This window comes from Nitrosospira briensis C-128, assembly GCF_000619905.2.
Lineage (GTDB): Bacteria > Pseudomonadota > Gammaproteobacteria > Burkholderiales > Nitrosomonadaceae > Nitrosospira > Nitrosospira briensis.
The window spans coordinates 865,073-922,743 of the sequence record NZ_CP012371.1 but is presented as its reverse complement, the minus strand read 5'-3'; the positions used below and the strand labels follow the sequence as shown (position 1 = coordinate 922,743).

At 54.4% G+C, this 57,671-nt stretch carries 52 protein-coding genes and 1 pseudogene (1 of these 53 cut by a window edge); 11 read left to right on the top strand and 42 right to left on the bottom strand.

The window, feature by feature from the left end; all coding sequences use genetic code 11:
- Positions 1–333: 333 nt before the first annotated feature.
- From F822_RS04190 to F822_RS04180, 3 genes are all read left to right on the top strand, one after another.
- Positions 334–1,143 (top strand): methane monooxygenase/ammonia monooxygenase subunit C, encoded by an 810-nt coding sequence (locus F822_RS04190; protein ID WP_053111335.1) that lies wholly within the window; start codon positions 334–336, stop codon positions 1,141–1,143.
- A gap of 263 nt (positions 1,144–1,406) precedes the next feature.
- The gene (locus F822_RS04185) at positions 1,407–2,231 is read left to right on the top strand and encodes a methane monooxygenase/ammonia monooxygenase subunit A (protein WP_025042266.1); all 825 of its coding nucleotides are present in this window, start codon (positions 1,407–1,409) and stop codon (positions 2,229–2,231) included.
- The gene (locus F822_RS04180) at positions 2,231–3,481 is read left to right on the top strand and encodes a methane monooxygenase/ammonia monooxygenase subunit B (protein WP_025042265.1); all 1,251 of its coding nucleotides are present in this window, start codon (positions 2,231–2,233) and stop codon (positions 3,479–3,481) included. Before F822_RS04185 ends, F822_RS04180 begins: the two co-directional genes overlap by 1 nt.
- A gap of 246 nt (positions 3,482–3,727) precedes the next feature.
- Here the strand turns inward: F822_RS04180 and pdxR are convergent, their stop codons facing one another.
- The 6 genes from pdxR to F822_RS04150 all read right to left on the bottom strand — a co-directional run bounded on the left by pdxR (position 3,728) and on the right by F822_RS04150 (position 11,177).
- Positions 3,728–5,254: a MocR-like pyridoxine biosynthesis transcription factor PdxR gene (pdxR, locus tag F822_RS04175; protein ID WP_025042268.1), complete on the bottom strand. Its 1,527-nt coding sequence runs from the start codon at positions 5,252–5,254 to the stop codon at positions 3,728–3,730.
- 162 nt (positions 5,255–5,416) lie between these two features.
- Positions 5,417–6,016 (bottom strand): NapC/NirT family cytochrome c, encoded by a 600-nt coding sequence (locus tag F822_RS04170; RefSeq protein WP_053111332.1) that lies wholly within the window; start codon positions 6,014–6,016, stop codon positions 5,417–5,419.
- Positions 6,016–6,723: a cytochrome c-550 CycA gene (gene cycA, locus F822_RS04165; protein WP_025042259.1), complete on the bottom strand. Its 708-nt coding sequence runs from the start codon at positions 6,721–6,723 to the stop codon at positions 6,016–6,018. The genes F822_RS04170 and cycA overlap by 1 nt, the downstream gene beginning before the upstream one ends.
- A 367-nt stretch (positions 6,724–7,090) precedes the next feature.
- Entirely contained in the window at positions 7,091–8,128 is a 1,038-nt protein-coding gene (gene haoB, locus F822_RS04160) for a hydroxylamine oxidation protein HaoB (protein WP_051536780.1), read from the bottom strand.
- Between the two features lie 33 nt (positions 8,129–8,161).
- Positions 8,162–9,985, bottom strand: a complete 1,824-nt coding sequence (locus tag F822_RS04155) for a multiheme c-type cytochrome (protein WP_231623567.1) — start codon at positions 9,983–9,985, stop codon at positions 8,162–8,164.
- Positions 9,986–10,427: 442 nt separating this feature from the next.
- The gene (locus tag F822_RS04150; RefSeq protein WP_025040774.1) at positions 10,428–11,177 is read right to left on the bottom strand and encodes a Nif3-like dinuclear metal center hexameric protein; all 750 of its coding nucleotides are present in this window, start codon (positions 11,175–11,177) and stop codon (positions 10,428–10,430) included.
- 55 nt (positions 11,178–11,232) lie between these two features.
- On the opposite strand from F822_RS04150, the gene F822_RS04145 reads away from it, so the two are divergent.
- Positions 11,233–12,432, top strand: a complete 1,200-nt coding sequence (locus F822_RS04145) for a Do family serine endopeptidase (protein ID WP_025040773.1) — start codon at positions 11,233–11,235, stop codon at positions 12,430–12,432.
- A 167-nt stretch (positions 12,433–12,599) separates the two neighbouring features.
- Here F822_RS04145 and tatC read toward each other — a convergent pair whose 3' ends face one another.
- The 25 genes and pseudogenes from tatC to sdhC all read right to left on the bottom strand — a co-directional run bounded on the left by tatC (position 12,600) and on the right by sdhC (position 38,411).
- Positions 12,600–13,397 carry a twin-arginine translocase subunit TatC gene (gene tatC, locus F822_RS04140; protein WP_025040772.1) on the bottom strand — a complete coding sequence of 266 codons (798 nt, stop codon included), beginning with the start codon at positions 13,395–13,397 and terminating at the stop codon, positions 12,600–12,602.
- Between the two features lie 459 nt (positions 13,398–13,856).
- A complete protein-coding gene (gene tatB / locus F822_RS04130) occupies positions 13,857–14,291 on the bottom strand; it encodes a Sec-independent protein translocase protein TatB (RefSeq protein ID WP_025040770.1) in 435 nt (144 codons plus the stop codon).
- A gap of 111 nt (positions 14,292–14,402) precedes the next feature.
- The gene (gene tatA / locus F822_RS04125; protein WP_025040769.1) at positions 14,403–14,630 is read right to left on the bottom strand and encodes a Sec-independent protein translocase subunit TatA; all 228 of its coding nucleotides are present in this window, start codon (positions 14,628–14,630) and stop codon (positions 14,403–14,405) included.
- Between the two features lie 11 nt (positions 14,631–14,641).
- The gene (locus F822_RS04120; RefSeq protein ID WP_025040768.1) at positions 14,642–14,995 is read right to left on the bottom strand and encodes a histidine triad nucleotide-binding protein; all 354 of its coding nucleotides are present in this window, start codon (positions 14,993–14,995) and stop codon (positions 14,642–14,644) included.
- Between the two features lie 2 nt (positions 14,996–14,997).
- Positions 14,998–15,324, bottom strand: a complete 327-nt coding sequence (locus F822_RS04115) for a phosphoribosyl-ATP diphosphatase (RefSeq protein ID WP_025040767.1) — start codon at positions 15,322–15,324, stop codon at positions 14,998–15,000.
- Positions 15,321–15,710 carry a phosphoribosyl-AMP cyclohydrolase gene (gene hisI / locus F822_RS04110; protein WP_025040766.1) on the bottom strand — a complete coding sequence of 130 codons (390 nt, stop codon included), beginning with the start codon at positions 15,708–15,710 and terminating at the stop codon, positions 15,321–15,323. Before hisI ends, F822_RS04115 begins: the two co-directional genes overlap by 4 nt.
- Before the next feature lie 391 nt (positions 15,711–16,101).
- Positions 16,102–16,860 (bottom strand): imidazole glycerol phosphate synthase subunit HisF, encoded by a 759-nt coding sequence (gene hisF / locus F822_RS04105; RefSeq protein ID WP_025040765.1) that lies wholly within the window; start codon positions 16,858–16,860, stop codon positions 16,102–16,104.
- Between the two features lie 142 nt (positions 16,861–17,002).
- Positions 17,003–17,770 (bottom strand): 1-(5-phosphoribosyl)-5-[(5-phosphoribosylamino)methylideneamino]imidazole-4-carboxamide isomerase, encoded by a 768-nt coding sequence (hisA, locus tag F822_RS04100; protein ID WP_025040764.1) that lies wholly within the window; start codon positions 17,768–17,770, stop codon positions 17,003–17,005.
- Positions 17,771–17,783: 13 nt separating this feature from the next.
- Positions 17,784–18,500: an imidazole glycerol phosphate synthase subunit HisH gene (gene hisH / locus F822_RS04095; protein ID WP_025040763.1), complete on the bottom strand. Its 717-nt coding sequence runs from the start codon at positions 18,498–18,500 to the stop codon at positions 17,784–17,786.
- A 29-nt stretch (positions 18,501–18,529) separates the two neighbouring features.
- Entirely contained in the window at positions 18,530–19,117 is a 588-nt protein-coding gene (gene hisB / locus F822_RS04090) for an imidazoleglycerol-phosphate dehydratase HisB (RefSeq protein ID WP_025040762.1), read from the bottom strand.
- 12 nt (positions 19,118–19,129) lie between these two features.
- The gene (gene hisC / locus F822_RS04085) at positions 19,130–20,230 is read right to left on the bottom strand and encodes a histidinol-phosphate transaminase (protein WP_025040761.1); all 1,101 of its coding nucleotides are present in this window, start codon (positions 20,228–20,230) and stop codon (positions 19,130–19,132) included.
- Between the two features lie 80 nt (positions 20,231–20,310).
- Positions 20,311–21,627, bottom strand: a complete 1,317-nt coding sequence (hisD, locus tag F822_RS04080; protein ID WP_197272881.1) for a histidinol dehydrogenase — start codon at positions 21,625–21,627, stop codon at positions 20,311–20,313.
- Between the two features lie 49 nt (positions 21,628–21,676).
- Positions 21,677–22,321, bottom strand: coding sequence for an ATP phosphoribosyltransferase (gene hisG / locus F822_RS04075; protein WP_025040759.1), 645 nt, complete (start codon positions 22,319–22,321; stop codon positions 21,677–21,679).
- Between the two features lie 353 nt (positions 22,322–22,674).
- Positions 22,675–24,135, bottom strand: a complete 1,461-nt coding sequence (gene lpdA, locus F822_RS04070; protein ID WP_025040758.1) for a dihydrolipoyl dehydrogenase — start codon at positions 24,133–24,135, stop codon at positions 22,675–22,677.
- Between the two features lie 63 nt (positions 24,136–24,198).
- Complete coding sequence (gene odhB / locus F822_RS04065; RefSeq protein WP_025040757.1) at positions 24,199–25,500, bottom strand: 2-oxoglutarate dehydrogenase complex dihydrolipoyllysine-residue succinyltransferase; 1,302 nt, start codon at positions 25,498–25,500, stop codon at positions 24,199–24,201.
- 15 nt (positions 25,501–25,515) lie between these two features.
- Positions 25,516–28,383 carry a 2-oxoglutarate dehydrogenase E1 component gene (locus F822_RS04060; protein WP_025040756.1) on the bottom strand — a complete coding sequence of 956 codons (2,868 nt, stop codon included), beginning with the start codon at positions 28,381–28,383 and terminating at the stop codon, positions 25,516–25,518.
- Positions 28,384–28,414: 31 nt separating this feature from the next.
- Positions 28,415–29,713 (bottom strand): citrate synthase, encoded by a 1,299-nt coding sequence (gltA, locus tag F822_RS04055; RefSeq protein WP_025040755.1) that lies wholly within the window; start codon positions 29,711–29,713, stop codon positions 28,415–28,417.
- A gap of 423 nt (positions 29,714–30,136) precedes the next feature.
- Positions 30,137–30,370, bottom strand: a complete 234-nt coding sequence (locus tag F822_RS04050) for an FAD assembly factor SdhE (RefSeq protein ID WP_025040754.1) — start codon at positions 30,368–30,370, stop codon at positions 30,137–30,139.
- Positions 30,367–31,062 (bottom strand): succinate dehydrogenase iron-sulfur subunit, encoded by a 696-nt coding sequence (locus tag F822_RS04045; RefSeq protein ID WP_025040753.1) that lies wholly within the window; start codon positions 31,060–31,062, stop codon positions 30,367–30,369. Before F822_RS04045 ends, F822_RS04050 begins: the two co-directional genes overlap by 4 nt.
- 159 nt (positions 31,063–31,221) lie before the next feature.
- A pseudogene (locus F822_RS04040) lies at positions 31,222–33,704 on the bottom strand (glycogen/starch/alpha-glucan phosphorylase).
- 92 nt (positions 33,705–33,796) lie between these two features.
- Positions 33,797–35,311, bottom strand: a complete 1,515-nt coding sequence (gene zwf / locus F822_RS04035) for a glucose-6-phosphate dehydrogenase (RefSeq protein ID WP_025040752.1) — start codon at positions 35,309–35,311, stop codon at positions 33,797–33,799.
- Positions 35,312–35,557: 246 nt separating this feature from the next.
- Positions 35,558–35,908: a hypothetical protein gene (locus F822_RS04030; RefSeq protein WP_025040751.1), complete on the bottom strand. Its 351-nt coding sequence runs from the start codon at positions 35,906–35,908 to the stop codon at positions 35,558–35,560.
- Positions 35,909–35,923: 15 nt separating this feature from the next.
- Positions 35,924–37,687: a succinate dehydrogenase flavoprotein subunit gene (gene sdhA / locus F822_RS04025; protein WP_025040750.1), complete on the bottom strand. Its 1,764-nt coding sequence runs from the start codon at positions 37,685–37,687 to the stop codon at positions 35,924–35,926.
- Complete coding sequence (gene sdhD, locus F822_RS04020; protein ID WP_025040749.1) at positions 37,684–38,040, bottom strand: succinate dehydrogenase, hydrophobic membrane anchor protein; 357 nt, start codon at positions 38,038–38,040, stop codon at positions 37,684–37,686. Before sdhD ends, sdhA begins: the two co-directional genes overlap by 4 nt.
- Positions 38,034–38,411 (bottom strand): succinate dehydrogenase, cytochrome b556 subunit, encoded by a 378-nt coding sequence (gene sdhC, locus F822_RS04015; RefSeq protein ID WP_025040748.1) that lies wholly within the window; start codon positions 38,409–38,411, stop codon positions 38,034–38,036. Before sdhC ends, sdhD begins: the two co-directional genes overlap by 7 nt.
- A 417-nt stretch (positions 38,412–38,828) precedes the next feature.
- On the opposite strand from sdhC, the gene F822_RS04010 reads away from it, so the two are divergent.
- The 5 genes from F822_RS04010 (at position 38,829) to F822_RS03990 (ending at position 43,986) form a co-directional block, all read left to right on the top strand.
- Positions 38,829–39,824 carry a malate dehydrogenase gene (locus F822_RS04010; protein WP_025040747.1) on the top strand — a complete coding sequence of 332 codons (996 nt, stop codon included), beginning with the start codon at positions 38,829–38,831 and terminating at the stop codon, positions 39,822–39,824.
- A gap of 13 nt (positions 39,825–39,837) precedes the next feature.
- Positions 39,838–40,731, top strand: coding sequence for a methylisocitrate lyase (prpB, locus tag F822_RS04005; protein WP_025040746.1), 894 nt, complete (start codon positions 39,838–39,840; stop codon positions 40,729–40,731).
- On the top strand, positions 40,724–41,881 hold the full coding sequence (gene prpC, locus F822_RS04000; protein WP_025040745.1) for a bifunctional 2-methylcitrate synthase/citrate synthase: 1,158 nt from the start codon (positions 40,724–40,726) through the stop codon (positions 41,879–41,881). The genes prpB and prpC overlap by 8 nt, the downstream gene beginning before the upstream one ends.
- 59 nt (positions 41,882–41,940) lie before the next feature.
- Positions 41,941–42,414, top strand: a complete 474-nt coding sequence (locus tag F822_RS03995) for an MliC family protein (protein ID WP_025040744.1) — start codon at positions 41,941–41,943, stop codon at positions 42,412–42,414.
- 120 nt (positions 42,415–42,534) lie between these two features.
- Positions 42,535–43,986 carry a bifunctional 2-methylcitrate dehydratase/aconitate hydratase gene (locus F822_RS03990; protein WP_025040743.1) on the top strand — a complete coding sequence of 484 codons (1,452 nt, stop codon included), beginning with the start codon at positions 42,535–42,537 and terminating at the stop codon, positions 43,984–43,986.
- A 36-nt stretch (positions 43,987–44,022) separates the two neighbouring features.
- Here the strand turns inward: F822_RS03990 and F822_RS03985 are convergent, their stop codons facing one another.
- The gene (locus F822_RS03985; RefSeq protein WP_025040742.1) at positions 44,023–45,477 is read right to left on the bottom strand and encodes a hypothetical protein; all 1,455 of its coding nucleotides are present in this window, start codon (positions 45,475–45,477) and stop codon (positions 44,023–44,025) included.
- Between the two features lies 1 nt (position 45,478).
- Positions 45,479–46,216 carry an esterase/lipase family protein gene (locus F822_RS03980; protein WP_025040741.1) on the bottom strand — a complete coding sequence of 246 codons (738 nt, stop codon included), beginning with the start codon at positions 46,214–46,216 and terminating at the stop codon, positions 45,479–45,481.
- Between the two features lie 407 nt (positions 46,217–46,623).
- Between F822_RS03980 and F822_RS03975 the strand changes: the two genes are divergently transcribed.
- Both F822_RS03975 and F822_RS03970 read left to right on the top strand, forming a co-directional pair.
- Positions 46,624–47,406 carry an SDR family oxidoreductase gene (locus tag F822_RS03975; protein WP_197272880.1) on the top strand — a complete coding sequence of 261 codons (783 nt, stop codon included), beginning with the start codon at positions 46,624–46,626 and terminating at the stop codon, positions 47,404–47,406.
- A gap of 136 nt (positions 47,407–47,542) precedes the next feature.
- Entirely contained in the window at positions 47,543–50,380 is a 2,838-nt protein-coding gene (locus F822_RS03970; protein ID WP_025040739.1) for an aconitate hydratase, read from the top strand.
- Positions 50,381–50,474: 94 nt separating this feature from the next.
- On the opposite strand, the gene F822_RS03965 is transcribed toward F822_RS03970, so the two are convergent.
- The 9 genes from F822_RS03965 to recG all read right to left on the bottom strand — a co-directional run.
- Positions 50,475–51,272: a Crp/Fnr family transcriptional regulator gene (locus tag F822_RS03965; RefSeq protein WP_025040738.1), complete on the bottom strand. Its 798-nt coding sequence runs from the start codon at positions 51,270–51,272 to the stop codon at positions 50,475–50,477.
- Positions 51,273–51,770: 498 nt separating this feature from the next.
- Complete coding sequence (panC, locus tag F822_RS03960; RefSeq protein WP_025040737.1) at positions 51,771–52,610, bottom strand: pantoate--beta-alanine ligase; 840 nt, start codon at positions 52,608–52,610, stop codon at positions 51,771–51,773.
- A 15-nt stretch (positions 52,611–52,625) separates the two neighbouring features.
- Entirely contained in the window at positions 52,626–53,417 is a 792-nt protein-coding gene (gene panB / locus F822_RS03955) for a 3-methyl-2-oxobutanoate hydroxymethyltransferase (protein ID WP_025040736.1), read from the bottom strand.
- A 69-nt stretch (positions 53,418–53,486) separates the two neighbouring features.
- The gene (locus F822_RS03950) at positions 53,487–54,128 is read right to left on the bottom strand and encodes a deoxynucleoside kinase (protein WP_025040735.1); all 642 of its coding nucleotides are present in this window, start codon (positions 54,126–54,128) and stop codon (positions 53,487–53,489) included.
- Between the two features lie 5 nt (positions 54,129–54,133).
- The gene (gene folK / locus F822_RS03945; protein ID WP_025040734.1) at positions 54,134–54,637 is read right to left on the bottom strand and encodes a 2-amino-4-hydroxy-6-hydroxymethyldihydropteridine diphosphokinase; all 504 of its coding nucleotides are present in this window, start codon (positions 54,635–54,637) and stop codon (positions 54,134–54,136) included.
- 9 nt (positions 54,638–54,646) lie between these two features.
- Positions 54,647–56,053: a polynucleotide adenylyltransferase PcnB gene (gene pcnB, locus F822_RS03940; protein WP_025040733.1), complete on the bottom strand. Its 1,407-nt coding sequence runs from the start codon at positions 56,051–56,053 to the stop codon at positions 54,647–54,649.
- 385 nt (positions 56,054–56,438) lie between these two features.
- Positions 56,439–57,158, bottom strand: coding sequence for an ABC transporter ATP-binding protein (locus F822_RS03935; protein WP_231623566.1), 720 nt, complete (start codon positions 57,156–57,158; stop codon positions 56,439–56,441).
- Between the two features lie 93 nt (positions 57,159–57,251).
- Positions 57,252–57,416: a hypothetical protein gene (locus F822_RS15175; RefSeq protein WP_156304336.1), complete on the bottom strand. Its 165-nt coding sequence runs from the start codon at positions 57,414–57,416 to the stop codon at positions 57,252–57,254.
- A 73-nt stretch (positions 57,417–57,489) separates the two neighbouring features.
- On the bottom strand, positions 57,490–57,671 hold the 3' end of the coding sequence (gene recG, locus F822_RS03930) for an ATP-dependent DNA helicase RecG (RefSeq protein ID WP_025040731.1). The gene runs 1,927 nt beyond the window's last position; the window shows 182 of its 2,109 coding nt (coding positions 1,928–2,109); the start codon falls outside the window, past its right edge; its stop codon occupies positions 57,490–57,492.

The following is a 57,671-nucleotide window of genomic DNA, read 5'->3' as shown; positions in this document are numbered from 1 at the left end:
CTTTATGGGGTTATGGGTATGTAACGTATTGGTAACACCGTATTCAGAAACGCAGGCATAGAGAAACACATGAAACACGTTGGACCGTATCGAGCAACACCAGCAGCCTAAGCAACACCGGAAATATCGAGCAACACCCGAAGTATTGAGTAGTAAACCAGACATAACGAGCAACACCAGATTGAAGGAAAGAAGGACAGCAACAAATTATCGAAGTTTCTACCGGCGTAGAGTAGTTCAGGAACAGAGGCAAGTTCAGGAACGGAGGGGCAGGACAAGCTGGTAGAGCGCGCAGCACTTGATCAACGAAACAAGGCAACAGGAGGAAACAACATGGCAACAACACTAGGAACGTCGGGTCACGCCAAGGCAAGCGGCCGGGACTACGACATGTCGGAGTGGTATGACTCGAGGTGGTACAAATTCGGGCTCATCACCATGCTGCTGGTAGCGATATTCTGGGTCTGGTACCAACGGACCTTCGCCTACTCGCACGGCATGGACTCCATGGAACCCGAGTTTGAAAAAGTATGGATGGGACTGTGGCGCGTCCACATGATCGTCATGCCGATCTTTGCCCTCATCACCTGGGGCTGGATCTGGAAGACCCGCGACACCAACCTGGACAACCTTGACCCCAAACTGGAAGTCAAGCGTTACTTCTACTGGATGATGTGGCTTGGCGTCTACCTGTTTGGCGTTTACTGGGGCGGCAGCTTCTTCACCGAGCAGGACGCCTCCTGGCACCAGGTCATCATCCGCGACACCAGCTTCACCCCCAGCCACGTAGTCGTATTCTACGGCTCCTTCCCCATGTACATCGTCTGCGGCGTGGCAAGCTACCTGTACGCCATGACCCGCCTGCCGCTGTACTCCCGTGGCACCTCGTTCCCGCTCGTCATGGCCATTGCCGGACCGCTCATGATCCTGCCGAACGTAGGCTTGAACGAATGGGGTCATGCCTTCTGGTTCATGGAAGAACTCTTCAGCGCACCGCTGCACTGGGGCTTCGTCATCCTGGGCTGGTCGGGACTGTTTGCAGGCGGGATTGCAGCACAGATCATCACCCGCTACTCCAACCTGACCGACGTCGTCTGGAATGGCCAAAGCAAAGTCATCCTCAACAACCGGATCGTACCGTAACCTGAAAGACCGGCTGAACCCAAGTTCAGCCGGTCTTTTTGATTCGGTACCACCCGGACTCGAGGAACCCTGAGGAACCTTGGGCCGCCCTGCCGCCGCAACCCGACAGCAGAGCGGCCCGCCGCTACCGCCGCTGCGGCGAACAAAGACCCAGCCCAAAAAAAACAAGCTGGGGCGGAAAGAGGACAAGCAGCACCAAGCAACACGCAACAGCAACACATCATTCACGTATTAAGATCGTAGACATTTGAGGGGAGGGTGCGATGAGCAGAACCGATGAAATACTGAAGGCGGCCAAGATGCCGCCGGAAGCAGTAAAGATGTCCAGGATGATAGACGCGGTATATTTCCCGATTCTATGTATCCTCCTGGTTGGAACCTACCACATGCACTTCATGCTGCTGGCAGGCGACTGGGACTTCTGGCTGGACTGGAAAGACCGCCAATGGTGGCCGGTAGTGACCCCCATCGTGGGCATCACCTATTGCGCCGCCATCATGTACTACCTGTGGGTCAACTACCGGCTGCCCTTTGGCGCCACCCTCTGCGTCGTCTGCCTGCTGACCGGCGAATGGCTGACCCGCTACTGGGGCTTCTACTGGTGGTCGCACTACCCCATCAGCTTCGTCTTCCCCTCCACCATGATACCGGGCGCACTGGTCATGGACACCGTCATGCTGCTCACCCGCAACTGGATGATCACAGCCCTGGTTGGCGGAGGCGCATTCGGACTCCTGTTCTACCCGGGTAACTGGCCCATCTTTGGCCCGACCCACCTGCCGCTGGTAGCCGAAGGCGTATTGTTGTCGGTTGCTGACTACACCGGCTTCCTGTACGTTCGCACCGGCACCCCCGAGTACGTACGCAACATCGAACAAGGCTCACTCAGAACCTTTGGCGGCCACACCACCGTCATCGCCTCATTCTTTGCCGCCTTCGTCTCCATGCTCATGTTCTGCCTCTGGTGGTACTTCGGCAAACTTTACTGCACCGCATTCTTCTACGTCAAAGGAGCCCGTGGCCGCGTCACCATGAAAAACGACGTCACCGCATTTGGCGAAGAAGGCTTTCCCGAGGGGATCAAATAATGGAATTCAACAACCTCATCAAGCGCAGCCTGACCGGCCTGTGCGGCATGGCAGCCCTGGGCATGACCTTCATGCTCGACGTCACCCCGGCCCAGGCCCACGGCGAACGGTCCCAGGAACCCTTCCTGCGCATGCGTACCATCCAGTGGTACGACATGAAATGGGGACCTGAGACCACCAAAGTGAACGACCTGGCCAGCATGACCGGCAAATTTCACCTGGCCGAAGACTGGCCGCGTGCTGTTGGCAAACCGGGCCGCGCCTTCTTCAACGTCGGCAGCCCCAGCCCCGTGTTCGTACGCCTCTCCACCAAGCTGAACGGCGAACCGACCATGATTGCAGGCCCGCTCGAAATCGGACGCGACTACGCCTTCGAAGTCAGGCTCAAAGCCCGCATCCCGGGTCGCCATCACATGCACGCCATGCTGAACATCAAGGATGCAGGCCCGATTGCCGGCCCCGCCGCCTGGATGAACATCACCGGCAGCTGGGATGACTTCACCAACCCCGTCAAACTGCTGACAGGCGAGACCATCGATACCGAAACCTTCAACCTGGGCAACGGCCTCTTCTGGCACGCCCTGTGGATGGGACTGGGCATCTTCTGGATCGGCTACTACGTTGCCCGGCCCATGTTCCTGCCGCGCAGCCGCGTACTGCTGGCCTACGGCGACGAACTGCTGCTGGACCCGATGGACACCAAAGTGGCCTGGATCGTACTGCTTGCCACCATTGGACTCGTATGGGGCGGCTACCGTTACACCGAAAACAAGCATCCCTACACCGTGCCCATCCAGGCGGGTGAATCCAAGGTTGCCCCGTTGCCGGTGAAACCCAACCCCATCTCCATCAAAGTGACCCACGCCAACTACGACGTACCGGGGCGGGCACTGCGCGTCACCATGAGCGTCACCAACAGCGGCGATTCAGCCTACCGCATTGGCGAATTCACCACGGCCGGCATCCGGTTCATCAACAAAGTGGGCTTGAAGCACATGGACCGCAACTATCCGAAGGAACTCGTGGCCACCGGCTTATCGTTTGACAACGAGACCCCGATACAGCCGGGCGAGACCCGTGAAGTGAAGATGGAAGCGAAAGACGCACTGTGGGAAGTACAGCGGCTCATGGCCTTGCTGGGCGACCCGGAAAGCCGATTTGGCGGATTGCTCATGACATGGAACGACAGTGGCGATCGCAACATCAACAGCATAGCGGGCGCCGTCATACCGGTCTTCACCAAGCTCTAAGCCGCATGGGACACAAGGCCTAGCCCCGTCCCGCAAGGCATGACACCGGTCCGCCGCCGTCGCCAGACGGAAAGGTGGATCGGTGTTTTTTATGCAGCATAAAAATAAAAATAGCAGGCTTCTTCTATCCCTTCAAATCTCTCACGGGTGAGAAGGCAGCCTGATAATAAAATGATTGCGGAGCCAGGTTGGCTCACCAATCAAGTAGACTCCTACGGATTGTTCGGCTGATAGAGACCGGATAGCTTAAAGGGGTGATCCCGATAAGCTGCGTTTATCCGCTCCTGCAGAAACGGAATTTGCTGGCAGACCCGCAAATGCATCAGCCATACGTCTTACTCCTGCTCGAATCTGATGCTCATTAAGGCAAGAAAAACCAAGCACAAGCGTGTGCTTGCTAAAGCTGCACGTCCCGAAATCATGAGCGAGGCCGGGACCAATGGAATAGATACCCACCCCATGACGCAGCGCAAGCGCCTGAAGCTCGGATGCATCAGGATAGTCGGCAGGCAGATGCCAGGCGAGGTGCAGACCGCTCTCCAGCCCCGAAAGTTGGACTGCGCCGAAATGTCTGCGTAGTGCCTCTATGAGGCAATCGTGGCGCTTGGAGTAGATGCTGCGCATGCGCCTCAAATGGTTGCCGTAGGCACCACTACGAATAAATTCAGCCATCGTTGCCTGGTCCAGCCACGCATGGCCATTATTGAGTAATGCCTTGGCCGCCCGCGCAGCAGGGATCAGCGCTTTGGGTACCACAAGATAGCCCAGGCGCAGCCCCGCACCCATTGATTTGGAGAATGTCCCCAGATACATGACACAGCCGTGATCATCCAGGCCCATGAGCGCTGTCAATGGTGAGCCGCGGTACCGGAAATCGGAGTCGTAATCATCTTCTATAATGTATGTGCCACAACGTCGAGCCCACTCCAGAAGCTTCAAACGTCGCTCATTCGATAGCGTGAAGCCAAGGGGAAATTGATGAGAGGGGGTAACGTACAGAAGCGCAGCGCCATCCTCAGGCAATTGCGTTACATCCAGTCCCGCCTCATCGACTGGCACCTGAACCAATTTCGCGTAATAACTTTCAAACAGAGATGCCGCACCCCGATAACAGGGGTTCTCCATAGCAACGCGCGTGCCTTCCTTTATCAGTAACCGGGCTGCGAGATTCAGCCCCTCCTGCGAGCCGGCAGTAATAATCACCTGGTCAGCGGAAACGCTGATTCCGCGCGCTACTCCAAGGTATTCGGCAATCACCTCTCTCAGCTGTGGCAAACCACCCGAATCACAGGATTCCGTAAACTGGGTGCCGGTGGAGGTAAATATCCTGTTGATGAAACGGCGCCATATCTTATGGGGGAATAAATCGAGCCCAATCCGGTCCGGGCAAAAATCAAAATCCAGGCGCTGCGCGCTGCTTTTGACCGGCATCCGGCCGATAAAAGGAATTACGGGAGGTTTTGCCGTCTCGCCGTGAACAGGAACAGAAGCAGCAGTTCTGCGTGTCGCCGCCAGGCAGGTTTCAGGTAGCTCAAGATTTACGTATGTTCCAATCGCCTTTCGTACCTGAAGGTAGCCTTCGGCGATTAAACGTTCGTATACGAGCAGGACGGTATTACGGGAAATGCCTAGCTGTTCGGCAAGTACCCGGCTCGCCGGAATCAGCGTGCCGGGCTTTAGCCTACCGCCAAGGATGAGGTAGCGTAATTGCTCGAATATCTGACCCTGCAGCGATTGGCCGCTGCCGTGGTCAAGTTCAATGGGAATTGCCATATTTCTTCCTGGCGGGACGCCAGCCCGCTGGATTCCGATTCCGAATAAACATGTGATTCTGACATATTCGCAGAGCTGGCGTAAACCGGCTGGTACTGCTATACCAGCCCCTATCGTAAATGATGAGAGTGGCGTCTATTTCGATAGCTCAGCACGACCCACTCACTCCTCCTCATCCTCCTCGTCGTCATCCTTCTTTTCAGGTTTGAGGACCAGTTTGCCCTGTTTCTTGCTCTCGTTCAAGTCGGTCTCGGGGGCCTCCTTGTGCACCAGGTTCTGGTGGCAGTCGATGCAGGTCGCCCCTTCAGTCTCCATCTTCTTGTGCGCAGCCTTGGCATCGGCACCGGGCGGTTGCGGATTCTTGTGGCATTCACGACAGGTGCGGCTGTCCCACTTCTTCAGGTTCATGCGTGCATCGTGCGCCATGATCAGCCGGCGCTCGTTGAACTTCTCCAGGGTGGAGTAATCCTCGGCAAACTCCATGTACAGCTCGCGCGCCCCATCCACCACGTGGGTGGCCACCGCCAGGTGGAAGTTCTTGAAGCCCTGCGGGATATGGCAGTCCTTGCAGCCGGGGTTGGCCCCCAGCGCGCCATAGTGCGAGGAGGTCTTGAGCTCCTCCGCGGGATAACTCATGGAATGGCAACTGGTGCAGAATTCGGTGGTGGAGACGGCGGCCTCGCCGCCGAATACCACCGCCACCATCACGATTCCCAGTACGGCACCTGTGAGCAGGGTGCCGCCTGCTTTCATTCCCGCCATCAGTCCTCCGAACCTTTCACACCCACTTTGGCCTTGGCCTGGAAGTCGTCATGGTACTTGAACTTCGGCTCGCCAGTGAAGGTGCCGTCCAGTTTGTAGTGCTCGTGCATGGCCTTGGTGTCCTTGACGTACTTGTCAAAGTCGAAGGTGTACTTCTTGTCCACCGCGGGGGTGAAGGGGGTGTAGGGCTTCTTGGCGCCCTTCCACGGGCTGCCTTCGTAGTTCATGTGGCAGGCGTTGCAGCTTTCTTCAAAGCTGAAGTCCTGTCCGGCATCGGCCAAGGTCTGGCGCGGGGCGGTCTTCTTCGATTTCTCGAAGGCAGCACCGGCCTTGCGGTGGGTGCCGCGATACTTGGAGCCGGGACCATGGCACGATTCGCAGCCCACGCCGGTGGTGAACTTGCTCGGGTCTTCGACGGTGTAGCCGCCTTCCTTGCCCCAACCGTCGACGTGACAGCCTACGCAGTCCTTGTCCTTGGTGTAGTCCTTGGTCGGGTCGAGCTTGGCCTTCTTCTTGGCCTCGGCTTTGGTGTTGGGCTTCAGGGAGTCCATGGCTTTGGCGTGCGCGGTGTCGCCCCACGATTCGGCCTGGCTCTTGTGACAGGAACTGCACTTCTTGCGGCCTTCATACGATTGCGCGGTAGCACTGCCTGCAACTACCGCCAGCATGGCGGCTGCGGCGAGGACTAATGTCATGCGATGGCTCATGGTTTCTCCTTTTTTTCTGGCGAGACAAAATTATCCGGGTGTTATTAAAACTTTTTTTATCCTGAATCCGACGCTTGCAGCGTGCCCCTGAAAGCGAAGCGCACGGGAAACGTAAAATCCTTTGTATTATAACGCTTAAGCGATAAATGCGCGGTCTACTACCGGATTCCGGATTTTGCCCATACTGTATCTCCGGTTTCTGTAAACGGGTAGCACCAGTACCATGACTCTTTCTGGTACCACTGGTACCGCCAGCCCGCCGCAGGCGGGTGGGCCGGGGCGGTGGTCTGGTGGGTCTTCGGGTCTGGGGTCTGCTCGCTTGTATCTGTCGCGGTGTCTGCGCTGTGTCTGCGTTATATCGCCGGAATCAGGTGCCTTCGGGGAGGTCGGCGCCGCTTGCGCCGTCGCCGGGGGCGGGGATCTTGTAGACCCAGTAGCCGCCTTGCTGGTAGATGAGCTGGAGGGCTTGCAGTTCCAGGGGCTGGGATTCGGTGAAGGGCAGCATCTGGGCGATGAGGCTCTCGCTGTTGGGGCCTTTGTGCAGGAAGTAGGCGCGCACCATTTTGTCGGAAATGGATTGCAGGGTGTAGGTGTCGAACTGGTTGCTCTGCATCCAGGTCTTGAGGTAGCCGATCAGGCCGTGCATGTTGCCTTCCATGGGGAAGTTCTTGTAGGTGATGTCAAACTGGGGGCGCATGAGCCCCAGTTTGTAGAGGTCGTTGACGTGGATGGCAATGTAGGCTTCGCGGTTGCCTGCCAGTTCGCGCAGCAGGGCGGCGCCGGTCTCGGGCGGGGCCAGGAGGGCGTCGGCGAAGCGCTGGAAGGTGGCGCGTTCCTGTTCGCCGGCGGGCGCGCCCCAGAATTCGCTCTCGTAGCGTTTGATGGCGTCGGTGCGCTCAAGCCACGGGGTGGGGACGATCAGGGGTTCGCCGATGCGGGTGGTGAACAGGGTGTCGCGTCCGGCCAGGAGGTTGACCTGGCGCGAGGTGTCCCACCAGGCGAGGATGAGCGCGTCCTTGGGCGCATGCTTGGCGATGGCAACAGACAGGGCGGCAAGTTCGCTGAGTTTGTTGTCGACGGTGACGAGCAGTTCGCTGGTGTGGTTTTCCCAGTCGAGCCGCACGGGTGGGTGGTCGCCCAGCCTGGCGGTGTGGGTGAGTGCCAGGGGCTGGTCGACGCCTTCGGCATAGACTTCGTATTGGGCCAGCTTGAGGGCGGGGTCGATGTCTGCCGGCAGGCCCAGTTGCGGAAACTGGTCGATGCCGCCTTCGGTGACGAGCTGGTAGCGATAGGGGGCGGGGCCGGGGTTGAACCAGAGCCAGCCAAACCAGAGGAGTAAAAGAATTCCTCCCGCCACCAGGAGGATGCCCAGTGAGGGGAGGAGTTTGGTGTTACGCCGCGCCACGGGGGCGCGGGTTGAAGTTGAGGTGCTCAAATGTTAGCGTTCGCTTTTTTCACGGCGGCGCCAGCCAGCCAGAGCCAGGGTGCCGGCCAGGAGCATGCCGCCGCCCAGGCCGCCCAGGGAGAGCTTGTCATCGGTGCTCTGGATGTCAAGCAGGCTGGAGCGTCGGCTGGATTCCATTTTGGCGACCCGTGCCTGCAAGGCGGCCATTTCGCGAATCTTGGTGTTTTCGTCCATGACTTCGACGTAGTCGCGGTTCATGGGTCCCCAGCCTTCGGTGTAGGTCCAGCCGCCCGGGTTGACGTGGGCTAAGCCTACGTGCAGTTTGGGCAGGTTGTTCTCACCCATTTCCAGGACTTTGAGCTCGATGGCGGCAGGGTTGTTGTCCTTGGACCAGTAGAGCTGGGTGAAGCCGGCAAACATTTCTTTGTCGGGTGCCAGGGGGGCGGGACGGTTGGTCTTCTGGCCGGTGAGCAGGCCATCCTTGTAGAGTTTCTCGGCTACGCCGTGGGCTTCCTTGAATTTGGCCAGGCCATGCAGGGTGCCTTTGTCCATGAATTCGAGGTAGGAGCGGGCGAAGCGTTCGGAGTGGCACTGGGTGCAGGTCTTGACCCAGGAGTCAAGCCGCTCTTCGGACCATTCGCTGGTGATGTTCTCGGCTATGCCGGGAACGGCGGGGTAGTTGGCCCAGCGTATCTTTCTGACGACGTTGTGGGCGTATTTGCCTTCATACTCGAAGTGGCAGCCGGCACAGGTGGGGGCGGTCTGTCCGCCTTTGGCGTAGGCGTCCTTCAGGGGGACTTCCCAGTTCCATTTGTCGCCCATGAGGGACACGATCTTGCCGTGCTTGCTCATGGAGTAGGCTTCCCAGTTGTTGTGGTCTACGCCGCTGTGGCAGGTGGCGCACGCTTCGGGCTGACGCGATTCGGCCGCGGAGAATTCGTGCCGGGTGTGGCACATGTCGCATTTGTTCTGGTTGGTGTGGCACATGCTGCAGCCTTCGGCAATCTCGCGCTGGGGCATGGCGGCAAATACGGCGACTTCGACGTTGGCTTTCCAGTCAAGGGCGTGCGAGGGGCGTCCCTGCGGCCATTGCTTGTTGGGCCAGATCAAGGTGTCGCGCTCGGATTCGCGTTCGGCAAATTCCTGCAGGTGGCAGGTGCCGCAGACGTCTGCGGTGGGCATGCGCAGGTCTTTCATGTGGTCGGCTTTGCCTTTGGCGTTGATGTCGACGTGGCAGTCGATGCAACCAACTTCCTTGAGCTTTTCGGTGGCGCCGAGCCGGTTCATGGAGCGAAGGTTCTTCTCGACGTCTTCCAGTTTGGCTTTCTTGTAGTAAATGGGGTCGTCAGGCTTTAAGTTGCGGATCTTGTCCAGGTTGGCGTGGGTGCTCTTTTTCCAGGCGTTGACCCAGACCGGCGATTCGTCGGTGTGGCATTTGACGCATTCGTCGCGCGCAGCCACTTCTTTCATGGAGGTGGGCGGCTTGTAGAAGGAGGCAGGGTCAAAGTACATGCTCATGGGAATGGGCTCCCAGTATTTGGCCAGGGTGCCACGGCCCGCACCTTGTGCCGGGTCTTTGTAGCGCTTGACCAGCGCCTGGTGCAATTCTTTCGGTGAGGCCGATTGCTGCAGGTTCAGCGCTTTGTACGTTTCTTTGGGGACGCTGGGAAAGTCCGCGTACGCAGACGCCGCCAATAAGGCGCCGCATGCGAGCGTGACCAGCTTCAGCCAAGGTTTGACAACCATTTTTCTCTCCTTACTCCGTGTTGATTTGTTGTGTCCGATATCCAGACTCGAAACCCGGATCGCCAGGCAATCAGGCGACATCACCGCGGGAAATGCCATGGAGCCGATCAATGGACTCTCCTTATAGGCAAGGGTATAACCCCGCGTAATTTTTTGAATTTATTATGACCATACTTTATAGCTGGTTTATATAAACGTGTAGCACCAGCACCATGACTCTTTCTGGTACCACTGATACCGCTTCAGCAGCTAGATAAAGCTGCCGGCAGGATGACGGCCTTCATGTATCTGCAGCAGTGGGGGCATGCAGGCTTTGATAAGGAAGTATCGGGCGATGGAAGATCAGAAAAACAAGATAAACCCAGATAATGCATTAGGTGGCTCTGCGAGCCTACGCGAGTGCTGGCGGTCAGTTTGCGGCCATTCTCTCCGCTTGCTCGGCGTCCATAGACCAGGCTATGGACTTCTCTCAACCGGCAAAACTGTCTCGCAACCTGCCTCGCCATCATCCCGCGTCCTAATGGATTATCTGGGTTAAACATTTTTGGCTTTTTCATACCGGACTGTCGATATCAATGAACTGATGCGTGATGCCAAATTTCTGTGCGATATGTTCACCCAATGCCTGTACGCCGTACCGCTCGGTCGCATGATGCCCGGCCGCAATAAAAGCAACGCCGGACTCGCGGGCGTCATGAACGGTTCGCTCAGAAATTTCCCCGGTGATATACGCATCCACGCCCAGACGGATAGCTTCGTCGAAATAATCCTGAGCACCGCCGGTACACCAGGCTATGCGTGTCACTGTCTTCGAATCCTCGCCGATTACCAAAGGTTCGCGCCCCAGGGCACGTTCGATATTCATGCGCAGTCCTTTCACGTTCTGCATATCCGGCGAAAGCGTTCCGTGCATGGCAATATTCTGATCGCCAAAACGGCCCGTTTCGACGAGACCTAGCCTGTGGGCCAGTTGAGCGTTGTTGCCCAGTTCCGGGTGGGCGTCCAGCGGCAGATGATAAGAGAGAAGCCCGACGTCGTGCGCAATCAACCGCGCAATACGGCGGTGTTTCCTGCCAACAAGGCATGGGTCCTCACCACGCCAGAAATAACCATGATGTACGAGCAGAGCATCCGCGCCGGCTTCAATAGCGGCTTGAATGAAATCCAATGAGGCCGTTACACCGCTAACCAGATGATGCACCTCACTTCGGCCTTCCACTTGCAGCCCATTTGGGCAATAATCACGGAAATGGGCAATGTTCAGGAGTTGGTTCAAATAGATTTCGAGCTTATCCAATCGCATCATATTCGTCTGGTCTTTATAAAAATCATACTAAATCTCGAAACCTAAATCCCAAATGCACAAGCTCTGGCTGATTTTCGCACAAACGGTAACGATAGTCCTTGCCGCATTGTTTGTCGTTTCCACTTTAAGACCCGAACTGTTGCCCTGGCAATCGCGCGGCGGCGGTGGTGCCGTGGTAACCATAAAAGAAGCGGTTGTTTCCGACACGGCGCGCCAGAATGCCTCCTTGCCCGCCAGCTTCAGCGATGCGGCGCAAAAGGCCATGCCATCGGTCGTCAACGTTTTTACCAGCAAGGAAGTGAAGATAGCCTCCCATCCGCTGATGGAAGATCCCATGTTCCGGCGTTTCTTTGGTGATCGCTTCGAATCGCCGCAGAGCCGGCGTGCATCGAGTCTCGGGTCCGGGGTAATTGTCAGTTCCGAAGGCTATATTCTTACCAATCATCATGTGATAGAGGCGGCGGATGAAATCGAGGTTGCGCTGGCCGACGGCAGAAAGGCCAAGGCCCGCGTCATCGGGTCAGATCCGGAGACCGATCTTGCGGTTGTAAGAGTGGATATGGAAGCGCTTCCGACCATGACCTTCGGGCACTCCGATAATGCCAGGGTCGGCGATGTCGTGCTTGCAATCGGAAATCCCTTCGGTGTGGGACAGACGGTTACCATGGGTATCATCAGCGCCCTGGGGCGGACACATATGGGCATCAATACCTTTGAAAATTTCATTCAGACTGATGCGGCCATCAACCCCGGCAATTCAGGGGGCGCCCTGGTCGACGCCTCCGGCAATCTGATTGGCATCAATACGGCGATTGTATCTCGTACTGGCGGATCGCTCGGCATCGGCTTTGCCATTACAACCAGCGTAGCCAAGCAGATAATGGAGCAGATTATCCAGACCGGTGGCGTAACGCGCGGCTGGATTGGAGTGGAAGTGCAAGACTTGACCCCGGAACTGGCTGAATCGTTCAAGCGCCCCAACACCAACGGTGCCTTGATTGCCGGGGTACTCAAGGGGGGACCCGCAGATCGGGCTGGTGTAAAACCAGGGGATATCATTGTGGCAGTGAAGGGAAGCCCGGTAGTTGATTCATCCGTGATGCTCAATCTGATCGCGGCATTGTTGCCGGGAGAAGCAGCCGACATTACCGTGATGCGCAATCAGACGGAGAAATCCATTCAGATCAATGTCGGCAAGCGCCCCACGCCCGCGCCTCAAGAGCAGTACCAAGACCCGGATACGATGGAATAAGTTTGAGGTACGAGGTCAACAGCTGAATTTTCCGTACCGAAGTAGAAAAGCTTATCCGTGTAATACACGGCGGCGAGAGGGTTACCGCGGCGCAGATAGCGGTACGGAATCTGGCAGCAGGACTTCCTGAGGCTGGTTGGTGAAATCCGCCAGCCATTCAGAATTCCTTAGCCGTTTCTTTTCCTTGTTTCAGCCTCCTCCAGTTCCTGCTCCGTATCCATGTCGTTTGACGGCTGGTGAGCTGATAGCCTCGCTGGTTGGATAACGAGCCCCGCCACCAGTATGCCTAATTCGTACAGCAAATAAAGCGGCACTGCCAGCATGAATTGCGAAACCACATCCGGGGGGGTGAATATCGCGCCGATGACGAATGCACCGACAAGAACATAGCGCCGTATCGCCTTTAGTTTTTCGACCGAGACAATGCCTGCCCGGACGAGTATCACGACCAATATCGGTACCTCGAAGGTGATGCCGAAGGCAATGAACATAGTCAACACAAAATCGAGATACCTGCCGATATCGGTCATGACCGCCACGCCCTCTGGTGCGAATTGGGTAATGAATTCGAATACCACGGGCAGAGCGGCAAAATAAGCAAACCCCATGCCGCATATGAACAGGAGGCTGCTGGTGAAGACGAGCGGCAGGACAAGGCGTTTTTCGTGGGAATACAACCCGGGTGCGACAAACGCCCATATTTGATAGAGCGTGTGCGGCAGGGTAATGATAAAAGCGGCCATCATGGCAACTTTCATCGGCACGAAAAAGGGCGTCACCACTTCGGTTGCAATCATCTGACCCCCTTGGGGAAGCTTATCCAGCAGAGGCTGTGCCAGCAATGAGTAGAGTTCTCGTGCGTAGTAGGCGCAGGGGATAAAACCCAGCAAGAGTCCGCCGAATGCCCGTATCAGCCTGGCACGAAGTTCCACAAGATGGGAAATGAATGTTTCGTCGGTACTCATTATCCTAAATCCGGCAGTTGAATGGGGTGGAGTGGGCGGTTTTTGGGGTGCAGAGCAAGGCGCAACGACGCGGAATGCGACCGCGCAGGGCGGAGCAGTGCCTTCCGCAGGAAGGTGCGACCCCGAAGCGGGATGCGGGCGCCCCCTTGCGTGTGGAGCGCGATCGCGGCATCCCCTGCGCTGCCAGATCCCCGCTTCGCGGGGTTCCTCGGGCGACGCCGTTCCATTCCAAGGAGTTGCAACGCAGCGCTGTGCCGCAAAAACTGTTCAATTCGCCCTGTAGCGATCGCACCAGGAAGGTGAAGCTCATGGAGTACAAAAAATCCTTTTCGATTATAACGTTAAACCGGAAAATAAGCGGTCGACTGCCGGATTTAGGATTATTGTGAGCGGGAGCCAAAGAATTGAACCGGATAGATACCGGTTCGCGTCAGCGAGTATATGTTATCCGGCGCTAAACTACTCGCGATGTACTTCTGTTCCAGCTGCTTCGTGGCTTGATTCCGATTTGATCGACGACGTGGCCGGGCTGACTGGAGTGGGGGAAGGGAACGATGCTGAAGCTTCCTCCGTGGCTTCGGGAGAAGACACAGAAGTAGTCGTGGAAGATTTTGATCCTGTTTCCGTTTCCATCATGTCCTGGAACTGCGTCATTTCTTTTTGTACCGAGTCTTCGATGGAACGAGCGGTTCCCTCCACGGAAGCTTTCCATTTTTTGAGTTCTTCCAGTTCCATTTCGCGCTGGATGTCATTCTTGACATCGTTGGCGTAACGCTGCGCCCGGCCGAACAGATGCCCTAGCGTACGTGCCACCTTGGGAAGCCGCTCGGGACCGATGACGACCAGCCCCACGACTGCTATAACGAGAATTTCCGCGAAGCTGATATCGAACATTTTTTATGGGAATTACCGGTGAAGCGTAGCGAACGGCTATCGGATGGTATTTCCGCGATTCGCGATTCGTTACATCCCATTAGCTGAATTTTTCACTTCTGCTCGCTGGCCTCAGGATTTTGACTGCGCCTTTTCCCTGGCATCCACTTCGATGGTCCGGGCACCTGCTTCATGAGACACAGAAGATAGCGCCTCTTCATCAGCCGTTTTTACGCCTTCCTTGAAGCCTTTCACTGCACCGCCCAGATCGCTGCCGATATTGCGGAGTTTCTTGGTGCCAAATACCAGAACAACAATCAGCAGAACGATCAGCCAGTGCCAAATGCTGAATGATCCCATAATTTACTCCTTTATCTTGGGTGAGGAATCATAGGTGGCAAGCGTTCGCTGCCGCCTATGATATGAATATGCAGGTGATGAACCTCCTGTCCCCCGACGCGCCCGGTGTTGATAATGGTACGAAAGCCATCCGTGCAGCCTTGCTCCCTCGCCAGCCTGGGTATCAGTACCATCATCTCGCCCAGCAAACTGCGGTGCTTATCTTCGACTTCGTCAAGCGAACCGATGTGTAGCTTGGGTATCAACATGAAATGTATCGGCGCTGCGGGGTGAATATCGTGAAAAGCAAAAACATCAGCGTCTTCATAGATTTTTTCACTGGGAATTTCTCCCCGCACGATTTTACAGAAAACACAGCTGTCCATTTTTATCGCGCCTTTCGCGCTGCTTTTTCATCCACCCCCGAAACCCCCTCTCTGCGCCGTAGCTCGTTCAGCACATCGTCGGGCCCCAGGTTGTGGTGGGCCAGCAGCACCAGGCAGTGAAACCACAGGTCCGCAACCTCTCGTACTACATGCGATTTGTCCTGCTCTTTCGATGCCAGCAAGACTTCCGCCGACTCTTCCGCAATTTTCTTCAGAATCTTGTCCTGCCCGTCATGCAGCAACTTTGCGACATATGAAGCTGCAGGATCGGCATTTTTCCGGACTTCAATAACTTCAGCCAACCGGTAAAGCATAGCTGGATCGGTCATTTTCTGTATATCTCTTCCGGACTCTTGATTACCGGCGCTGCCACTGTCCATTGGCCGTTTTCCAATTTATTGAAAAAACAATTATGTCTGCCGGTATGACAAGCGATGCCATCCACTTGTTCCACCGTCAGCAACAGAACGTCCTCGTCGCAATCCAGCCGGATTTCTTTTACTTTCTGAACGTGCCCTGATTCTTCACCTTTATGCCAGAGTTTCCTGCGAGAGCGCGACCAATAATGTGCCTCGCCGGTTTGCACGGTGAGCTTCAATGCTTCACGATTCATCCAGGCGACCATCAGCACCGCCTTGCTGCCGGCCTCCTGCGTAACGACTTGCACGAGTCCGTCGTCAGACCAGTTTATCTTGTTGAGCCAAATGTCGGACATGGATATGCTTTAGGATCAGGTTATTCGGAACGCTTTAAATATAGGTCTTCAATGGAGCGCTTGGTGGTGAAGAGCTGATTCCGGGTTTCAGCTTGACTGGCATTGATGGATGCTCAGAAGGTGCGATAAAGGCTGTCTGATTCGACGGCGCGCACCGGGGATAATAGATAAACAGTGAGCGCCTGCGTCTACAGATCGGGTGGAATGAAGGGTTTTCGGAATCTGGTGTATCGGATTTTCCTCGCTCCGGAAAGGAAAGCAGAATGCCAGTCATTCGCGTACTCGCCATTCCTTATCTTTGGGACATTCCATCTCTGCCTCGCTGCAGCGGTCGTTGCTTTCGTGGCATCCCATTCGGGGTATCCATGCGAGTGAACTGGTTATTCTACTACTAAAGCCGTACTTCAATGCCGTGTTCCGCCATATACTCTTTGGCCTGAAGTATAGCGTAATCGCCATAATGGAAAATACTGGCCGCCAGCACCGCGTCGGCATGACCTTCTACGATTCCTTCCACCAGGTGATGCAAATTACCGACGCCACCACTCGCGATCACCGGCACATCCACCGCGTCGGATACGGCGCGAGTCAGTGCCAGATCAAACCCGTTGCGGGTACCATCCTTGTCCATGCTGGTGAGCAATATTTCACCTGCCCCCAGCGATTGCAGTTTTTTGGCCCACTCGACCGCATCCATGCCGGTAGCCTGACGCCCCCCGTGAGTGAATACTTCCCAGCCATCGCCGACTCGCTTGGCGTCTATCGCCACCACGATGCATTGAGACCCGTAACGGTTCGCGGCATCCGCCACCAGTTGAGGATTCTGTACCGCCGAAGTATTGATGCTTACTTTATCGGCACCCGCATTCAGCAACCTTCGCACATCCTCAACCTTGCGCACCCCGCCACCGACGGTTAACGGAATGAATACCTGGGCTGCAACTTCCTCGATGATACGAAGAATCAAGTCACGATTATCAGAACTGGCAGTGATGTCGAGGAAGGTCAGTTCATCTGCTCCCTGATCACCGTAACGGCGTGATATTTCGACAGGATCGCCCGCGTCCCGAAGCCCGACAAAATTGATGCCTTTGACAACACGGCCATTTGTTACGTCAAGGCAGGGAATGATACGCTTGGCAAGACCCATACGATACCTTTATAAATCGCAAATTTGCCGACATCCGCTTTGGAGCAGATGCTCAGCCACTTCGTACCCTTAGTAGCAGATCATCTACCTGGAAGCTGAATTTACCGCAGTTCTATTTTTTCGAAATGAAGACGGAGCTTTATCAGGAGAGAGATTTGTCGTTGGATATTTTCATACTCAGCTCATCCGCCAATGCTTGTGCCAGTTTGAAATCCAGAGCGCCTTCATACAGGGCGCGTCCCGTAATTGCACCCATGATACCTTCCAACTCGAGGTCGCAGAGCGCTTTCACATCGTCAAGATTGCCGATGCCCCCGCTGGCAATGACGGGAATAGTAAGCGCCCTGGCCAGTTCCACCGTGGCCTGCACATTGACGCCGCTCAACATGCCGTCGCGCCCGATATCGGTATAGATGATCGCTTCGACCCCGTAATCCTGGAATTTTTTGGCGAGATCCACGACGTCGTGACCAGTCACTTTAGACCAGCCGTTGACAGCTACCTTTCCGTCCTTCGCGTCCAGTCCTACCATGATATGGCCGGGGAAAGCGTTGCAGGCATCATGCAGGAATCCCGGCGTCTTCACCGCTGCCGTACCGATGATAATGTAAGTAATGCCATCGTCGAGATAACGCTCGATAGTTTCCAGGTCACGTATGCCACCCCCGAGTTGGGTCGGAATTTCGTCACCAATAGCCTCAACAATATCACGTATGGCCGGCTCATTTTTTGGCCTGCCGGCAAACGCGCCGTTCAGATCCACCAGATGCAATCGGCGGGCGCCCTGGCTCAGCCAATGTCTGGCTATGGCGCCGGGATCTTCGGAAAATACCGTGGCGTTTTCCATCACGCCCTGTTTCAGGCGTACGCATTGGCCGTCTTTCAGGTCTATCGCAGGAATAATCAGCATTTTTGAGTCAGGTTTAAAGTGTAGAAGTGAGTTTTGAAGTTTGGAGCGGGAAGAGGTCACGTCTGGACTTGATTATCCCTTCCTGAAACTGAAACGGCTCCCATCGCACAAAATTATTCAGCAGCGCCAACCCTGCGTCATGGCTTTTTTCCGGGTGAAACTGGACGGCAAAAATATTATCCCTGGCCACTGCGCTAGTAAATGAAAAGGGATAGTTGGTGGTAGCCGCCGTCGATTCCGGATTGGCGGTTTCCACATAATAACTGTGCACGAAATAAAAGCGTGCATCGCTGGGGATATCTTTCCACAAGGGATGTTCAATGGTTTGATGAACCTGGTTCCAGCCCATGTGCGGCACTTTGAATCGCTGTCCGCTGATATCAGCCACCGCCGCGGAGGGAAAACGCCGCACGGTGCCGGCCACAATGCCGAGGCCTTCCACGTTGCCTTCCTCGCTGCTGTCGCACAGCATTTGCAGGCCGATGCAGATACCGAGAAAAGGCTTGCTCATCGCTGCATAACGCACCGCACCGCGCAATCCGCGTTTATCCAGTTCCCGCAGGCAGTCGGGCATTGCGCCTTGGCCTGGAACCACTACACGCCCAGCCTTCCGTACGACCTCCGGATCGTCGGTAATGACAATGGAGGCGGTCGGCGCGACGTGTTCCAGCGCTTTGGACACCGAGCGCAAATTACCCATGCCGTAGTCAACGATTGCAATATCAATCATGCTGTGTAAATGATGAGGGTTGAGGATGTCTACAAGGAGCCTTTGGTGGACGGAATCGTGCCCATGGCGCGGGGGTCGGTTTCGATTGCCATGCGTAATGCACGCCCAAATGCCTTGAATACGGTTTCTGCCTGATGATGCGCGTTGCAGCCGGACAGATTGTCAATATGCACGGTCACCATGGCATGATTGATAAACCCTTGAAAGAACTCTTTTATCAAATCCACGTCGAATTCGCCGATGCGGGCGCGTACAAATTCGACGTTAAACGCCATGCCGGGGCGTCCCGAGAGATCCACCACCACCCGCGTCAACGCCTCATCCAGCGGCACATAAGCATGGCCGTAACGGCGCAGGCCCTTCTTGTCCCCGATAGCTTGCTTGAATGCCTGTCCAAAGGTGATGCCGATATCCTCTACCGTATGATGGGCATCGATGTGCAGATCGCCTGTAGCAGCGATCTCCATGTCTATCATGCCGTGGCGCGCCACCTGGTCCAGCATATGATCGAGAAATGGCACTCCTGTATCCAGTGCTACGTTCCCGGTACCATCCAGATTAACTTTGACGTTAATTTGGGTTTCCAGGGTGTTTCGGTTGATTTGGGCCTGACGCATGGATAGGTTAATTTAATTGTTGGATTTGTTAAGTGAAGCCTGAAGCGCCATCAAAAATTTTGTGTTTTCGTCGGGTTTGCCCACTGTCACGCGAAGGCAATTCTTCAGTAACGGGTGGTACCCATCAAGATTCTTGATCAATATACCGCGCTCTTTAAGTCCCAGAAATACCCGATTGGCTTCATTCCCGTCACCCTCTCGAGCCACGCGGAACAAAATGAAATTCGCATCCGTCGGGAAAACCTCGATACCGTTCAGTGCTTCCAGTCGTTCACCCATTATCGCGCGTTCAGCTTTGATCGCTGCGGCCTGTTGCATCAGGACATCGTGATGCTGTAATACCTTTTCCGCGATCAGTTGGGTGACAACACCTATATTATACGGCAAACGCAGTTTTTCAAGCTGTATCAACCATTCAGGTCTTCCGGCCAGGAGCCCCAGCCTTAAACCCGCCAGTCCCAGCTTGGAAAGCGTGCGCATCAATAACAGATTGGGGTATTGCGCCAGCTTGCCCATAAAGCTGGCATCGGCGAAGACATGATAAGCCTCATCCACGACCACCACGCCAGGAGCAGCTTCAATAATACGTGAGATTGCTTCGCTGTCAAACAGGTTGCCAGTGGGGTTATTAGGGTATGCGATAAAAATTACCGCTGGCTGGTGCCGCGCAATGGCGGCAAACATCGCGTCCATATCAAGCGAAAAATCAGCATTTAACGGCACCCCTGCATATTTCATCCCAGCGAACACGGCAGTCATGCGAAACATGACAAAGGCAGGTTCGACACTCATCAATACCGCACCAGGTCTGGCGAAGGCCAGAGCGATGATCTGGATAATCTCGTCCGAACCGTTGCCGAGCATGATATCCATTCCATCGGGGATTGCCAGCGCTTGGCGTAACGAGGCCTTGAGCGAAGCAGCACTCGCATCGGGATAGCGATTAATCGGCGCGTCCGCAACCAGTTGCGCGATCTCATCGCGCAGTTCAGGTGGCAGGGAATAAGGATTCTCCATTGCGTCCAGCTTCACCATGCCGCTTGCAGGCGGTACGTGATACGCGGAGAGCGCGAGGATTTCGGGCCGAATGATTTGATTGGGCGATCCAGGCATTTTTATATGATTTAGCCTCGATTTACGGTCGGCATTCTGCGGCATATAGTTTGGGTTGGCTCATGGAAGAATCTGTCGAGTTACTTTATATCGGCGCCATTCACGATCCGATATTCCGCCGACATCGCATGGGCTTGCAAACCCTCTCCATGAGCCAGGATGGAGGCGATCGGCCCCAGTTTTGCCGCACCCTGTTCCGACACCTTGATAATACTGCTGCGTTTCTGAAAATCGTACACACCCAACGGTGAAGAAAAGCGCGCGGTACGAGAGGTGGGCAACACATGATTGGGGCCGGCACAATAATCGCCGAGTGCTTCGGAAGTGTAACGGCCCAGGAAAATGGCGCCGGCATGCCTGATCTTTTTCAGCCATTTTTCCGGCTGTTCGACCGACAGCTCAAGATGTTCCGGTGCAATATGGTTGGCTATGGCGCAGGCTTCGTCCAGATCGCGTACCTGGATCAACGCGCCGCGGTCTTCCAGCGAAGCCCGTATTACCGCCTTGCGCGGCATCGCTTCCAGTTGGCGGGCAATACTTGCCGCTACCGCGTCGATAAAATCGGCATCCGGGGAAAGTAGGATCGCTTGCGCCAGTTCATCGTGCTCCGCCTGTGAAAATAAATCCATAGCGATCCAGTCCGGATTTGTTTTGCCGTCGCAAATCACCAGGATTTCCGAAGGCCCGGCTATCATGTCTATGCCTACCATGCCGAATACACGGCGTTTGGCTGCGGCCACATACGCGTTGCCGGGGCCGACGATCTTGTCCACTTGCGGCACTGTCGAGGTGCCATAGGCCAGTGCGCCGACGGCTTGAGCGCCGCCAATGGTAAATACTCGATCAACCTCGCAAATGGCTGCGGCAGCCAGCACCAGATCATTTGTCTCGCCGGCGGGGGTGGGCACGACCATGACGAGTTCGCCCACTCCTGCCACCTTGGCGGGAATTGCGTTCATCAGTACCGAGGAAGGATAAGATGCTTTGCCGCCGGGAACGTACAGGCCAACACGATCCAGCGGGGTTATTTTCTGGCCAAGCAGCGTGCCGTCAGACTCGATATAGCTCCAGGATTGTGCCAACTGCTTTTCGTGGTAGGCGCGCACGCGCAATGCGGCTTGTTCCAGGGCATCACGCTGATCCGCGGGTAGATCTTGCAGGGCTTGTTGCAAGCGCTGACGGGGCAATTCGAGTGCCGCTGCCGAGACTGGATCCCAACGGTCGAAACGGCGCGTATATTCCAACAGGGCTTCATCGCCCCGGTTCTTGATATCGGCAAGAATATCCGCCACGGTCGCATCCAGCTTCGCATCCTGGGCGCTTTCAAAAGCCAGCAGCTCCATTAGCGCTTCATTGAAGCTGACATCGGTGGAGGAAAGCCGTTTGATTTGAATCATGAGAAGGAACTTGATTTATTGGTTGTGACGTTTTTGCTGATTCATTGCCTTATTTGATGATTGCTGCCGAGAAAGCTTCCAGCATCGGCTGTATCGCTTCCCGCTTCAATTTCAGTGCTGCCTGATTGATGATCAGCCGCGCCGAAATCGGCACGATCTCTTCCACTGCCTTGAGATGGTTCGCCTTTAGCGTGCCGCCGCTGGAAACCAGATCCACGATCGCATCCGCCAACCCTACCAGCGGCGCGAGTTCCATCGAGCCGTAGAGCTTGATGAGATCCACATGCATGCCTTTTTCGGCAAAGTGTTCACGTGCAGTTTGCAGATATTTCGTTGCGACGCGCACTCGCGCTCGCCGGTTTACGACGTCTTCGTAATCGAAATCATCGCGCACCGCCACCATCATGCGGCAGCAGGCAATATTCAAGTCCAGCGGCTGATAAAGCCCTGCGCCGCCATGCTCCAGTAATACGTCCTTTCCTGCGATGCCCATATCGGCAGCACCGTACTGTACATAAGTCGGCACATCCGAAGCGCGCACAATGATGAGCCGCACGTCATCACGGTTGGTAGCGAGGATCAGCTTGCGCGATGTTTCAGGATCGTCGAGCGCGACGATCCCTGCCGCTTTCAATAACGGTGCGGTATCGTCAAAAATGCGCCCCTTGGAAAGGGCAATAGTGATGCTCGTCATGGAAGAACTCGTAAACCTGAATCCGGCAGTTGACCGCTTATTTTCCAGTTTTAATCAAAAAGGAGTTTTCGTATTCTGTGAGCTTCACCTTCTTGATGAGCTCACTCCACTCCGTCCAACTGTCGGATTCAGGATAAAAGCCGCATTTTACTCTAAAGGGCCACAACGGGTTTGCCGAAGATATACAACGACGATAACGACGATATTTGCTGAAACTCGCCATATGACAACCTTTCCCTGTGAAAAAGTTGCATACGCCGTCACGGGCTCTTTCAATCAGAATCTGGAAACTGGAGAAAAAGGGGAGAGGAAAAGGTGGACCTTCACGGTGCGAGTGCAGATCCAGTCACCCGTCATATGTGAATGGCACGTTTATCCACCGCTAGCGCCGCCTCATGCAGCACTTCCGATAGCGATGGATGGGCGTGAACGATGCGAGCGATATCTTCGCTGCTGGCTGCGAATTCCATCGCCGTTACTGCTTCGGCGATCATTTCGGAAACGTAGGGACCAATCATGTGGACGCCGAGGATACGGTCGGTGTTTGCGTCCGCCAGCACTTTGACGAAGCCGCCGGTCTCACCCAATGCGCGTGCGCGGCCGTTGGCCATGAAGGGGAATTGCCCGGCTTTATATTGAATCCCCGCTGCTTTCAGTTCCTGTTCGTTTTTGCCCACCCAAGCGATTTCGGGCGAGGTGTAGATAACCCAGGGGATGGTATCAAGGTTCACGTGTCCAGCCTGTCCCGCGATGTTTTCAGCGACGGCGACCCCTTCTTCGGAAGCCTTATGCGCCAGCATGGGCCCGCGCACCACATCTCCCACGGCATAGATATTGGGCAGATTGGTGCGGCAATCGCTATCCACCTCGATAAACCCGCGATTATCCAGCTTCAGGCCGACATTGTCCGCACCCAGTCCAGCCGTGTTGGGAACCCGGCCGACTGCGATGATCAGCTTATCCACTTCCAGTTTTTGCACGTTGCCCTCCTTGTCCTGGGCGTTAACGTACTCCACGGTGATGTTCGCTTCGCTGGTCTGGATTCCGTTTATCCTGATGTCCGTATTGATGACAAGGCCTGATCCTCTGGTAAAGATTTTTAGCGCTTCTTTTGCGACTTGCTCGTCAGTCGACGGTAGTAGCGTAGGCAGCGCTTCAAGAATGGTGACTTCGGAACCGAGTCTCCGCCACAGGCTGCCCATTTCCAGGCCGATGACGCCGGCGCCAATCACGCCCAGCCGCCTGGGCGCTTCTGTCAGCGCCAGCGCGCCGGCATTGTCCAATATGCGTTCGTTGTCTATCCGTGCAAACGGTAAAGACCGCGGAGTGGAACCGGTGGCGATGATGACGTGTTTTGCCTCGACGGTGTCCTCTGTTTCCCCGTTCTTTACCTGGATCTGCCAGCCCCTGTTGTTGTCGCCATGTTCCTCGATGCTTCTGAGCAGTGTTCCGCGTCCGTGCAGGGAGGCGACTTTATTTTTTTTAAGCAGCATGGCGACCCCGCCGGTGAAGGCAGCGACAATTTTATCCTTACGAGACATCATTACCGGGATATCCACCGACAGGCCTTCCACCTTGATCCCGTGAGCCGCAAATTTATGCGCCGCACGTTCATAATTCTCCGACGACTCCAGCAGCGCCTTGGATGGAATGCAGCCGACATTCAGGCAGGTTCCACCCAGGCTGGGATTACCTTTCGGATTTTTCCACTCATCTATGCAAACAGTGCTGAGTCCCAATTGGGCGCAACGAATGGCGGCGACATAACCGCCGGGGCCGGCACCGATTACTGCTACATCAAAAGATCGAGGCATATTGGAATTAGTAAAAATAGGAAAAAAATTATTTTGCAGGAATGCGGCTTATGTTCGATGCCCTCAGCCTTCCAGCAATGGGCTCATGGGATATTCCAGGGCCTCTTTCATTGCCACCAGGGAAAGCACCGCTTCGCGCCCATCGACAATGCGGTGATCATAGGATAACGCGAGATAGCACATCGGGCGAATCACCACTTGCCCATTCTCGGCCACAGGGCGCTCCTTGGTCGCGTGAATGCCAAGAATCGCACTTTGCGGCGGATTGATAATGGGAGTAGAGAGCATCGAACCGAATATGCCGCCATTGGTGATCGAGAAGGTGCCGCCCGTCAGCTCTTCCATCGTTAATTTGCTGTCGAGGGCGCGTTTGCCGAAGTCTGCGATCTGCCTTTCAATCTCCGCCTGTGATAAAGCGTCCGCATTTCGAATGATGGGAACCACGAGTCCGCGCGGACTGCTCACCGCGATGCCTATGTCGTAATACCCGTGATAGACGATGTCATTTCCATCCACGGATGCATTGACGACAGGAAATTTTTTCAACGCTGCCACCGCCGCCTTGACAAAAAACGACATGAGGCCGAGCTTGATGCCGTGCTCTTTTTCAAAACTCACCTTATAGCGAGCGCGCAACTCCATTATCGCTTGCATGTTCACTTCGTTGAACGTGGTGAGTATCGCCGCGGTGGACTGCGACTGCACGAGTCGCTCGGCGATACGCGCCCGCAGCCGGGACATCGCTACCCGCTGTTCAGGTCTGTTACCCGTAGGTGCAGGCGCGGCTGTTGCGGATGGTGCCATAGTTGAAGGTGCAGGAGCTGCCGAAGGCTCAGGAGCTGCCGGTGACGGCGAGGGAGAAGGCGCGCCGGGGGGCGAAGGTTTCTTTTCCACATGGGCCGCCACATCCTCTTTGGTAATCCGGCCATCGCGTCCGCTACCTTTAATCGAACTGATTTCACCGACATCAAGGGCTGCTTGCGCCGCCATATTTCGGGCGGCGGGCATCATCGCCGCCATAGACGCTGAGGCCGCAACGGCCGAGGTGGCCTCAGGAGCAGGTTTCGCACTTGAGGGAGCCGCCGCCGCAGTGTCACCTGGAACTGCCTTGGCTTCGGCCGGAGCGGCCTCAGTGTCTATGGTGGCAATGATTTCGCCGCCGGCTACTACCGCTCCGTCGCCCTTGACGATTTTGGTCAATATGCCGGCGGCGGGCGCCGGCAATTCCATCACGATTTTATCTGTTTCGATATCGATCAGACTCTCGTCTCTATCAACATGTTCGCCTTCTTTTTTATGCCAGGAAAGCAATGTGGCTTCCGCCACCGATTCGGATAAAGCCGGAACTTTGACATCGACGAGCATGGTTCTTCCTTTGGCTTAAATTTTTTCGCGAAACGCTGCCACTATTAATTCATTCTGCTGGAATTTGTGTTTTGCCAGATACCCCACCGCCGGAGACGCTGACGACGGCCGCAATGCATAGCCTAAAACCTGATCGGGACGCTTGTGCCGCAGCAGGTAGTGCTGAATACGGTGCCAGGCACCCTGGTTGCCGGGTTCCTCCTGACACCAGAGTATATCTTTAGCGTGAGGGTAGCGGTCAACCTCAATCTGGAAATCACCATGCGGAAAAGGATATAGCTGCTCGATCCGAACAATTGCGATATCCTTGATTCCCTGTTCCCGGCGATAAGCCAGCAGTTCGTAATATATCTTGCCGCAGCAGGCGATGACGCGCCGTACATTTTGCGGATCGAGCTTCTCCATTTCCGGAATCACGTTCTGGAAATCGCCGTTGGCCAGATCTTCGAGACTTGAGAAGGACTCCTTATGCCGCAACAGGCTTTTGGGGCTCATGATGATGAGCGGCTTGCGCAATGGCCGGATCATCTGCCGCCGGAGCATGTGAAACATCTGTGCGGAGGTGGATGGAACGCACACCTGGATATTGTATTCAGCACAGAGTTGCAGAAAACGCTCGAGGCGAGCGGAGGAGTGTTCGGGCCCTTGCCCTTCATAACCGTGCGGCAACATCATCACCAGCCCGCACAACCGGCCCCACTTGGCCTCGCCCGAGGCAATGAATTGGTCTATTACAACCTGCGCACCATTTGCAAAATCGCCAAACTGGGCCTCCCACACGACCAATTCATTCGGTTCCGCAGTTGCATAGCCGTACTCGAAGCCCAGCACGGCTTCTTCCGAGAGTACTGAATCGATGATGACGAAACCAGGCTGCTCAGGGGCAATATGGCGCAGGGGAACATACGTTCCCTCGTTCCATCGTGCCCGGTTCTGGTCATGCAGCACAGCATGGCGATGAAAAAAAGTTCCACGCCCCGAGTCTTGTCCTGAAATACGTACAGCATACCCGTCTTTCAGAAGCGCCGCATAAGCAAGGGTTTCAGCCATTCCCCAATCCAGCGGTAATTTTCCTTCGCCCATCAGGCGGCGGTCGGCGATGACCTTTTCCACCCGCGCATGTAATTTGAACTTGGAGGGAATATCCGTTAATCGCGCGGCCAGCTTTCTTAATTCCGCTATCGGCAGTCCGGTCTGCACCTTCATGTCCCACTTATTGTTCTTCAGGAAGGGTGTCCAGTCCACCGCATTCGAAGATTTGTAGCCATAAAGGATGGTTTTGTTGGGATTGCGGCCTCCATCCATGTCATCCCGATAGGCTTTTACCATCAACTCCGCCTGGTCGGCGCCGATGATACCTTCGGCTTCCAGTTTATCGGCATAGAGCTTGCGTGTGCCGGGATGGCGGCCGATGATCTTGTACATCAGCGGCTGAGTCACCATGGGCTCGTCCTGCTCGTTGTGGCCGAGGGTGCGGAAACAAACCATGTCCACGACCACATCCTTATGAAACTTCATCCGGAAATCGAGCGCGATCTCAGCCACCATGACGACTGCCTCAGGGTCGTCCCCGTTGACATGGAGAATCGGCGCTTCGATCATCTTCGACACATCGGTGCAATAAAGCGTGGAGCGCGTATCACGCGGATCAGAAGTTGTGAAGCCGATCTGGTTATTGATGATGACGTGTATCGTGCCACCGGTGCCATAGCCGCGCGTTTGCGACAGATTCAGCGTTTCCATCACTACGCCCTGGGCCGAGTACGCGGCGTCGCCATGCAGAAGCACGGGCAGCGCCAGATCGCCATGCCTGTCTCGCAGGCGCTGCTGGCGGGCGCGCACCGAGCCTTGCACTACCGGGTCTACAATTTCCAGATGCGAGGGGTTGAATGCCAACGTCAGGCGCATCGTGCCGCCGGGAGTGGATACCGCGGAGGAAAAACCCTGATGATATTTAACGTCGCCTTCAGTCAGGTCCTGCGCATATTTGCCTTCGAATTCCTGGAACAGATCGGTCGGCAATTTCCCTAGCGTGTTGACCAGGACATTAAGCCGGGCGCGGTGGGCCATGCCGATGATAATCTGCTGTACGCCCATTTGGCCGGCGCGTTGCAGCAGATTATCCAATAGCGGAATCAGGCTTTCGCCGCCTTCGCCGGAAAAGCGCTTCTGTCCGACATAGCGTGTGTGCAGATACTTTTCCAATCCTTCCGCCGCATTGAGGCGTTCCAGGATATGGCGTTTGTATTCAGGGGAGAACCGGGGTTGTGCGCGCGAACCTTCGATGCGATTCTGTAACCACCGTTTTTGCTCGGTATCGGTGATGTACATATACTCGACACCGATACTGCCACAGTAAGTTTCCCGCAATATGCGCAGAATTTCCGCCAACGACGCGCGCGGCGGCCCGATCAATGAACCGGTGCCAAAAACCGTATTCATGTCCGCCTCTGTCAGCCCATAATAGGCGGGCTCAAGTTCGGGAATATGCGGTTTTTCCTGATGCTTGAGGGGGTCGAGATCGGCATGGCGCACGCCCAGAAAGCGGTATGCGTTGATGATTTGCAATACCGATATCTGCTTGCGTTCTGTTTCCAGGTCGGAATCGTCCTGTAGAAGTTCCTCGTCGGGGCTATGCCCGCTGAGTCGCCAAGGCGCTGCCGCCGCTCGGCTGAACGATTCGATTTCCGATGAGTACGGCACATTTTGAGAAGCCTGCCCGGCCGGTCCGGCCGTTCCTTCTGCCTGCCGCAGTTTGTCGAAGTATTCATGCCATTCCGGCGGAATCGATTCCGGATTGTGCAGGTACTTTTCATAAAGCCCTTCAATGAAGGACGCGTTGGTACCGAACAGCAAGGAATCCTCAAACAGTTGCTTCATCATGGCTAGAGATCTCCTGGCTGGCAGAACGAGACTACTTGCGTAACGCAATCGAGACTACATCTCGCGTGGTGGCCCCGGTATAGAGCTGACGTGGTCGCCCTATTTTATAGTCTGGATCGGAAATCATTTCGTTCCATTGGGCAATCCAGCCTACCGTGCGCGCCATGGTAAAAATGGCTGTGAACATGGAGACCGGAATTCCCAAAGCACGTTGCACAATGCCGGAGTAGAAATCAACATTGGGATAGAGTTTCTTGGAGATGAAATATTCGTCTTCAAGCGCAATTTTCTCCAGTTTCAGCGCCAGCTTGAACAAGCGATCGTCATGCAGTCCCAGTTCGCTCAGCACTTCATGGCAGGTCTCGCGCATCAGCTTGGCGCGGGGATCAAAATTCTTGTATACACGGTGGCCGAAGCCCACCAGTCTGAAAGGATCGTTTTTGTCTTTGGCACGCTCGATATACTCGCCGATGCGTGAGTCGTCGCCAATTTCCTCCAGCATGTTCAGGCAGGCTTCGTTTGCTCCGCCATGCGCAGGTCCCCATAAGCAGGCGATACCGGCTGAGATGCAGGCAAATGGATTTGCGCCACTGGACCCCGCGAGCCGCACGGTGGAAGTGGAAGCGTTCTGTTCGTGATCGGCATGCAGGATCAAAATACGGTCCAGCGCCCGCGCCAACACCGGGTTGGGCTTATATTCCTCGGCGGGCGTGGCGAACATCATGTGCATGAAATTTTCCGCATAGCTAAGATCGTTGCGCGGATATATGAAAGGCTGGCCGATATTATATTTATATGTCATCGCAGTGATGGTAGGTAGCTTTGCTACCAGCCGGAAGGCCGACAGTTCACGGTGGTTGGCATCGGAAATGTCCATCGCATCATGATAAAACGCCGACAATGCACCGACTACTCCGACCATCACCGCCATGGGATGGGCATCACGGCGGAAACCGGTAAAAAAGCGCGCGAGTTGCTCATGCACCATCGTATGATCTTTGATGGTCTTGTCGAACGCGGATTTCTGTTTTCTGGTCGGCAGTTCTCCATTCATCAGCAAATGGCACACTTCCATGAAATCACATCGCTTGGCCAACTGCTCGATCGGGTAGCCCCGATAAAGCAGAATGCCCTCATCGCCATCAATGTAAGTTATTTTGGAACTGCAACTGGCGGTGGAAAGGAAGCCGGGGTCGTAAGTGAATACGCCGCTCTTGGCATGCAGAGTACGAATATCCACCACATCCGGCCCCATGCTGCCGGCCATGATGGGAAACTCGGTCGGATTGCCGTTATCCAGATTGAGAGTCGCTATATGTTTTTGTTCCATGTCGTTCCCCTATTATTTTCTTTCCGGCAAAAAAAACCACGATGCAATTAAACCTGAATCCGGTAGTTGGACGGGGTGAAGTGTACGGTTTTTGGGCGCAGGGCAAGATGCAGCGACGCGGAATGCGACCATGCAGAGTGGAGCAGTGCCTTCTGCAGAAAGGTGCGACCTCGAAGCGGGATGCTGCGCCCCTTGCGTGTGGAACGCGATCGTGGCATTCCCTGCGCTGCCCGATCCCGCTGCGCGGAGTCTCTCGGGCGACGCTTCGGGGCACCGTTCCATTCCAAGAAGTTGCAACGCAGCCATGTGCCGCAAAAATTGTGCAATTCTCCCCGTGGCGACTTCATCCGGAAGGTGAGCGTCAAGTATGTTATTAATCATAACACTGATCTATTAAATGAGCAGTCAACTGCCGGATTTAGGTTAAATAGTCTGCAAGAGATGCAGTACGGGTTTCAGTCTCATATCCTCCGCTTCTTTTTTTAGCGCGATCATATCCCACAAGTCATTATCGGGAAGATCCAGCAATATTTCAAATTGCCGGAGTTCAGCTTCATCCAGTTTAGCGTAATACGCATCCATAAACCGTTGCAGCACGATATCCAGCTCCAGCAGGCCACGACGACAACGCCATCGAGCACGCTCCAGTTTCCTCATACCGTTCTCTTAACCATCATGTCTTTGATCCGCCCGATGGCGCTGGTGGGATTCAATTCCTTGGGGCATACGTCCACGCAATTCATGATGGAATGGCAGCGGAACAGGCGGTAGGGGTCTTCCAGATAATCCAGGCGCTCGGCTGTCGCCTGGTCGCGGCTGTCTGCGAGAAAGCGGTATGCTTGTAATAGCCCGGCAGGGCCAACGAATTTATCAGGATTCCACCAGAATGAAGGACACGCAGTGGAGCAGCATGCGCAGAGTATGCATTCGTATAGTCCATCCAGCTTTGCCCGGTCTTCAGGCGATTGCAACCGCTCGGTTTCCGGGGGGGGGTCATTGTTGATGAGGTAAGGCTTGATCGAATGATACTGCTGGAAAAATTGCGTCATATCCACGATCAGGTCGCGTATCACGGGGAGCCCTGGCAATGGCCGCAGTTCCACGGGCTCTTTCAATCCGGCGACAGGGGTAATGCACGCCAATCCATTGCGCCCGTTGATATTCATCCCGTCCGATCCGCATACCCCTTCCCGGCAGGAACGACGCAAACTCAAGCTGTCGTCCACGGTTTTTATCCGGATGAGCGCATCCAGCAGCATCCTGTCGGCCGGTTCCAGCGCGACATCATAATCCTGCATATAAGGTTTTTCGTCCTTGTCGGGATCGAAGCGAAAAATGGAGAATTTCATAGTCTGTTAACCTTTCAGCGGATTTAAGAGAGCATCGGGCGCTACTCTTGCGATTCGCAGGAGATAACACATCGACCCTTCCTCATCATCCGCGATAAAAAAAGCCGCAAAACAACCCGACCAGCCCCGGAAAGACAGTTGAGGCCGGCCGATCGGTCTTTACTCGACAGGAACGACCGGTTTTGCATCCCATATCTTGCTGGCATATTGCATGATGGTATGGTCACTGGAAAATTTACCCATGTTGGCAATATTCAGAATTGCCTTTCGTATCCATTCGTCCTGGTTCTCGTATGCGATCGCGACCTTTTCCTGACAAGCGATGTAAGCGGCATAATCCGCCAACAGCATGTACTTGTCGCCGCCCTGCAAGAGAGAATCTACAATGGGTTTAAAACGGCCCGGCTCACCCACCGAAAAAAAGCCCGAAGCGATCATATCCAGCACCGTCCGCAATTCGGCGTTATCGTGGTAAAAATCCCAAGGTTGATAACCCTTTGCTTTCGCCTCGGCGACCCCCGCCGCCGTGAGGCCGAATATGAATATATTATCCTCCCCGACTTCGTTGCGGATTTCGATATTTGCACCATCCAGGGTGCCGATCGTGAGTGCGCCGTTCAATGCCAGTTTCATGTTCCCGGTACCGGAAGCCTCTGTACCTGCTGTTGAAATCTGCTCGGAGAGGTCTGCTGCCGGAATCATTTCTTCCGCGGTCGATACGTCGTAATTGGGTATGAATACCACTTTCAGACGCCCCGCCACCTTTGGATCATTATTGACGACATCGGCGATATCGTTGATAAGCTTGATGATGAGCTTGGCAGTGGCATAGCCGGGCGCCGCCTTGCCCCCGAAAATGATGGTACGCGGAACGTACTGGGCATTTCGATCCTCGCGAAGGCGGTTATAAAGCGTCACTATATGCAATACATTGAGAAGTTGCCGTTTGTATTCATGGATCCGTTTGATCTGGACGTCGAACAGCGAATCAGCACTGATATCAATGTTGTGCTTATGCTTCAGCATGGTGACGAACCGCTCCTTGTCCGCGCGCTTCACGTCAGCGAACTCCTTGCGAAAAGAAGCGTCGTCGGCAAGCGGAATCAGATGTTTCAACTGACTCAGGTTCTTGACCCAGCCAACGCCGATGCGCGAAGTAATGAGTTCGGCCAGCCGCCGATTGGCCTGGTTCAGCCAGCGGCGCGGCGTGATACCGTTGGTAATATTGATGATCTTGCCGGGAAAAAACCTGTCGAAATCCGCAAATATGGTCTGCTTCATCAGTTCGGTATGAATTTGTGCTACCCCGTTCACCTTATGGCTGCCAATAATGGCGAGATGCGCCATGCGGACTCGTCTGCCACCTTCCTCGTCTATGATGGACATGCGGCGCAGTATCGCGGTATCGCCGGGATATCGGTGCATCACATCTTTCAGGAAGCGGCGATTGATTTCATAGATGATTTGCATATGGCGCGGCAAGACATTCTCGAACAGGGCGACTGCCCAAGTTTCAAGCGCTTCGGGCATCAGCGTATGGTTGGTATAGGCGAAAGTGCGGATCGTGATATCCCACGCTTTGTCCCAGTCGAGACGGTGCAAATCCACCAATATGCGCATCAGCTCCGGAATGGCAATGGCGGGATGCGTATCATTCAACTGGATCGCGACTTTATCCGGAAGGGCATCGAAATTGGTCTGGTATTTGTTATAGCGATGGAGAATGTCATGCAGCGAAGCGCATACGAAGAAGTATTGCTGTTTCAGGCGAAGCTCGCGTCCCATCGCGGTGGTGTCGTCCGGGTAGAGTACTTTGGACAAATTTTCGGAATCGTTCTTATCCTCCACCGCTTTGACATAATTGCCCTCGTTGAAGTAGCGTAATTCGAAATCGCGCGTCGCCTTCGCAGACCATAAACGCATGTTGTTGACGGTATGGGTGCCATAACCGGGGATAGGGGTATCAAATGCCATTGCCATTACGTCATCGGTATCGATCCAGTGGTAGCGCGATACGTCATTCTCATCTTCATATTGAACCACATGGCCGTGAAATTTGACCTGGTGCAACACCTCCGGGCGGGGGAACTCCCAGGGGTTGCCATAGCGTAACCAGTTATCCGGATGTTCCACCTGTCTGCCGTCCTCGATACGCTGCGCAAACATGCCGTATTCGTAGCGAATGCCATAGCCGTAACCCGGAAGGCTGAGCGTCGCCATGGAATCGAGGAAGCAGGCAGCGAGACGCCCAGGCCGCCGTTTCCCAAGGCGGCATCCGGCTCGATTTCACGTACGTCGTCCAGGTCGATCCCCAATTCACTGCACGCCTCACGGAATTGCTGATCAAAACCGAGATTATGTACGCTGTTCATCAGGGTGCGCCCCATCAGGAACTCCAGGGAAAAGTAATAAACCCGCTTAGTGTCATTGATGTAATAGCTGCGCATGGTCTCCATCCAGCGGTCGATCAGGCGGTTGCGCACCATGTAGGCCGCAGCAAAGAATCTGTCGCGATTGGTGGCGGTAATCGTGTCTTTACCTACCGAATAGATCAAGCCGTTGGAAAGAGAGTGTTTGACTGAATCCGTGTCGAGACCGACTTTTTCATGTTCAAAGATGGAAAGCTTTAAGGGATTATTCATGATTTATCCTGTTAGGTTTACGATAAATACAAAGATGTCCACTAGACGATACTGCTCTCACAAAAACAGGTACGGCATCAAACAGGTACGCATCAATAAGCTTGTAAATCAGCGCCTTCAGGGTCCAGTGAATGGCGCCAGAACTGATCATCACTATCAAACAGGCGATAGGTACCTCGTGGTCCCCAACTGCCGGCGTTATAACCGTTGATAAAATCGCGCTCCATCGCCCATACCTTGATGATGGGATCGACTGCGCGCCAAGCCCATTCCACCTCATCAATACGAAGAAATAATGAATGGTCACCCTGCATCACATCCAGCAGCAAGCCCTCGTAGGCGTCATGCTCCTGGTCGCTTTGCTTGCGGTAGGTGGCATCCAGGCTGATGGTGCGAGTCGTCAGATCAAATCCTGGCACCTTGACCTGAATTTCCATTTTCAGCGAGTCATTGGGCTGAATGCCCAGCATGATCCAGTTCGGGCGCGATGACTCATGATGCTCCTGGTGCATGCGGCGCAGCAAATCCTGGGGCGGCCTCTTGAAGCGGATACAAATTGCAGAACTGTTTTCCGCCATGCGTTTGCCGGTGCGCAGATAAAAAGGCACGCCAGCCCAACGCCAATTGTCGATGAACAGTTTCAGCGCCGCATAAGTTTCCGTGGCGCTGTCCGGCGCCACACCAGGTTCATCCACATAGGCGGGAACAGGTATGCCATCAATGGTGCCGCTGGTATATTGCCCGCGAAAGGCATGCGCATGTACCGAATTCTGCGTGATTGGCCGTATTGCCTGCAGCACTTTCACTTTTTCGTCCCGCAGATGTTCCGCGGCCAATGTTACCGGCGGTTCCATCGCCACGAGAGCAAGCAACTGCATCAGGTGGCTCTGGATCATGTCGCGAAGCGCCCCGGCCCCCTCGTAATAATCAGCGCGCCCAGCAATGCCCAGGGTTTCCGAATGTGTAATTTGCACATGGTCGATATAATGATTGTTCCATATCGGCTCCAGCAATATGTTGGCGAAGCGAAATACTATTACGTTTTGCACCGTACCCTTGCCCAGGTAGTGGTCGATGCGGTAGATTTGCGGCTCATTCAAATGCCGGTACAGGCTTCCCTGCAAGGTCTGCGCACTCAGCAAGTCATAGCCGAAAGGTTTTTCAATGACCACGCGGCACCAGCCCCTCTGCTGATTCAGCAACCCTATCACGCCGAGCTTGTCGATAATCGCCGGAAACGCTGAAGGTCGAACAGCCATGTAAAACACGGTGTTGGGTGGGAACCCCGGTGTTTCTTCCAACACTTTCTTTAATCTGAGATAAGCATCGCCGTTGGTGGGGGAGTTGGGATGATAATGCAACCGGGCACGGAAACGCTCGAAGGCCTGCTCATCGATGCCGTCAGCAAATTTCGACTGAAGCATCTTCGCTACCTCTGCGATCCACTGATCATTGCTCCACGGTTCAAGGCTGCAACCGAGTATTGCCATTTTGTCCGGCAAGCGCCCGGCCACGTCCAGCCGAAACAGCGCAGGAATCAATTTGAGCCGCGACAGGTTCCCGCTCGCTCCGAAGATCACCAAGACACAAGGTTCAATAGTTTTCATTCTGTATTCCCTCTTGTTTTATTGCCGGCGCCGAAAGCGGTACAAATTCCGAAACATGACTGGCGACAGCCATGACCATTTTTGTCTTATCTGGCCATTCTTAAATGTCCCATTTATGCTGGGTTTTCATTTGCCATGGGACGCGCTTGATATTCGTCATTGCCATTTGTGGTGCGTTTAACCTAAATCCGGTAGTTGATCGCTCCTTTTATAGATCAGTATTATGATTAATAACAACATTTCGTATTATTTGGCGCTCACCCTCCGGGTGAGGCCGCTACGGGGTGAATTGCACAGTTTTTGCGGCACATGGCTGCGTTGCAACTCCTTGGAATGGAACGGCGCCCCGAAGCGTCGCCCGAGGAGCCCCGCGCAGCGGGGATCGGGCAGCGCAGGGATGCCGCGATCGCGTTCCACCCGCAAGGAGGCGCCCGCATCCCGCTTCGGGGTCGCACCTTCCTGCGGAAGGCACTGCTCCGCCCTGCGCGGTCGCATTCCGCGTCGTTGCGCCTTGCCCTGCACCTCAAAAACCGTACACTTCCCCCATTCAACTACCGGATTTAGGTTTAAAACAAGCTGATGCGTAATAAAATCCATGATTGAATGTTTTCGTCAGTAGGTTCTCGCCTTCGGCGGGAAAGAATCCACGGTCAACGGCTTCAACCGGACCGGCTTGTAATCCAGCCGGCGGCCTTCGCTGAAATACAACGTATGCTTGAGCCACTTGTCGTCATCCCGGCTGGGAAAATCATCGCGCGCATGGGCGCCGCGGCTTTCCGTGCGCGCTTCCGCCGAAATCATGCTGGCCACAGCCACTTCCACTAAATTGTCGAGTTCCAGTGCTTCCACCCGGGCAGTATTGAATACTCTGCTTTTGTCCCTGATCTCGGTGTGTCTAACGCGCTCGGCCACTTCTTCGATCTTTTCCACCCCCTGCCTGAGCGTGTCCGGGAAACGGAATACGCCGCAATGCGTCTGCATGGTCTTGCGTAAATCGTCGCTTACTTGCGCTACGTTTTCGCCATCCTTCTGATTGTTCAGGCGGTCAAGGCGCGCGAGCGCTTTGTCTGCGGCATCGGCAGGCAGCTGTTTATGATGCGGATGCCTGTTCAAATCCTCGATAATCTGATTGCCGGCAGCGCGGCCGAAAACAATAATGTCGAGGAGCGAATTGGTGCCGAGGCGATTGGCGCCGTGTACGGATACGCAAGCGCACTCCCCCACGGCATAAAATCCCTGCACGACCTCCTCAGGTCCGGTTTTATACGGTGCAACCACTTGCCCATACAAATTGGTGGGGATTCCCCCCATCATATAATGCGCGGTAGGCACCACTGGAATCGGGTCATGGATCGGGTCTGTATGGGCAAATTTCATGGCGATTTCACGAATACCGGGCAATCGCGCTTTAATCACATCCGCACCGAGATGATCAAGTTTTAGCAACAGATGGTCGGCATCCCTGCCGCAGCCGCGCCCTTCCTTTATTTCCATCGTCAGCGCACGCGACACCACATCCCTGCTGGCCAGGTCTTTGGCATGGGGCGCATAGCGTTCCATGAAACGCTCACCGTTTTTATTGAGCAAATAGCCACCTTCGCCGCGCACCGCTTCGCTGATAAGTATGCCAACTCCATACACGCCAGTGGGGTGAAACTGCCAGAATTCCATATCCTCCAGAGGGAGGCCTGCGCGTATCGCCATGCCGAGACCATCGCCTGTATTGATCAATGCATTAGTGCTGGCACTGAATATGCGGGCGCCGCCCCCGGTCGCGAACAGCGTCGCCCTTGCCTGCAGGAGCATGACGTCGCCGGTTTCGATGTCCAACGCGGTCACGCCGCACACATCTCCTTCTTCATCACGGATCAGATCCAGCCCCATCCATTCAATAAAAAACTGGGTGTTGGCCTGCACATTGCGCTGATATAACGTATGCAGCATGGCATGGCCGGTACGATCCGCCACGGCGCACGAGCGCGTTGCCTGGGCGCCGCCGAAATTCTGTGATTGACCGCCAAATGGACGCTGGTAAATTTTCCCGCTCTCCAGGCGATCGAACGGCATGCCGAAATGCTCCAGTTCATACACCACTTCGCTGGCCTGGCGACACATGAATTCGATAGCGTCCTGGTCGCCGAGATAATCCGAGCCTTTCACGGTATCGTACATATGCCAGTGCCAGTTATCCTCCGTAACATTTCCGAGCGCCGCGGCAATGCCACCCTGCGCAGAAACCGTGTGGGAACGGGTGGGGAAGACCTTGGATAACACGGCGACCTTGAGTCCCGCCTCGGATAATTGTAATGCCGCGCGCATGCCGGCGCCGCCGGCACCCACGATTACCGCGTCGAATTTTCGCTTACTTATTGTCATGCCATCTCCAAAGCCCACAAAATTTCCGCAGACCAGATCGTATAAAATATCAGGGACAGGATGACCAGTATCTGTAACGTCAGGCGAATGCCGGTAGCGTGAACATAATCCATCAGAATATTGCGCATTCCGATCCAGGCATGCCAGAAGAGGCTGACAAGAAACAGGAAGGAGGCGATTCGCATCCATCGATTACTGAATATTGCTTTCCAGGATGCTTCATCATGCGGCGGCGAAATCATTAATATTGCTGCAAGCAAAAGCGTAAAGACAACCATGACCACTGCGGTGATGCGCTGAGCCAGCCAGTCACGCAGGCCGTAATGAGCGCCGGTTACGACGCGCTTTACCATATCCACGCCGCGATCAGTAGCGTGAGAATGATCCCCATGGTCAGCACCAGCTTGCTGGTGAAGCGTGCCTGTTCCAGTTTGCCGCCATAATGCAGATCCAGCGCCAGAAAACGAATGCCGGCAAAAAGATGATGCAGGAAAAACCACAAGAAGAGTGCTAGCGCGACCTTGAAAAGCGGGTTCTCCAGAAAAGATTGAAATTGAGCGTAGCCTTGCGGTGAGTTTAATATCAGGTCAAGGCCGCAAAGGAGAAGCGGAATGCCCGGAAAGAACAGCAACGCTCCGCTCAAGCGATGCAGGATCGAGATCACGGCAGGGAGCGGCTGCCTGATTTCCAGCAGATTAAGATACTTGGGACGTTTTCTCTGCAATTTTTTTCGCTCTCCGGTAGGTCGGATCCTGCCTTTACGGATTAGTGTAGACCGTTATACCGAGCGGCACAACATGAGTTCCCTCATAAATAATCCCTAAAAAAACTAAGGCATTACATTCGGATTCAGCCGGAATGTATCTTGAACGATTTTGAATTGGCAGCAGCGCGGAATATTTTTTATCCGAATTACTCGATGTACTAAAAAATCTTTTTTTTAAATCCTTCGCATCGAGCGGGATGCTTGAGCATAAAATGCGAATACGAAGGAAGGTGCATTACTCATCCATTGATGGGTGAGTTTCGGACTTCGCTACGTTGGATAAGCGTGCCGGATGCGTGTTAGACAAGCGCGTCGGATGCGTGGTAAATTCCAAGAAATTTCTTGTCCCGGCAACTCACCTACAGGAGTGCAGGAATGGATCGTCCTATTCGTATAGCGATCACGGGTGCAGCCGGCCAGATCGGTTACAGTCTACTGTTTCGCATCGCTGCGGGAGATATGCTTGGCCAGGACCAGCCTGTCATTCTGCAGTTGCTGGACATACCGCCGTCATTGCCTTCGCTCAAGGGCGTCATAATGGAGCTCGATGATTGCGCATTTCCGCTGCTGGCGGACGTAACCATCGCCGATGATCCCAAATCCGCTTTCCGCGACGCCGATATCGCAATGCTCGTGGGTGCGCGCCCACGCAGCAAGGGTATGGAGCGTAAAGATTTGCTGGAGGCGAACGGCACGATATTTATCGGCCAGGGCAGGGCGCTGAATGAAGTTGCCCACCGCGACGTGAAGGTCCTGATCGTGGGCAATCCCTGCAACACCAATGCCTACATCGCCATGAAAAATGCGCCCGACCTGAAGCCGGCCAATTTTTCGTCAATGATGAGGCTGGATCATAATCGCGCGTTATCACAAATTGCCATCAAACTGGGGCAATCGGTAGGCAGCGTAAAAAAAATGATTGTCTGGGGCAACCATTCCGCCACGCAGTACCCCGACTTGAATCATGTCGAGGTTGGTGGCAATAAGGCCGCCTCCCTCATCGATGACCCTGCTTGGGTAGAAGATTATTTCATCCCTACCGTGCAGCATCGCGGTACGGAGGTCATCGAGGCGCGTGGTATGTCGAGCGCAGCAAGCGCCGCTAATGCTGCCATCGCTCATATCCGTGATTGGGTTTATGGCACGCAAGAAAATGACTGGGTATCCATGGGCATCCCTTCCGATGGCAGCTATGGGATTCCTGATGGTGTCATGTATGGTTTCCCCGTGGTATGCGAGAAGGGGGCCTACCATATCGTTCCTGATCTTGAGATCAGCGAATTCAGTAAGGAAAAAATGCAGGCTGCGTATCGGGAACTGGTGGATGAGCGCGATTCCGTGAAGCATTTGTTTGGGAAGTCCGCAGCTTGATTTTTCAACGCCTATGATCATCTCCGCTGGTTCTCGTTTTCGCACCGCGCTTGCCGAAGAGAAGCCTCTGCAGGTGGCGGGTTGTATCAATGCGTACGCAGCGCGCCTAGCGGCCCGAACCGGGTTCAAAGCACTCTATCTTTCCGGCGGCGGTGTGGCAGCGGCGTCGCTGGGCGTGCCCGATCTTGCTATTTCGACGCTGGACGATGTACTGACCGATGTGCGCCGCATCACGGACATCACCGATCTGCCGCTACTGGTGGATGCGGATACCGGTTTCGGCGGTGCTCTCAATGTCGCCCGCACGGTGAAATCAATGATCAAAGCCGGCGCAGCGGCGATGCACATCGAAGATCAGGTTGAAGCGAAGCGTTGCGGTCATCTTCCGGGCAAGATGATTGTCAGCGAGGCGCAGATGGTGGATCGCATCAAGGCTGCGGTGGATGCCAGGACCGACCCTGAGTTTGTCATTATGGCGCGCACCGATGCACTGGCGGTTGAAGGACTGCAATCCGCCATGGACAGGGCGTGCGCTTGCGTTGAAGCGGGCGCGGATATGATCTTTCCGGAAGCCGTGACTGAACTGGACACCTACCGCCGATTCGCCGCGATCGCGCGCGTACCGGTCCTAGCCAACATAACCGAGTTTGGCGCGACGCCCCTTTATACAGTCGAGGAATTGGCCAAGGCCGACGTTTCACTGGTGCTTTATCCACTATCCGCATTTCGCGCCATGAGCGCTGCTGCCCTGAACGTGTACCGGGCAATACGCAACGAAGGCACCCAAAAGAAGACGATCGAAGCCATGCAGACTCGCGCCGAGCTATATGATTTTCTCGATTATCATGCCTACGAGGAGAAATTGAATAGCATGTTTTCCGAATCCAGAAAGCCTGAAAATGAGTAAGACCACCGAAAGCGCTCCTGCCAGAATCAAGAAATCCGTGGTGTTATCAGGTGTGATAGCAGGAAATACCGCCATCTGTAGCGTCGGCAGAACAGGTAACGACCTGCATTATCGCGGCTATGACATTCTCGACATGGCTGACAGCTGTGAGTTCGAAGAGATTGCCTATCTGCTGGTGCATGAGAAGTTGCCCACGCTGGACGAACTGGCTGCGTATAAGGAGAAACTCGAAAGCCTGCGCGATCTGCCCGCCGGCGTTAAAACCATTCTGGAAGCGATTCCGGCAACCGCTCATCCGATGGATGTGATGCGCACCGGTGTATCCGCATTGGGCACGATAGTGCCGGAGGCGGAGAAACATACCATCGATGGCGCGCGTGATCTGGCGGACCGGCTTCTGGCCTGCCTCGGCTCCATTCTGCTTTACTGGTACCACTACTCGCACAATAATCGTCGTATAGAGCTGGCAGCTGATGAGGATTCCATAGGCGGACATTTCCTGCACCTGCTGCACGGCAAACCACCACCCCAGTCGTGGGTGAAGGCAATGCATACTTCACTGGTGTTGTACGCGGAACACGAGTTCAATGCTTCCACTTTTGCCGCTCGCGTGATTGCCGGCACCGGGTCCGATTTCTACTCGGCAATCACCGGTGCTATTGGCGCGTTACGCGGCCCCAAGCACGGCGGCGCCAATGAGGTTGCATTCGATATCCAGACGCGCTATGGCAGCCCGGATGAGGCCGAGGCGGACATCCGCCGCCGCGTAGCGGATAAGGAAATCATCATCGGATTTGGCCACCCGGTATATACGAGCGGCGATCCACGTAACAGGATCATCCGGGAGGTTGCGAGGAATCTTTCAGTGGAAGCTGGCAATACGGAAATGTTCAGTATTGCAGAGAGATTGGAAACAGTAATGTGGGATATAAAGAAAATGTTTCCCAATCTCGACTGGTTCTCTGCCGTGGGCTATCACATGATGGGGGTACCGACAGCGATGTTTACACCCCTGTTTGCGATCGCGCGCACCAGCGGATGGGCCGCGCATATCATCGAGCAACGGATGGACAACAAGATTATCCGGCCTTCCGCGAATTATATCGGGCCGGAGGAGCGGGAGTTTGTGCCGATTTCGGCGCGAACGTAGCCGGATTGATTGGACCCTAATTATAAGCAAGAAACAAGGAACCTCTCTGTACAAGCCGCATGCAAAAGAGGTATCCAGGCCGAACAGGTGTAGTAATAGACAACATATCAGTTCTCAAGCTGTCGCGTGCAACTTCAATCCTTGCGCTTTCATTACTGCTGATTCGCATTACTTTTCTCTTCGTTATTGGTGCCTTGGTCGGCTGTACTTACTTCTCCCATTCGAGTGCACCTTTTGCTGGAAAAATCGGTACTGATTCGCCAATTGCATATCACTGCAAGAGTGGTCATACGGTGGATGCATCTTATCACTCCAGCACCACAGCCATTGTGCGGTACGAGGGTAGGGCTCGCGAAATGATTGTGGCGATATCGGGCAGCGGTGCACGCTACGTCGGTGGTGGGCTGGAATGGTGGACGAAGGGCGTGGGGCAGGGGTCACAGGGGACGCTCTTCCGTCATGAAGATGACGGGACTACAGGAGAAATAATCGAGATGTGTGTTCAAGTGACGAGTATAGGATTTCAAGATTAATGAAGGGGTCTCGGATAGATCGTTCGATGCGGAGAAGTTGGTTGCTGATTCAAAGTAGGTCGGGCTCTGCCCGACATGAAAAAGTTGTCGGGCAGAGCCCGACCTACAATAAATAGCCATATGTCATCCCACATCTCTAATATTCGCCCCCAACCCGATCAAGTGCTGGTGGATATCGCGGATTACGTTGTTGACCGCGATATCCGGAGCACCCTTGCTTACGAAACCGCACGCCATTGCCTGATGGATTCGTTGGGTTGTGCGATGGAAGCGCTTACTTATCCGGCTTGCACCAAGCTGCTGGGGCCGCTCATTCCCGGAACCACGGTGCGGGGCGGAGCGAGAATTCCCGGTACACGATTCGAGCTCGATCCGGTACAGGCGGCATTCAATATCGGCACGATGATTCGCTGGCTCGATTTCAACGATACCTGGCTGGCTGCGGAATGGGGTCATCCATCGGATAATCTGGGCGGGATACTTGCCGTTGCGGACTGGTGTTCGCGCAAGGCTGTGGCCGAGGGAGAGAAACCGTTCGCGATGCGCGACGTACTGACGGCGATGATCAAGGCCCATGAAATTCAGGGTTGCCTTGCGTTGGAGAATAGTTTCAACAAGGTTGGGCTGGATCATGTCGTGCTGGTGAAAGTGGCATCTGTCGCGGTCGTGATGCATTTGCTCGGCGGGAACCGCGACCAGATCGTTGACGCACTTTCACAGGCCTGGGTGGATGGACAATCGCTGCGCACTTATCGCCATGCCCCCAATACCGGATCGCGCAAATCCTGGGCGGCGGGCGATGCCACCAGTCGAGCCGTCTGGCTGGCGCTGATCACGCTTAAAGGAGAAATGGGCTACCCCTCGGCTCTCACTGCCAGGACCTGGGGTTTTTACGATGTACTGTTCAAGGGGCAATCGTTCAAATTCCCGAGGCCGGTCAAACAGTGGGGTTCGTACGTCATGGAAAACGTGTTGTTCAAGATTTCCTTCCCCGCAGAATTCCATTCCCAGACAGCAGCGGAGTGTGCGATGCAATTGCACGTCCATTTGAGGGAGCGAATCACCGATATCAAGAGAATCGTCATCCGCACTCACGAGGCTGCGATTCGCATCATCGACAAAAAAGGGCCGCTCAACAACCCCGCGGACCGCGATCATTGCATTCAGTACATCGTTGCGGTACCGCTTATTTTTGGAAGACTTACCGCCGCCGATTACGAGGATACTGTTGCCGCCGATCCGCGAATCGACGCGCTCCGCGAAAAAATAACGTGTGTCGAGGATCCGCAATTCACCAGGGATTATTACGATCCTGAAAAGCGTTCCATCGCCAACGGTCTGACGGTGGAATTCATGGACGGCAGCAAACTGGATGAGGTCGTCGTGGAATACCCCATTGGCCATCGATTCCGCCGCAACGAAGGCACTCCGCTACTGGAGGAAAAATTCAGGATCAATCTTGCGCGCCGTTTCCCGACAAAACAGCAAAAGGCGATATTCGACCTCTGCCTTGATGCACGAAAACTCGAAGAAACACCAGTCAATCAGTTTGTCGATATGCTTGTGATTTAACCCAAGTATTCTTCCAGAAGAATACTTGCGCCTGCATCAGCCCGATCCATGCTCACCAGTATCCGGATTGCCACAGTTTTCCGGCAGAGCAGAATCGATATCGAGCAATATTTTAATTGCTGCCAGCCTGACCTTCCACGATGGATTGGTGGCCGGGTCTGTCGATAACCCTGCCACCAGTTGTTCCACTCCGTCGACCTTTGCGGAATCGCAGCTGGTCAGAAAATGGCGCAGTTCATCACTACTTGCGATACCGGTGCGCCGGACGAAGTCCGGATAGTCTTCCCGCAAGTGAGTGGCAAGCCAGGCCTGGTCTATCCATTGCTTCAGCTGGCCGTAGCTGAAACTGGTGCGCACCGCCAGATCCACGGCATCGGCGTTGCTCAGGTTTTCAATATTATCGAAACCCTCCCGTTCCAGCCTCAGTTCGTGCGTATAGCTCATTCCCGCAAGCATGGAAAGTGGAAGCGCGCGATAACTATCGTCGGAAACAATACCCTTCATTATCCTGAGTGCGATACGTTCGATTGCCAGGGTCGCCCGTTTCGGATAGAAGCCAAAGAAAAAGGCTATGACCGGAAGCAGGCTCAGGCTTGCCGGAAGCGCTGCACTTGCCCTCTCAGAATTGCCTTGCAGACCGCTCCGTGCACCATCTTGTACAGCCTCGCCAGTAGTCGAGGCGGTAGCGGGAGGCAAGGATTCGGCCGCAGGCATGGAATCGGCGTCATGTGCAACAGCTGAGGTAGAGGCTAATTTAAGCTCGGTAGGGAAAGCGAAGTCGAAGGCGAAGGAGAGCACCAATGCCAGTATGCTCGCGACGATCATGCGGATGGCGCCATCGACGAAAGTGAGAGAGGTCAGATCCATTGTGAAGTATGCACGGACTACCGAACCGATGAAATAGACATATGCGCCCAGGAAACCGAACTGGAAGGCGATCTGGTTTCGGATAAGATGGGAGTAATAGGCTTCTGGATCTCTTTCGTATAATTCTGCGAAAGGCCCCATCATCAACATGTTTGCGCCAAGACTGAAATCTACACCCATTCCACCTGCTGAAGAGATGGGTTTGAACAGCAACAGGATCGAGGTGCCAAGCAGCACGATAGTCGTGGTCAACCAGACACTCCCCCGATAGGCGCTAAAGGAAGCACGCCGCCCCATCCTCCGGCGGATTTCGCTACGACGCTCGGCCGGAACCTCGCGTTGCAATCGCTGTTCCTTGCGGTTCGACATGGTTTGTATATAGCTTACAGCAAGCGATGGCACGACCAGTACCGTCAGCAATGTCATGACGAGGTTATACTGGAAAAACACCGGGTCAAACCAGTGCGCAATAGCCCGGAAATCGCGGTACGGGAGCTCATCAGGGCCTGTTGGAGAACCAAGGGCGGACTCGAGCCCAAGGCCGATAATAAAGGCCCCTGGCACCACAAATATCGACCAGTCGTACCAGGGCATGTGCCATTTCTTTCCCTCGTTTTGATCCATGCTATTCCCCTTTACTTGTTTTTTCCTCTGCCGCGGCGATAGCCTCGGCGGCTGCCCGTTTCCAAAAACGGAGGTGATCGAAAGGCCTCTCGGATCGCGTATCAGGCAAGCTCAGGCTCCACCCGAGCAGTTCCACGTGATCCGCGCGCATGATGCCACGAAATTTTCCCCATTGCGCGGAGCTAAGTGGAACCATTCCGTCGTTATCCTCGGAAATAATGTATCCATAGGGTTTGAGCCAGAATGGAAGCTCACCAGCAGGGCGGCAACTCGCGTAGGAAGCGTAATCCACATCCTCGCGGTCCGGGATAGACATGGCTGCACATGCCTTTGGGGTCAGCTCATCCAGCGCCGGGCGGCCAATGTACCGAAACCAGGCCGGAATCGACCCGCGCGATTCAAGCATCCATGCCGCCAATGGGCTGCCGCGGTGCGGGGTGGAAACAGTAAGCAAACTTTTTATGCGGTGATCCGGATCGAGATAGCTAATCAGATATCTGGCATCCAGCCCGCCCATGCTATGCGCCACCAAGGCAAAGGTAGATGTGTTGCCGCGAAGAAGTTTTGAGGCAAGCGTTTCCGCGCGCTCGGCTATGGTGCCGGCGGTGGGCACTTCGGGGATAAGGGGCGTAATATGCATATCGCGCAACGCCCCCTTTACACCGCGAAAATATTCAATAGGCCCTCTATGTGAGAAACCGAGAAAACCATGCAACAGAGCCAGCGTGGTGCGTGCCATAAAAAATGTTCTTATAAGAAAACCCAGCGAGTCGCATCCAGATCAGCGGCAAAGATTGCGGCATGCTGCGCGCCCAGATAGGGGCCGAACTGCATTATTACCGTCCTCTTCTTCATACTAGACAATATTCCGGGTTCAAGCGCCATTTAGGGATTATGCTACTAACATTAATGGTCGTGAGAAAGTAATCTCTTCGCCGGGCTCCAATGATAGACTCATCCCTTTCCTCTTGTTCCATCGGATACAAGCGTTGACTGAATCCAGAACCTCAACGGCTCAAAATCGCGAGACATAAGGAAGTTCTGAATAAGAGCTGCGCGGAAGGTTTCAAGCGGAATATAATTGAATGCGTGTTCATGGTTAGCCACATCGACATCGATTCATGCCAAGCCAATGTTATACATAAAATGAAAATAACCTGCGACATCAAAGGCAAGATAGCACTTGTCACGGGAGCGAATCGCGGAATAGGCAGCGCGATAGTCGATGCTTTCCTGCATCATGGCGCAACGAAAGTCTATGCTGCGGTTCGCAACCTGGATTCTGCCATACCGCTGACCGAGCATTATGGCGACATGGTGGAACCGGTTCAGTTGAATCTGGCTGAGCCGGAGACTATCACAGCGCTGGCGGATAGAACGAGCGATGTTCAGGTGGTGGTTAACAATGCAGCTGTCTTCAGGGCTTCAACCCCGCTGGACAGCGATGCGATAGATTCGCTCGAGTTGGCAATGAAGATCAATGTATTCGGGTTGATCCGCATGGCGCAAGCCTTTGGTCCGATTCTCAAGTCAAATGGCGGCGGTGGGTTTGTCCAGCTCAACTCGATCGCATCATTGAAATGCGCTTCGAACTTTGCGACCCACTCCGCTTCCAAGGCGGCCACTTACTCTCTCACGCAGGCGTTGCGCGAGTTGCTGGGCCAGCAGGGCACAGCAGTGCTCAGCGTGCATCCCGGTCTTATCGCCACTGACATGTCCGATAAGGCTGGCTTGAGTGGAAATGCCGAGCCTTCGTCCGTCGTGGCGGAAGGTATAATCGCCGCACTGAAATCGGGAGATTTCCATCTCTTTCCCGACACAATGGCCAAACGCATCGGGCTTGCCTACCAGAGTTTTTCCAGGAGCGTAATCGAAGCTGATATTGCAGAATATAAGGCGGAAAAAAATAACAAAGATATCGCCAGGTGATCTTGATCGAGGATCGTCAAACGGCTCGCTCAGTTTGGCTTGCTCGGTTCAGGGGTCGCAGATTCTGATCCACCCGGTGGAAATGATTTCCGCAAATCCTGGCTCGACCGATACGGCAATTTTTTAAGGAGCATCCATGACTCACAATCCATTCAACACACAAAAGGAAATTGCTCTTTCCGCGAACAGGAAAGCAAAGTTTTATTCTTTGCCTGCGCTCGAAGCATCGGGCGTGGGTAAGATTTCACGTCTGCCGATCTCCCTTCGTATTGTGCTGGAATCGGTTTTGCGCCATTGCGATGGCAAGAAAGTCACAGAAGCCCATGTGAGGCGACTCGCCAACTGGCAACCCAATGCGGCGCGGATGGATGAGATTCCCTTTGTAGTATCGCGCATCCTGCTGCAGGATTTCACCGGTGTACCGCTCCTGGTTGATCTGGCAGCAATGCGTGGTGTGGCGGAAAAAATGGGCAGGGACCCTAAGCTCATCGAGCCACTGGTGCCTGTTGATCTAGTGGTTGACCATTCGGTTCAGGTCGATTACTACGGTAACGATCAGGCGCTCAAGCTCAACATGGAAACTGAATTCCGTCGCAACAATGAGCGTTATGAATTTATAAAGTGGGGCATGCAGGCATTCGACACGTTTACGGTAGTGCCCCCGGGCATCGGTATTGTGCACCAGGTGAATCTGGAGTATCTCGCCCGTGGGGTGCACCAGAAAGATGGCGTGGTGTATCCGGATACATTGGTCGGCACGGATTCACATACCACTATGATCAATGGCATCGGAGTCATAGGCTGGGGCGTCGGGGGGATAGAAGCGGAAGCCGGGATGCTGGGGCAACCGGTTTATCTTCTCACTCCTGACGTGGTCGGTGTAAATCTTACAGGCCGTTTGCGTGACGGCGTCACCGCCACCGATCTGGTGCTGACCGTTACCGAGATGTTGCGCAAAGCTCACGTGGTGGGCAAGTTCGTGGAATTTTTCGGTGAAGGTACCGCGTCGTTATCCGTGCCTGATCGCGCCACTATCGCCAATATGGCGCCTGAATATGGCGCCACCATGGGCTTCTTTCCCGTGGATGACGCCACCATCGAGTATTTTCGCGGTACCGGGCGTAGCGAAGAGGAAGTCGCCGCGCTTCAATCCTATTTTCAGGCTCAGGAGATGTACGGTACACCCCGCAAGGGCGACATCGATTACACACGTGAACTGGAGCTTGACCTGGGCACGGTGTCGCCCTCGCTGGCAGGGCCTCGGCGCCCTCAGGACCGCATTGAAATCGACAATATCAAATCCAGGTTTACCGAACTCTTTACCAAACCCGTTGTGGAAAGCGGCTACGGTAAAAGCGCGACAGATTTGAACCTGCGTCATCCAGTGCGCAGTTGTAATGACAAAGAAATGGGCAGGGAGACTCACATCGTCGGCGCAGGGCAGGAAAACATTCCCTTGCAACTGGGGAGTGCAAGGAATGTTACGGAGATGGTCAGCAATCGTCCAATACTGGATACGGACGAAGCACCGGTATGCATATCGAACGGCCCATTCGATCTGGGCCACGGCGATGTGGTGATTGCGGCGATTACGTCCTGCACCAATACGTCGAACCCCAGTGTGCTGCTTGCAGCGGGTCTGCTGGCAAAGAAGGCGGTAGAGAAAGGACTGACGGTGAAGCGGCATATCAAGACTTCGCTGGCACCTGGGTCGCGTGTGGTGACGGAGTATCTCAAGGCTACCGGCTTGTTGGCCTACCTGGAAAAACTTGGTTTTAATCTTGTAGGCTATGGCTGTACCACTTGCATAGGCAACTCAGGGCCGCTATCCGAACCCATCGAGGAAGCGATGGGGGCAAATGATCTGGTTTGCGCCGCGGTGCTCTCCGGCAATCGCAATTTCGAAGCGCGAATTCACTCCAGCATCCGCGCAAATTTCCTTGCTTCTCCGCCGCTGGTGGTGGCATATGCCATTGCCGGGACCATGCTCAGGGATTTGACGACTGAGCCATTGGGTTTCGCGGAGGATGGGACAGCTGTCATGCTTGCGGATGTCTGGCCGCGCGAGGATGAGATCCACGCATTGATGAAATTCGCCACCAATGGGGAAACGTTCCGCCGGCTCTACAGCAACTTGACCAAGGATCATCCATTATGGAACGATGTTTCGGCGGTTTCAGGCCAAGTGTACACTTGGCCAAAGTCCACTTATATTGCCGAGCCACCGTTCTTTGAAGATTTTTCCATGCAGCCCGGGCAGATCGGCGAGGTACGGAATGCGCGCGTCCTGGGCATTTTCGGTGACTCCGTGACTACCGATCACATCAGTCCTGCCGGTGCCGTCAAAGATACTTCGCCCGCGGGAAAATACCTGCTCTCAAGCGGCGTATCAAAGCACGATTTCAATAGTTATGGGGCGCGCCGGGGGAACCATGACGTGATGATGCGAGGTACCTTCGCTAATGTACGTATCAAAAACCTGATGATACCGGGCAGCGAGGGGGGCATAACCCTGCATTATCCTGATGCTCAGCAGATGAGCATTTACGATGCAGCCATGAAATATGTGGCGGAGGGCGTACCGACGCTGGTATTTGGAGGAGAAGAATACGGTGCTGGATCAAGCCGCGACTGGGCTGCGAAGGGAGCACAATTACTCGGCGTCAAGGCGGTAATTGCCAGGAGCTTCGAACGCATACACCGCAGCAATCTGGTTGGCATGGGCGTGTTGCCGTTACAATTCAAAGGGGACGACAGCGCCCAATCGCTCGGCATCAAAGGTAATGAACAATTCGATCTTCTGGGTTTGCAAGATGTCCGCCCGCAGCAGGATGTGACACTCGTCATTCGTGAAGAAGATGGTTCAAGCCGGAAGATCGATTTACTGTGCAGAATTGATACGGCCATCGAGGTGGATTATTACCTGCATGGCGGCATATTACCTTACGTTCTCAGAGAACTCATGACAGGTTAGCAGCCTGTCATCACGCGACAAGCCGGACTACTCAGCTCGAATCAGGTAGGGGAGGGCGAAACCTGGTTTTCGCTGAAGTAGTCCGGGGCTCTCCTCAGTTTACGGTCCGTAGTTCTTCTTCCATGTTTCGGCTCGTGTTTCGCACAACCCGATCCAGACCCTGCTGAGCAGGAAAATAAGGGGTATCATTCCATAGCAGGCGGTCATACTCGGCGTTTACCACCGTATAACATTCGCATACTGAATTTTCCAGCTCTTCACGATCCAAAACCGTGATATGGCCACGGCTGTAGTGGATTGCACCTATCGTTTGCAGCTTGAGAGCGGCCTGAGTCACGCTTTCGCGGCGGACACCCAGCATGATCGCAATCTGCTCATGTGTCATTTTCAACTGCCGGCGCGGCAATCGGTCCAGGCTCATCAGCAGGAAGCGGCATAACTGCTGCTCTATATTATGGTGGCGGTTGCAAACAGCGTTCTGCGCTGTTTGGGTAATCTGCGCTTGAGTAAAACGAAGTACCAGGTGCTGTAATCCGCCCCTCAAATCGAACTCTTTTTTCAGTATCCCTGCTTTCACCCGGTAGCCCTCACCCGCGCTCTGTACAACCACGCCGGCAGGCATGCTGCCGCTGCCTAAAAGAGACGAAATACCGGTGAGCCCTTCATTACCGATTATTGAAAGTTGCACGGAGGCCCCATTCTCCGCGCCATACAAAGGCGCAACAATGCTGGTGGTGGGAAAATATGCATGAGTAATAGGCGAGCCCGGCTCATGGATTATTTTTCCCAATGGCATTGATATGAACTCAAGAAATGCGAAGAGCCGTCCATAATCCTCTCGCGGGAGGGCGGCCAAAATACGATTCTGCTTCGGGCTGTGCAGTGGAGACATAATGAGAACTCCTTTGTGTTGAGCCGTGCCGCCGAAGTGTATCCTTCGCTCGTGACACTACTACGATGACAGTGATTTAGAGGAAATCGGCTGACCTTGGTACCGCAATTGATATATAAAGAAGCATTTATCATGCCAGGCGTTATTAAACCTTCTTGAACAGGAGGTTATATAAAATAAAGGGACAAAAACAGAATATGACAATATTTTATGTTGCCTATGAGCAACATAAAAGGATCGCCTGGCTATAACTCATTGATAGTTATGGATTATTAGCTGTCTCCAGATAGAGACTGGCTAAATATACATTAAATCAATAGGTTATATAGATGTGCGAAAGGGCGCTAGCGGCTAAGAGTAATAACAGCGACGGGATGAAATGAGTTTGGCTCGTATGCGGGGCGATGCTACTCTATGTTTGAGTCGTTTTGGCGTGTCGTTATCCGCTTACAAAATTCCAATGGCAGATCATACACACGCCTTACTGATGTTTTTAATTCAATTTTTGGCAGAAATTTCCAGATTGTCTATCAACCGGGTTTTGCCCAGTCGGGCCGCTCCCAGTATCACCAGGTTTTCATCTTCCTTGCACGCTGGAGCCAGCGTATCGCGGTGCCGGATGGAAATGTAATCAATTTTCCAGTGATGTTCGTGGAGCGGTTTCTTTGCGTTTTCCTCCAATCCATGAAAATTTCTGTTGCCGTTCTCTATCTCCTGCTTCACCTTCAGCAGCACTTGATAAAGCCGTGCTGACTCGGCGCGTTCCTCGTTCGTCAGATAGCGATTACGAGAACTCGACGCCAGATTGTCTGGTGCGCGTACCGTTTCTCCCGCGACGATCTTCACCGGCAAATTCAACTGCCGTACCAGTTCACGCATGATATGCAGTTGCTGGTAATCTTTTTTACCGAATATCGCTGTCTGGGGCTGCACGATATTCAGGAGTTTCAGTACAACTGTAGCTACGCCGCGGAAAAACCCGGGGCGAAATTCACCCTCGAGAATATTGGCTACGGGTGGTGGTTCCAGCATGAACTGCTGCGGCACAGGATAAAGATCTTTTTCCCCGGGTGCAAAAATCATATTGGCGCCCCCGTGATTTTCCAGCAATTCGCAGTCATCAGCCAGAGCCCGGGGATACCGGTCAAAATCTTCTCCCGGCGCGAATTGCAGACGGTTGACGAAAATGCTGACCACGACGAAATCCGCTTCCTGCTGTGCGAGACGCACTAGCGACAGATGACCCTCATGCAGGCTACCCATGGTCGGCACAAAAGCAATGGAAGACTTATGCCTGAGGCGCGCCCGCAAGGATGAGATATCGGCAACAAGCTCCATGCTTCAATCCAAAAGTCAGAATGCATGCTCCGGCCCGGGAAATTCTCCAGCTTTCACCGCCCTGACATAATTTTCAACCGCTTCATGTATCCCGTTCGCGCCAGTCAGGAAATTTTTCATGAACCTGGCTTTCTTGCCGGAATAGATCCCCAGCATGTCATACAACACCAGTACCTGCCCCGAGCAATCTATCCCGGCCCCGATGCCGATGGTGGGAATGGACAGTTTCTTGGTAACTTCTTTTGCGAGCGCAGCGGGAACCACTTCCATCAAGAGCATTGCGGCACCGGCGCTTTCAAGGGCGACCGCGTCTTCCAGTAACTGTTTTGCCTGGTGGTCAGTCTTGCCTTGCACCTTATAGCCGCCTAACTGGTGTACGGATTGAGGTGTCAAGCCGATATGGGCACAAACCGGAATACCGCGACGGGTCAGGAATTCAACGGTTTCAGACATGACGGAACCCCCTTCAAGCTTGACCATATTTGCTCCCACAGCCATTAGCTCGGCGGCGTTCTCGAAAGTGTCCTGGGGGCTTACCTGGGACGTCCCGAAAGGCATGTCGGCCATAATGAATGCCTTGGTCGAACCGCGTGAGACGCAACGGGTATGATAGATCATGTCATCCAGCGTAACGGGGAGGGTGCTCTCCTCTCCCTGAAGCACATTACCCAGCGAATCGCCCACCAGCAGGATATCAACACCGGCGTTTTCCAGTAACGTTGCAAAGCTTGAATCGTAGCAAGTGAGGATCGCGATTTTCTCCCCATCATCCCGCATCTTCTGTAAAGCGTCCTGTGTGGTGCGCATGCTTGAGCTCCTGATGTAGTGCGTCAGATAGTCCTGACTTAAAATGACCTGATATTGCTATCGACCTGGCTAAATCCCAAGATTGAAATACTCCCGAGGGCCGCGCATCTGCTCCAACTGCCTCAACAATAGATCAAAATCCGCCTGCCTATCGACAAAGTTGAGATTTTCGCTGTTGATTATCATTAATGGCGCATCTTCGTACTGATGAAAAAAACGGGTATAGCTCTCGGTCAACCGGTACAGATATTCCGATGTAATACTGTTTTCAAAAGCGCTGCCGCGTCGCTTGACTCGTTCAATCAGCGTCGCGGGAGACGCCTGCAAATAAATCACCAGGTCGGGTGACGGCGCCTCGGGCTGGAGGTGCTGATAAATTTTTCGATACAGGTCATACTCAGCATCGCTCAGGGTCAGCCTGGCAAAAAGCGGGTCCTTATCGAGCAGAAAATCGCTGATGGTGGGCTTGGCGAACATATCGATTTGCGCCAGCCCCTGTAATTGACCGGCTCGCTGGAACAGAAAGAACAATTGTGTCGGTAGCGCATGGCGGGGAATATCATCGTAGAACTTTGCCAGAAACGGATTTTCACCCGGCTTCTCCAGCAGCAATTCGCTGCCCAGGTGACCGGCGAGACGCCGTGCCAGACTGGTCTTGCCCACGCCTATCGGCCCTTCCACCACGATGTAGCGATATTCTTCCAGCTTCACTGTGCTTACTCTCGTTCGACTTGCTGTCCCGCGCACGCAGCCAGCAAGTCGGCAATGGAACCGTGTCCGGGAATATGGCAGTTTGGCGTAATTTCCTGAAGCGGTTGCAATACAAACGCCCTTTGATGCATGCGCGGATGCGGCAGAATCAGGCAATCCTCGTTCCATTGCAGCCTATCATACATCAGTATGTCGAGATCAAGCGTTCGCGGCGCGTTGAGATATTCACGCACGCGCCCGTGAAAATGCTCGATTTCAAGCAGGGCTTTGAGCAGATCATGGGGGGCGAGCGCAGTTTCAATCAGCGCCACCGCGTTGATGAAATCAGGCTGATCGGTACGCCCCATCGGCGCGCTGCGATAAAGCGAGGAATGCGCCAGCAGATGGCTTGATGGAAGGCGCGCCAGCTCCTCAAACGCTTTCCGTATCTGCGACGCAGGATTATCCAGGTTGCTGCCTAATCCGATATATGCCTGGGAAACGGCGTGACGATCTGATATGCGATTCATGGTACCGGACTATTCCGGCTCGTCCGCAACTGCATTATCGGGGCTCGCGGTATCGGCGGAGGCGGATGTTCGTCGGCCACGGCTTCTTCGGCGCTTCTTTTTCGCCTCGTCCTTGAAAAGCATGGCTTCACGTTCGCTGGTACTGGCATGCTGGAACGTTTCCCACCATTCCCCCAGTTCCATGTCGACCTCGCCGCTCTGGCAACGCAGCAACATGAAGTCATATGCGGCGCGAAAACGCGGATGTTCCAGTAAACGGAATGGCCTGCGTCCTGACCTGCCTATGAAGCGTGGCTGCATTGCCCAGATTTCCTTCATGATGGCATCATACCTGCGCGGGATCGCGAGATTTCCATTCTGTATCGCCAGTACGTCATCCATCGCCTGATGCAAAGCAGGAATCAATTTTTCTTCCGCAGCCTGACGAACGTTCCACCTCGCAAGTACTTCGTGCCATAACAGGGCCGCAAACAGGAAGCCGGGGGAAACCGGTTTTTCCTGACGAACACGCTCATCCGTATTTTCGAGCGCGAGCGTAATGAAGCGCTCACCCAGCGGCTGTTCCAGGATAACGTCCAGCATCGGCAACAAGCCATGATGCAATCCACGTTTACGCAAATCGGTTACGCAGGTCAGCGCGTGACCGGATAGAAGTAATTTCAACATCTCGTCAAATAGCCGCGACGGCGGCACATTCCGCAACAGAGGAGCAAGATCGCCAATCGGCTCGGCGGTAGCCGGATCAATCTGCATATCGAGCTTTGCCGAAAGCCGAACTACTCGCAGCATCCGCACCGGATCTTCGCGATATCGACGCTTGGCGTCGCCGATGATGCGCAAGCGCCGTGCCTTGATGTCGTCATAACCGTTCAGGTAGTCCCAGATTTCTTCGTGGACAGGATCGAAAAATAATGCATTGACGGTAAAATCCCGCCGCCTGGCATCTTCTTCCTGGCTGCCGAATATATTGTCGCGCAGAAGGCGTCCATGCTCGTCAGCATGCGCGTCGGCTACAGTCCCTTCGTCCTCGCCAGCGGAGGTGCTCCCGCGAAAAGTGGAAACCTCCACTGTCTCGGCGCCGCACATCACATGCACCAGCCGAAAACGGCGGCCAATGATGCGCGAACGGCGGAAAACGGCGCGTACTTCCTCAGGTGTCGCATTCGTGGCGACGTCATAATCTTTCGGCTCCAGTCCAAGAAGCAGGTCACGTGCTGCGCCACCGACGACGAAAGCGGAATATCCGGCTTCCTGCAGGCCTGATGTGACTTTCAGCGCACAGGGATTGATGTGGCCGCGCATAATGCCATGTTGTTCACGTGGAATGATATGCGGCTCAGCGGAAGAAGAGCGGGTAGAAGAGACGGGAGCAGATGAGTTGCGGCTGAAGACGCGGCGGAGCAGTTTACGGATCATTACGAAATCGGGAAGCCTCTGAATAAGTCTCGCACGGGCGAACTCATCAAAAAGGTGAGGTTAAGTGATGCAGAAAGTACACTGCTGAACATGGTGCCCACAAAAAGATGAGCTGAAAATCGCCGTTGGCTGCTGAATATGGAATTATCCTAAATCCGGTAGTTGGACGGGGTGAAGTGTATGGTTTTTGGGGTGCAGGGCAAGGCGCAACGACGCGGAATGGTCGTTCCATTCCAAGGAGTTGCAACGCAGCCATGTGCCGCAAAAACTGTTCAATCCGCCCCGTAGCGAACTCACCAATAAGGTGAAGGCCAAGTGATACAAAAAATCTTTGTGGATCATTGCGCTAAACTAAAAAATAAGCGGTCAACTGCCGGATTTAGGATTATACACGCGGCATCGTTTCCGGCACGAAATGGCGGGCGCTTCCGAGAACGAATTCTGTCATATTACACTGGTAAAGTGCTTCGAGATTATCCCGGCTAAGTACTTCTTCAGTGGTTCCCGCAATGGTGCGGCCATTGTCGAACAGCATGAGGATATGGTCGCAGAAGCGGTTTGCCCAGCCAATATCGTGGAGCACCATGACGAGCGCCTTGCCCTGAGCGGCCAATTTGCTGAATAGTCTCATTGCACTCGCTTGATGGCGCAGATCCAGGTGTTGCAGCGGTTCATCCAGCAAATAACATTGTGGCGCCTGGGCGAGCAACAAAGCAATACGCGCGCGCTGGCGCTCGCCGCCTGAAAGCGTAATAAATGGACGGCGGGCGAGTTCGGTCAATTCCATTTCCTCGATGGCTTCACTTGCGATTTCGTGGTCGACAGCCTGCCAGCCAAACATATTTCGGGCATGGGGATATCGTCCAAGCAACACATATTCATGCACATTTCCCCAGAACTCGCCCGGCTCTTCCTGCAGCATAACACCCAGAATGCGGGCAAGTTCGCGCTGAGACCAGGCTTGTGGCGTTTTCCCCGCCACTATTACCGGTGGCTCATCGTTTCCATTGGCGTGGCTCAAACCGGCCAATGCATGGATCAAAGTCGTCTTGCCGCAACCGTTCTGGCCGAGTATTGCCCAGCACTCGCCCGGATTGATGGCCAAGCTCAGGTTCTGGCACAGTATTTTGTCGGGATACCGAAGATTTAGATTCCTGATCTGTAAAACCAACCTTTCTCTCCATTTGTGGCGCCATGTTTAACCCAGATAATCCATTAGACGGCTCTGCGAGCCTACCCAAGTGCTGGCGGTCAGTTTGCGGCCTTTCGCCGCCATTTTTGCTACCTGCGCGGCGTCCATATACCCCAAGCTATGGACTTCTCCCAACCGGCAAAACTGTCTCGCAACCTGCCTCGCCATCATCTCGTGTCCTAATGGATTATCTGGGTTTAATTCATGAAGCAGCCCGAATCACAAACGTCGATGCCGGTGCTTTTTATACCCGCAGGTATTCAATTTTTCTTCCCATCCAACGCTGAAGATGGTGTCTCGCAGCTTCCGGATAGTCACGCAATAATTCCTCGGCGGCGGTGCGAGCCGCATCAAGTAAATCCGCGTCCTGTTCCGGATCGGCAAAGCGCAGCATGGGTACACCGCTTTGGCGGGCACCGAGAAACT

Bases quoted from the DNA above. Each gene is read 5' to 3' on its own strand.
- cycA (WP_025042259.1), bottom strand. From the start codon at position 6,723: ATGAGCCATCGCATGACATTAGTCCTCGCCGCAGCCGCCATGCTGGCG.
- F822_RS03990 (WP_025040743.1), top strand. From the start codon at position 42,535: ATGTCATCCCACATCTCTAATATTCGCCCCCAACCCGATCAAGTGCTG.
- hisC (WP_025040761.1), bottom strand. From the start codon at position 20,230: ATGCCTGGATCGCCCAATCAAATCATTCGGCCCGAAATCCTCGCGCTC.
- F822_RS03980 (WP_025040741.1), bottom strand. From the start codon at position 46,216: ATGGCACGCACCACGCTGGCTCTGTTGCATGGTTTTCTCGGTTTCTCA.
- gltA (WP_025040755.1), bottom strand. From the start codon at position 29,713: ATGGAACAAAAACATATAGCGACTCTCAATCTGGATAACGGCAATCCG.
- F822_RS04030 (WP_025040751.1), bottom strand. From the start codon at position 35,908: ATGGATTTTATTACGCATCAGCTTGTTTTAAACCTAAATCCGGTAGTT.
- F822_RS04045 (WP_025040753.1), bottom strand. From the start codon at position 31,062: ATGAAATTCTCCATTTTTCGCTTCGATCCCGACAAGGACGAAAAACCT.
- F822_RS04190 (WP_053111335.1), top strand. From the start codon at position 334: ATGGCAACAACACTAGGAACGTCGGGTCACGCCAAGGCAAGCGGCCGG.
- F822_RS04150 (WP_025040774.1), bottom strand. From the start codon at position 11,177: ATGCGATTGGATAAGCTCGAAATCTATTTGAACCAACTCCTGAACATT.
- F822_RS03965 (WP_025040738.1), bottom strand. From the start codon at position 51,272: ATGTCTCCACTGCACAGCCCGAAGCAGAATCGTATTTTGGCCGCCCTC.
- tatB (WP_025040770.1), bottom strand. From the start codon at position 14,291: ATGTTCGATATCAGCTTCGCGGAAATTCTCGTTATAGCAGTCGTGGGG.
- lpdA (WP_025040758.1), bottom strand. From the start codon at position 24,135: ATGCCTCGATCTTTTGATGTAGCAGTAATCGGTGCCGGCCCCGGCGGT.
- tatA (WP_025040769.1), bottom strand. From the start codon at position 14,630: ATGGGATCATTCAGCATTTGGCACTGGCTGATCGTTCTGCTGATTGTT.
- pcnB (WP_025040733.1), bottom strand. From the start codon at position 56,053: ATGATCCGTAAACTGCTCCGCCGCGTCTTCAGCCGCAACTCATCTGCT.
- hisG (WP_025040759.1), bottom strand. From the start codon at position 22,321: ATGACGAGCATCACTATTGCCCTTTCCAAGGGGCGCATTTTTGACGAT.
- hisH (WP_025040763.1), bottom strand. From the start codon at position 18,500: ATGATTGATATTGCAATCGTTGACTACGGCATGGGTAATTTGCGCTCG.
- F822_RS04115 (WP_025040767.1), bottom strand. From the start codon at position 15,324: ATGACCGATCCAGCTATGCTTTACCGGTTGGCTGAAGTTATTGAAGTC.
- hisD (WP_197272881.1), bottom strand. From the start codon at position 21,627: ATGATTCAAATCAAACGGCTTTCCTCCACCGATGTCAGCTTCAATGAA.
- zwf (WP_025040752.1), bottom strand. From the start codon at position 35,311: ATGAAAACTATTGAACCTTGTGTCTTGGTGATCTTCGGAGCGAGCGGG.
- F822_RS03985 (WP_025040742.1), bottom strand. From the start codon at position 45,477: ATGGATCAAAACGAGGGAAAGAAATGGCACATGCCCTGGTACGACTGG.
- folK (WP_025040734.1), bottom strand. From the start codon at position 54,637: ATGAATCGCATATCAGATCGTCACGCCGTTTCCCAGGCATATATCGGA.
- prpC (WP_025040745.1), top strand. From the start codon at position 40,724: ATGAGTAAGACCACCGAAAGCGCTCCTGCCAGAATCAAGAAATCCGTG.
- odhB (WP_025040757.1), bottom strand. From the start codon at position 25,500: ATGCTCGTCGATGTCAAAGTTCCGGCTTTATCCGAATCGGTGGCGGAA.
- F822_RS04060 (WP_025040756.1), bottom strand. From the start codon at position 28,383: ATGATGAAGCAACTGTTTGAGGATTCCTTGCTGTTCGGTACCAACGCG.
- panB (WP_025040736.1), bottom strand. From the start codon at position 53,417: ATGCGCACCACACAGGACGCTTTACAGAAGATGCGGGATGATGGGGAG.
- F822_RS15175 (WP_156304336.1), bottom strand. From the start codon at position 57,416: ATGATGGCGAGGCAGGTTGCGAGACAGTTTTGCCGGTTGGGAGAAGTC.
- sdhA (WP_025040750.1), bottom strand. From the start codon at position 37,687: ATGACAATAAGTAAGCGAAAATTCGACGCGGTAATCGTGGGTGCCGGC.
- pdxR (WP_025042268.1), bottom strand. From the start codon at position 5,254: ATGGCAATTCCCATTGAACTTGACCACGGCAGCGGCCAATCGCTGCAG.
- hisA (WP_025040764.1), bottom strand. From the start codon at position 17,770: ATGCTGATTATTCCTGCGATAGACCTGAAAGACGGCCAATGCGTACGC.
- F822_RS04010 (WP_025040747.1), top strand. From the start codon at position 38,829: ATGGATCGTCCTATTCGTATAGCGATCACGGGTGCAGCCGGCCAGATC.
- prpB (WP_025040746.1), top strand. From the start codon at position 39,838: ATGATCATCTCCGCTGGTTCTCGTTTTCGCACCGCGCTTGCCGAAGAG.
- F822_RS03970 (WP_025040739.1), top strand. From the start codon at position 47,543: ATGACTCACAATCCATTCAACACACAAAAGGAAATTGCTCTTTCCGCG.
- F822_RS04185 (WP_025042266.1), top strand. From the start codon at position 1,407: ATGAGCAGAACCGATGAAATACTGAAGGCGGCCAAGATGCCGCCGGAA.
- F822_RS04170 (WP_053111332.1), bottom strand. From the start codon at position 6,016: ATGGCGGGAATGAAAGCAGGCGGCACCCTGCTCACAGGTGCCGTACTG.
- F822_RS04050 (WP_025040754.1), bottom strand. From the start codon at position 30,370: ATGAGGAAACTGGAGCGTGCTCGATGGCGTTGTCGTCGTGGCCTGCTG.
- F822_RS04145 (WP_025040773.1), top strand. From the start codon at position 11,233: ATGCACAAGCTCTGGCTGATTTTCGCACAAACGGTAACGATAGTCCTT.
- F822_RS03975 (WP_197272880.1), top strand. From the start codon at position 46,624: ATGAAAATAACCTGCGACATCAAAGGCAAGATAGCACTTGTCACGGGA.
- panC (WP_025040737.1), bottom strand. From the start codon at position 52,610: ATGGAGCTTGTTGCCGATATCTCATCCTTGCGGGCGCGCCTCAGGCAT.
- tatC (WP_025040772.1), bottom strand. From the start codon at position 13,397: ATGAGTACCGACGAAACATTCATTTCCCATCTTGTGGAACTTCGTGCC.
- hisF (WP_025040765.1), bottom strand. From the start codon at position 16,860: ATGGGTCTTGCCAAGCGTATCATTCCCTGCCTTGACGTAACAAATGGC.
- F822_RS04180 (WP_025042265.1), top strand. From the start codon at position 2,231: ATGGAATTCAACAACCTCATCAAGCGCAGCCTGACCGGCCTGTGCGGC.
- hisI (WP_025040766.1), bottom strand. From the start codon at position 15,710: ATGTCCGACATTTGGCTCAACAAGATAAACTGGTCTGACGACGGACTC.
- sdhD (WP_025040749.1), bottom strand. From the start codon at position 38,040: ATGGTAAAGCGCGTCGTAACCGGCGCTCATTACGGCCTGCGTGACTGG.
- F822_RS03995 (WP_025040744.1), top strand. From the start codon at position 41,941: ATGCAAAAGAGGTATCCAGGCCGAACAGGTGTAGTAATAGACAACATA.
- hisB (WP_025040762.1), bottom strand. From the start codon at position 19,117: ATGCGTCAGGCCCAAATCAACCGAAACACCCTGGAAACCCAAATTAAC.
- F822_RS04120 (WP_025040768.1), bottom strand. From the start codon at position 14,995: ATGGACAGCTGTGTTTTCTGTAAAATCGTGCGGGGAGAAATTCCCAGT.